The following is a 53,324-nucleotide window of genomic DNA, read 5'->3' as shown; positions in this document are numbered from 1 at the left end:
CGCCAGGTAGGGCGACCACCGGCTCATGCCGCCGGCGGTGTGGTGTTCCGTGAGCCGGTAGGTGGTGAACACGTACGGGTACACGTCCGCCCCGGGGTCGCCCGCACTCGGCGCGTCGAGGTTGTCCTCGCGCGGGAACATCACGCGCGCAGGCGCCTGCTGCTGCGGGTAGATCGCGTTGCGCACCGGCGATTCCTGCGCCTCGTAGTGCGTCGGCAGCGGACCGTCGACCAGCCCCGTCGGCGCGAACAACCAGCCCTTGCCGTCCGCCTGCATGATGAACGGGTCGTCGCCCGCGAGGGCGTCGGCCCCCGTGGCCCCGGGCTCGGGCACCGTGCCGGGCGCGAGGGTCGCGGGGAAGTCGGGCACGTCGGGCCCGGTCCAGCGGCCCGCTGCCTCGTCCCACCACATGTACCTCTTGCGCTCGCTCCAGGGCCGGCCCTGCGGGTCGGCCGAGGCCCGGTTGTAGAGCATCCGACGGTCCGCGGGCCACACCCAGCCCCACTCGGATTGGGTGATCCCACTTCCGCCCTGGGGCACCCGCCGGGCTGCGTGGTTGCTGCCCTCCGCGTAGACGCCCGTGTAGATCCAACAGCCCGCGATGGTCGAACCGTCGGCCTTCAGCTGGGAGTACGACGTGAGGTTGCGCCCCGCGTCAGGTCCGGAGACGAAGCGGCCGTTGATCTCCGAGAGCACCGCCTCGGGATCCGGATTGCCGTGCTCGTCCATCGGGTAGTCCCAGGTGAGGTCCAGCAACGGGCGGTCACGGTCGTCGGTCGAACCGGCGAGCCGCTCGCGGATCCGGACGCCGAGCTCGTAGAAGAAGTCGAGCTCGCTCTGCGCCTGCCCGGGCGGCTGCACGGCCTGGTGCCGCCACTGCACCATCCGCTGGGTCTGCGTGAACGAGCCCGCCTTCTCGACGTGCGTGGCCGCGGGCATGAAGAAGACCTCGGTGCCGATGTCCTCGGTACGGAGTTCGCCGGACTCGATCTCCGGCCCGTCCTTCCACCACGTCGCGGTCTCGATCATGTTCAGATCGCGGACCACCATCCACTTGAGCTTCGCCATGCCCATGCGCTGCTGCCGCCCGTTCGCGGAGCCCACGGCGGGGTTCTGGCCGAGCACGAAGTACCCGTCGACCTTCCCGTCGAGCATGTCGACGGCGGTCTGGTACGTGCCCGCCGGCCCGTTGAGCATCGGCAGATAGCCGTAGGCCCAGTCGTTCTCGGCCGTGGCCGCATCGCCCCACCAGGCCTTGAGCAGGCTGATCATGTAGGTGTCGGCGTACTGCCAGTACCCCTTGCCCGTCTCCGGCCGGACCGATGCGATGTAGTCGGCCAGAGTGTCGTGCTTGCCGACCGAGGGCATCGGCAGATAGCCCGGCAGCAGGTTGAACAGCGTCGGAATGTCGGTGGAGCCCTGGATGCTGGCGTGCCCGCGCAGCGCCATGATGCCGCTGCCCGGGCGCCCGACATTGCCCAGCAGCAGCTGCAGGATGGCCGCGGTGCGGATGAACTGCGCGCCCATCGTGTGCTGCGTCCAGCCCGTGGCGTACCCGAAGCAGGTCGTGCGCTCACGACCGGAGTTGCTCGTGATCGCGTCCGCGAGGTAGCGGAACTCGGCCTCCGAGACGCCGCACATGTCGGCCACCACCTCCGGGGTGTACCGGGAGTAGTGCCGGCGCAACACCTGGAAGACGGTGCGCGGATCCTGCAGCGTCTCATCGCGACCCGCCACGAACCGCCACGTGGACGGGTCGTAGGTGCCCGTCTCCGGGTCGAACCCGGAGAACAGGCCGTGGAGATCCTCCGTGTCGCGGAAGTCCTCGCCGACCATCTCGGACGCGTTCGTGTACGCGACCGCGTAGTCGTGGAAGTACTTCTCGGTGCTCAGCACGTGGTTGATGAGCCCGCCGAGCAGCACGATGTCCGAGCCCGCACGGATCGGCACGTGCCGGTCCGCAACGGCGGAGGTCCGCGTGAAGCGGGGATCGACGTGGATCACCCGCGCGCCGCGCGCCTTCGCCTCAGAGACCCACTGGAATCCGACGGGGTGCGCCTCGGCCATGTTTCCGCCCATGAGCACGATGCAATCCGCGTTGGCCATGTCCTGCAGGGACTGGGTGGCGCCGCCGCGCCCGAACGAGGCTCCCAGACCGGGAACCGTGGCGGAGTGTCATATGCGGGCCTGGTTCTCGATCTGGATGGCGCCCGCAGCGGTGAACAGCTTCTTGATGAGGTAGTTCTCCTCATTGTCGAGCGTCGCGCCGCCGAGCGAGGCGATGCCCATGGTGCGCCGCAGCGGGCGACCGTGCTCGTCGAAGTCCTGCCAGCCGTGCCGCCGCGCCTCGACGAACCGGTCGGCGATCATGTCGATAGCCGTGTCCCGGTCGAGGTCCTGCCATTCGGTGGCGTGGGGTGCGCGGTAGCGGATCTTGGTCTGCCGCAACGGGTTGTTGACCAGCTGCTCGCTGGACGAACCCTTGGGGCAGAGCCGCCCGCGCGAGATCGGCGAATCCGGATCGCCCTCGATCTGGATGACCTTCTCGTCTTTGACGTAGACCTTCTGGCCACAACCGACGGCACAGAACGGGCACACGCTCTGCACCACCCGATCGGCGGTCTTCGTGCGCGGCTCGAGCGCTCGGGTACGCGGGGACTCGACGGCCGGGCCGCGGCCGAACACGTCCCCTGAGCGGAGCTGCCGCACCACGGGCCATTCGAGGGGGCTGAACCTCGTCATGCCCACGAGCCTAGTCCTGCCGCGGGGGTGGCGCGGACCTTCCTCCGTGAATCCACGCCCGAGGCGCACGGGAGGTCGGATCCGGCCTCCAGTCGACCTCAGCCGTGGATTCACAGAGTCCCTCCCCGACGACCTGTGAGATCGTGAAGGTCCCGCACGGGGAACGCGCCACGAGTCAGGGAGTCCACCGCACATGATCGAGCTCGCACAGCGCGCGGAGCGGCTGCTTCCCCCCGACGTGTGGGCCTACCTGATGCGCGGGGCAAGCATCGGCGAGTCGGCCTGGGAGCGCTGGCGGTTCGCGCCCCGGGTGCTCCGCGACGTGCGGACCGTCGACACGACGACGCCCCTCTTCGGCGAGTGGCGCTCCCCCATCGGCATCGCGCCGACGGCCTTCCACCGCCTCGTCCACCCGGACGGCGAGACCGCGGTCGCCCGCGCCGCGGCGGCCTGCGGTTCGCCCTTCGTCCTGTCGATGCGCGCGACCACCCGGATCGAGGAGGTCGGCGCGACGGCCGCCGGACCCTGGTGGCAGCAGGTGTACCTGATGCGCGACCGCGGCATCACCGACGCCCTGGTCCAGCGGGCCGCAGCGGCGGGCGCCACGGCCCTCGTCCTCACCGGCGACACCCCGTACGTGGGCCGCTCCGGGGGACGCGGGCTGCCGCCGCTCGATGATCGGCTGGCGCTGGTCAACGTCGCCCAGCACGTGCGGCCCGGGTCGGATCCGTGGGCGGAGATCGAGCAGGACGCCGGCGCCGTGCTCGGCGACATCCGCCGGCTCGGCGACCTCACCGGACTGCCGGTGATCGTCAAGGGCGTGCTGCGGCCCGACGAGGCCCTGCACTGCATCGATGCGGGCGCGGCGGGGATCTGGGTGAGCGATCACGGCGGCCGGCAGCTGGGCCGGACGGTGCCGCCGGCGCACGCCCTCCCGGAGGTCGCCGGCGCTGTCCGTGGCGCCGTGCCCGTTCTGGTCGACGGCGACGTCCGGTGCGGCCTCGACGCCCTTGCTGCGCTCGCCCTGGGCGCGGACGCGGTGTTCGTGGGCCGGCCGGCGCTGTGGGCCCTCGCCGACGGCGGAGCGGACGGCGTCGGCGCGATGCTGTCGGGGCTCTGGGAGGAACTGCGGCACGCCATGGGGCTCGCCGGGGCGACGCGGATCGCGGAGCTGACCCGGGACCTGGTCGTCGAACGCTGACCGGCCGGGGCCGCGGACACGGCCTGTCTGGCACCGCCGGACCGTAGGGTTGACGGCGGTAGTCCACTCGAGGAGGAATCGCATGCTCACCGGTCGCGCACTGCTGCTGGACATGGACGGCACGCTCGTCGACTCGCGCGCCGTGGTCGAACGGTGCTGGAGCCGGTGGGCCCTGGGCAATGGGCTGAACCCCGCCGAGGTGCTCGAGGTGGCGCACGGCCGGCAGGGCCACGCGACGATGGCCGCCCTGCTCCCCGACCGGCCGATGGAGGTCAACCTCGCCGAGAACCGCGTCCTCCTCGCGGAGGAGACGGCCGACACCGACGGCATCCTCCCCATCGGTGGGGCCGCCGCCTTCCTGTCCGCGCTCGACGGTGCCCCGCACGCGCTGGTCACCTCCGCGGACGTCGCGCTGTCGACGGCGCGCATGGGCGCTGCGGGGCTGCCGCTGCCGGCCGTACGGGTGACCGCGGAGGACGTGCGCGCCAGCAAGCCCGACCCCGAGGGTTTCCTCCGCGGCGCGGAACTCCTCGGCGTCGCTCCCGCCGACTGCATCGTCTTCGAGGACTCCGAGGCGGGGATCGCCGCGGCGCGGGCCGCGGGGATGCGCGTCGTCGGCGTCGGTCCGGGCGCGGCCCGGTTCTCCCCCGACGTCCAGGTCGACGACCTGACGGGGGTGACGGTCACCGTCGACGACGAGGGCATCCACCTGACGGCCTGACCGGCACCGTCGGCAAGGGTGAGACGGTCGGGCGCCCCGGCGACATAAGGGGGTGTGACGTCCACGATGAGAACCGACGAGTCCGCGGACCGGACCCTGCTGACCCGCGCCGCGGGCGGCGACGGAACGGCGTTCGCGGAGATCTACGACCGGCACGTGCGGCCCGTCTACTGGCAGGCCTACGCCGTGCTGCGCGACGCCGACGCCGCGCAGGAGACCGCCCAGGACACCTTCCTCACGCTCTGGCGGCGCATCGATTCGGTGCGCATCGTCGACGAGTCGGTGCTGCCGTGGCTGCTCACGACGGCGCGGTTCACCGCGCTCAATGCGGGGCGCAGGCTCACCGCGGTCCGGGACAGATCGGCACCGCTCGACGGGGCCGGAGAGGACCCGCCCGGCGCCGCGCCGTCCCCCGAGGACGAGGTCCTCGCCGGCGAGATCCGCGATCTGATCGCGGACGCCGTGCACGACCTGTCCCCCACCGACCAGCGCCTGTACCGCCTCTGCGTGGAGGGCGAGCAGACCTACGAGCGGGCCGCGGCCGAACTGGGTGTCACCCACGCCGCCGTGCGCAACCGCGTCTCCCGGCTGCGCGGTCGCCTGCGCGCCGACCTGAGCACCCTGAGGGAGCAGTCATGACCACGCCCAACCGACTCGACGACATCCTCACCGACGACCGGATCGCGCGGATGCGCGGCGCGGTGATGGCCGAGGTCGGCGCCGACCTGGACCGGGTGCGCCGCAGCCGTAGGCACCGGACCATCGGCATCTCGGCCGCCGCCGCGGTGGCGGTCGTCGCCGTGGGCGGCGGCGTCCTCGTCGGTACCCAGGGATCGCAGACCTCCTCGTCGGCGCCCGAGGCCGCGCGAGGCGCGGCGCCCACCCAGTACGCCGGCACGCCCACGCGCACTGCGGAACCCACACCCACCCGCGCGGGGCCGGCGGCTGCGGCGGCCCCGACCACGGCACCGAACGGGACGCCGACGGCACCGTCGACCCCTGCGCCGGTCCAGAACAACCGTCAGGTGATCACCACCGGATCAGTGACCGTGACGAACGCGGACCCGGCCGCCGTGGCCCGCGAGCTCGCTGCCGCCGCCGAACGCCTCGGGGGACGGGTCGACGCCCGCACCGAGTCCGGCGGCGACGACGCCCGTGCGAGCCTGACCCTGCGCGTACCCAACGACAAGGTGAACGAGCTGGTCGAGAAGGTCGGCGGACTCGGCGAGGTCGGCACCGTTCGACTGGAGCACGAGGACGTGACCGGCACCGTCGTCGACCTCGACGCGCGGATCCGCGCGACCCAGGTCTCCGTCGACCGGCTCACCGCGATCCTCGCGCGCGCCGACACCACCGCCGAGGTGATCGCGGCCGAGTCCGCTCTCACCACCCGTCAGCAGGAGCTCGAGACCCTCCAGTCGCGGCGCGCGTCGATCGGCGACCAGGTGTCGCTCTCGACGGTGACCGTGACGGTCTCGATGCCGACGGTGACCGTGGACCGGTCCGGATTCACCGGGGGGCTGCAGGACGGCTGGGACGCGCTGCTCGGGGCCGGACGGTGGCTGCTCGTGATCACCGGCGCGGTGCTGCCGTGGGCAGCGGTGCTCCTGGTGCTCTACGGGGTCTACCGAGGGGTGCGCCACTTCCGGCGCCGGTCCTGACGCCCCTTCCCGGCCAACGGTTTCGGCAGCGCGCTGCCGATACTCGGGGCGACTGGGCGTTGATTCAGCCCTTGCGGCGGCTAGGACGGGACGATGAGCGCGCGGGCCGTGGCGAACCGCGGCCCGCGCGCACCGTCGACCTCCACGAAGAAGTCGGCCTCCGAGAAACTCTGCTTGCTGCCGGGCTTGATCACCCGACCGACGGCCAGGAAGGCCTCGCCCTGGGCGGGGCGCAGGAACTGTGTGTCCATCTGGGTGACGAGGCCGCCCGCGCCGGGGTGCATGGCGAGCGCGTAGCCGCAGGCGTTCTCCAGGACGCCGGCGATGAGCGCGGCGTGCAGGCCGCCGACGTTCTGGCAGAGATCGTCTCGGCGCTCGAGGCGGAGCACGACCTCCTCACGGTCCGCACTGAGCACCTCGATCCCCGCCCACCTGTTGAAGGGCAGCGAGGCGTTGTAGTCGACGAGTTCCTGAAAAGTCACTCGTGCACTATCGCACCCGGCTGATCAGCGACCGGCAGCGGCGAGAACCGGGGCAGGGGTCGGGCGTGGCGTGGGCGCCGGCGCCGGAGTCGGTCTCGGCGCGGGGGCCGGGGCGACGGGGGTGCCGAGGCCACCCAGTCCGGAGAGCACGTCGAAGGCGATCTCGCCCGTCTGCCACAGGGCGAGGATCGCGCCCTCTGTGGCGGGCCGGACGCCGGGGTTCTGCAGGGCGAGACCGTTGGCGAAGGTGAGGGTGTTGTAGCCGTCGTCGGCGGCGCGCAGCATGAGGTTGGACGCGACGCCGGCACCGACGATCCGGTCGAGCCCCTGCCCGAAGAAGTAGAAGGTCCACAGGCCCCACAGGTCGGCGTTGTAGATCCGCTTACTGCGCTCGGGGATCACGTTGCCGTTCTTCGCGATCGAGTCGACGATGCGGTAGAAGTCGAGCGCGTTCGCCGGCGTGCTGTGCGCCTGCTCGACGGTGTAGGCCAGGTCGACGGTGATGTGCGCGTTGTAGCCGGCCATCGCGACGCGGCCCGGCGGTAGCTCGCAGCGCGAGGCCAGCCGGAAGTAGTTGCCCCACCACTGCGGTACGGGTCCGCCGGTCCACTGCGCGTGCATCGCGCGCAGGTACCGACTGACCAGACCGATGGACAGCGACTTCGCGTACCGCGGATCGTCGAGACCGGCCTCGTTGCGCTGCGTCGGCGTCACGGCGTCGCGAATCACGCCATCCATCCCCACACCGAACAGCCCCCGCCGGTCCCTGTGCGCGGCAAGGATGTCGGCGATGCCCCGCTGCCGGACGGTGAGGTCGTCGAGGCTCGCGAAGGTCGGGGCCGTCGGCAGGGCCGCCGGGTCGGACAGTTCGACGATGCGCTTGTTCTCCGCGGGAGTCAGTGCAGTGCCGCAGTAGGCCGACGGTGCCGCACCCGACGGAGCGGACACGAGCGAGACCGCTATCACCGCAGCGGCGACCGTGCCGGCGACCCGCGCCGACCACCGGGACATCATGCGTACTAGACCTCCGCGAGCGGTACGCCGGGATCTGCGAGCCGAGCCGCGTCGACCACCCGGCGGGACGTGATCAGCGCACGCACATCATCGCCCACGTCCCACACGTTCACGTTCATCCCCGCGAGGACACGCCCGTCCGCGCGCCAGAAGGCTACGAACTCCAGCGACTCCAGGTCGCCGCGGATCACCACGTCGTCGTACCCGGTGGACAGGCCGAGATACTCCATGCCCAGCTGGTACTGGTCGGTGAAGAAGTACGGAAGTCGGTCGTAGACCTCGGATCCGCCGAGCATGTTCGCAGCGGCGACGCGCGGCTGGTTCAAGGCGTTGGCCCAGTGTTCCACCCGCACGCGACGGCCCACCGTCGGGTTCTCGGCGGCGGCGATGTCGCCCACGGCGTAGACGTGCGCGTCGGAGGTGCGCATGCCCGCGTCGACGGCCACCCCACCCTCCGCCATCGCCAGGCCCGCCGCCTCGGCGAGCTCGATGTTCGGCATCGCGCCGATCCCCACGAGAACCGCGTCCGTCTCGACGGTCGTGCCGTCTTCGAGGACAAGTCCCCGACCGCCGGGCTCGACGGCCCGCACGCCGACACCGGTCCGCAGATCCACGCCGTGCGAACGGTGCAGGTCGGCGAAGACCTTCCCCAATTCGGGTCCGAGCGCCCCGAGCAGCGGTTGCTCGGCGGGCTCGACGACCGTGACCTCCAGCCCTGCCCCGCGCGCGGCCGCCGCGGCTTCCAGCCCGATCCATCCTCCACCGACCACGCCGAGCCGGCCGCCCTTGTCGAAGACCGCGCGCAGCGCGTCGCTGTCGTCGAGCGTGCGCAGGTAGTAGACACCGTCGGCGCCCGGGAGCGGGCGCGCACGGGAGCCCGTGGCCAGGAGCAGTTCGTCGTAGGGCACGGACTCACCGGTGTCCAGCCCGACGGTGCGCGCGGCGCGGTCGAGCGAGGCGGCCCGGACGCCGACACGCACGGTGACGTCGTGGCCCGCGTACCAGGCATCGTCGAAGGTGAAGACGCTGTCTCGATCGGCCTTCCCCTGCAGGTAGTCCTTGGACAGTGGAGGTCGCTCGTACGGGGGGTGCGGTTCCGCGCCGATCAGCGTGATCGAGCCGTCGTGGCCCAGATCCCGCAGCGCCTCGGCCGCTTTCGCGGCCGCCAGTCCCGCTCCGACGATGACGATCGCACCCATGTCTTCGACCGTAACCCCGTCCACCGGCGAGGGGAACCCCTGCAGCTCGTCAATCAACAGTTGACAAAACTGGGACGTCAATTCATTCTTGACGCATGCCCGAGAACAACCCCGTCAGCCTCGACCAACTCATCCGCACCGTGCACGCGCTGCACCCCGAGGGCAGCGCGCTCGAGCACCTCGGCGACGCCGTCGCCATCGCCTCCCACCTCGGCGAGACGGCCGACCACCTCGTCGGCCACTTCGTCGACCAGGCGCGGCGCAGCGGCGCCACCTGGACGTCGATCGGCGAGTCCATGGGGATGACGAAGCAGGCCGCGCAGCAGCGCTCCGCTCCCCCCAGCATCGACCCGGCCGCCCTGATCGAGGCGTCGGGTTCGCCGTACTCGCGCTTCACACCCCGAGCCCGCAGCGTGGTGGTCGCGGCGCAGGATGAGGCGCGCGCCGCGGGGAGCCCGGTGATCGACACGGACCACGTCCTGCTGGGGCTCTTCCGCGAGCCCGAGGGCATCGCGGCGCGGCTGCTCGTCGGACGCGGCGTGACCGAGGCCGCCGTGCGGACGCGGATTCCCGTCGCGGACGACACCGACGTGCCGGAGCTCGTCCCGTTCTCCACTGCGGGCAAGAAGACCATCGAGATGATCCTCCGGGAAGCTCTGCGCCTGGGCCACAACTACGTCGGCACGGAGCACGTCCTGCTCGGCGTCCTCGCCGAGGGAACCGGTCCGGGTGCCACGATCCTCGCCGAGCTCGGCGTGGACCACGCGCAGATCGACGTCGCCGTGCGCGAGATCCTTTCGACGTACACAGCGGAATGACGCGGGTCCCGCCGCTACTGTGAGTGCATGGCCGCCCTCGCCCGTGTCGTTCCCGCCGTGATCACCGCCGTCGTCGCCACCACGATCGCCGCGCCCGCCACGGCCGCGGCCTGCACCCCCGCACGCCAACTGGCCGCCGCCGACGCGTACATCGCGGCGCTCGGCGATCGCACGAAGGCGGGCGCGGTGCCCTTCGCCCCCAACGCCGTCCGGTTCGAGAACGGCCTGCAGACCGGCTTCTCCGGCGAGCAGCTGCGTGGTGATCTGGACCGCCACCTGCAGTACTCGATCATGGATGCGCCGAAGGTCACCGCGCGTACCGTCGCGCCAGGCGGCGACGCGGACCTGCTCCACTACCGGTTCATCGTGCCCGTGCGCATCGCCGGGCAGCGCATCGTCGACGCGCCCACCGACGAGGACTTCCGCATCCCCCGCAGCACGTGCCTGATCACCCGCATCGACGCGCGGATCACGATCACGGCGCCCCGCTGACCGTTCAGCCGAGCCGCTCACTCAGGGTCGCGAGGCCTGCGCCGGCCAGTTCGGGCAGGGCGACGGTGCGGCCGCTCACCGCCAGGAGCAGGGCCAACAACGGTCCGGCGACCTCCGGGCCATCGCCGATGGTGACGTCCGCGTCGGTGGCACGCAACCGCAGGCCGACGACGTGCTCCTTGGCGCCGCCCATGCCCTTTCCGGTCCGCGCCTGCAGCCGCAGCGCGCGTTCGACGGCCTCGACGGGGTAATCCCCCACCGCACCGAGCGGGCGACGGATGTCCTCGCCGTGCACCACGACCTCGACGAGTCGCGTGTCCAGCGGCGCCGGCGGACCCGACGTGCGATCGACGAGTGCGCGGAAACGGTCGAGCATTCGCGGTGCGGGCCCGATCTCGCGGTCGATGCCGTTCTGATTGTCACGGTCGAAGTCGAAGCGCGCGAGGATCATTCCCCTGACGAAGCCGAGACGTGTGGTGTCCGCCGTGGAGATCTGATGCGCCACGACGTCCCGCACGCGCCACCCCGGGCACAGCGACGGGGTGTCCCAGCGCGCGTCGTCGACGCCCTCCAGGAAGGCGATCAGAGCGCGGCGCTCCGCGTGGACCAGCTGCCAGACATCGGACATGAAACTCCTTCGTCCCGCTCACCGTAGCGCGCCGCGTCACCGGTGAGGCCGGATTCGACGGGCGCGGCCCGCGAGGTACTCGCGCTCGGCCGGGTCGGTCGTCAGGGACACCGCCTTGGCGTACGCGGATTCCGCCGCGTGGTCGCCGACCCGGTCCAGCAGGTGTGCGCGCAGCGCCCAGACCGATTGCAGGCGCTCGGCACCGTCGACGGCGTCGAGTGCTGCGAGACCGGCACGCGCACCGTCGGTCTCGGCGACGACGGCGGCGCGCGCGACGCTCGCCCCGCGGGTCGGTGCGATGACGGCGAGGGCGTCGTAGAGACGCAGCAGGACGGGCCAGTCCGGTGGTTCGCCGGGCGAGCGGGCGCAGTGCACCGCCCCGATCGACGCCTCCAGTTGGAACCGTCCAACGGTGCCGAGCGCGTGCGCGGCGCGCAGCCGGCGGTGTCCGGCGGCGATGAGGTCGCGATCCCAGCGGCCCGGATCCTGCTGGGCCAGAGGGACGTACCGTCCGTCCTCGTCGACGCGGGCGGGCAGCCGCGCGCTCGAGAGGTACATGAGCGCGGCCAGTCCGTGCGCCTCCGCGACCGACGGCGCCGCCTCGACGACGGTGCCCACGAGCCCGAGGAGCAGGGCGTGCCGCTCACGGGGCGGGGTGGGCCACTCGATGGCGTACGAGGCGTAGATCGCTTCGAGAACGGGGTCGAGCCGGGCCGCGAGCGACGCGTCGTCGGGAACCGCGAACGGGATCCGGTCCTGCGCGATGCGCTTCTTCGCCCGGGTGAGCCGGGCGGCCATGGTCGCCGTGGGCACCAGGAAGGCCGCACCGATCTGCGCGGCGGTGAACCCGAGGACCGTGTTGAGCATCAGGGGCACGCCCGCCGCGCCGAGGTCGGGGTGCGCGCAGACCAGCAGGAGCTCGAGGCGACGGTCCGCCGCGGCGCCGAGCTCCGGAAGGTCGTGCGCGGCATCGTCGAACGGGACGGACGTGCGCTCGGCCGCCGAGCGCCACCGATCCCGCTGACGGTTTCGCGCCACCGTCAGCAGCCAGGCATCCGGGTCGTCGGGGACGCCGTCGACGGGCCACCGGGTCAGGGCCCGCTCGAAGGCGTCGGCGAGCGCGTCCTCGGCGGCGGCCAGGTCGTGCGTACGGGCTGCGAGCAGCGCCAGCAACCTGCCGTACGAGGTGCGGGCGGCGGTCTCCGCCCGCACCCCGGCGTCGACGTTCATCAGTCCGTGCAGGCGTTGGCGTTCCAAATGCCCTCGTCGCAGGCCGCGGCCACCCTCCGGACCTCGATGACGGCGTACTGGGTGGCCGGATGCTTCTCCGCCCAGGCGATCGCGGCGTCCTGATCCGGCACGTCCAGGAGGAAGACGCCGGCGAGCGCCTCACGCGTGTCGGCGAACGGGCCGTCCTGGACCCGGAGGTCACCGTCGCGACGCGTGACGGTGACCGTCTGCGCCTGCGGTTCCAGGATCTCCGCGCCGATCAGCACGCCCGCGGCCTGCAGCGCGGCGGTGTAGTCCGCCATCGCCCGCTGCATCTGCAGCATGGCCTCCATCGGAACGTCGCCCTCGGCGGGCTCGGCGTTGTTGAGCAGCAGTGCGTAATGCATGATTCCTCCTGATGTCCACTGTGCCCCAGGGGCGGGGCACAGTGATGACGATCGAGGCGGACCGAAATCGACAGTTGCTCCGAGAAGTCTCCTACCGGGCCGCGAGCAGCGCCACGACGCCCTCGGCGACGGGATGTGCGCTGGCGGGATTCTGGCCGGTCACGACGGTGCCGTCGGTAACAGCGAAGGGGGCCCAGGCCTCGTCGGCCTGCACATACGTCGCTCCGAGCGCGGCGATGCGCTCCTCGAGGTTGAACGGAACGATGGCGTCGAGTCCTGCGAGGACCTCCTCGTTCCACGAGAACCCCGCGATGCGGCGGCCCGCGATGAGCGGCGCACCGTCGGCCCTGGTCGCGCCGAGCAGGCCCGCGGTGCCGTGGCAGACGGCGGAGACGATCTTCCCGGCCCCGTCGAACTCGCGCAGCAGCACGGCGAGACGCTCGTCGGTCGGGAAGTCGAACATCACGCCGTGCCCACCGGTCAGGTAGATCGCGTCGAAGTCCGCGACGTCGACGTCCTTGAGGGACACCGTGTTCCGCACGCGATCCATGAAGGCGGGATCGTCGTAGCGGGCGCGGGTGCCGCCCTGGGCGAGCACCTCGTGGCTGAGCGACTCGGGATCGATCGGGACGAAGCCGCCGTCGATGCTCGCGATGACAGTGGCGTGGCCCGCCGCCTCGACGACGTCCACGAAATGCGTCAGCTCGCCCAGCCACAGGCCGGTGCGACGACCGCTGACCTCGTAGGACGGAACGCTGGTGGTAACGACCAGGATGGTGCTCATCGTGACTCTCCGATCAGAATTGATTTGCTCAACAACTGAACCGTATCACAACTGATATGTCTATCAACTGATATGTGAGACCTGTTAGGCTGGAGACATGGCAGTACATGAGGAGACCTGCGACTTCGGTTGGTCCGTGGGGGTCCTGAACAAGGCCTACGCCGAGGCGGTCGCGCCGATCCTCGACCGGATCCCCCGCGGGATCCGCGGCTATCAGACGCTGTACGCGGCCGCCACCTACGACCTGCCGACGCAGCTCGCCCTCGCCGAGTACCTGCTCATCGACAAGTCGGTGATGCCCTACGTGGTCGACGACCTCGTCGACGGTGGGCTGGTTCGCCGCGAACCGTCGCCGACGGATCGCCGGGCGCGGAGGGTCGTGCCCACCGACGCGGGCCTGACAACGCTGCGTGAGGTGCGCGATGCGGTCGCGGTCGCGGAAGCGGAGCTGCTGGAGCCGCTCTCCCCCGACGACGCCGCGGTCCTGCGGCGCGCCGTCGCGATCGTCGCCCGGACCTCGCGCGACGGCTGCGCGGGTTAGCCCTCCACCCGGCTCAGCCCTGCGGTAGAGCGAGGTGCAGCAGCGGGTACGGCAGCCCGTCGCCGTCGGTCTCGCTGCGGCCCGTCACCACGAAACCGCTGTGTGCGTAGAAGCCGACGGCCTGCCCGTTCTGCTCGTTGACGTCGACGGTGCGGACGCCCTGCTCGCGGACCACGTGGTCGAGGAGCGCGCGACCGATGCCCCGCCCTCGGGCGTCGGCGTGCACGAACAGCATCGCGAGGTCCTCCCCCGCCGTCCCCGCGAATCCGACGGGCGCACCGTCGACCTCCGCGACGGTGAGCCGGACCTGTGGGAAGTAGTCACTCGCGAGCCTGCCCTCGATGGCGTCGCGGTCGGCGTCGGCGAGGAAGTCGTGCGTCGCATCGACCGAGCTGCGCCAGACCGTGACCAGGTCCGCGAACTCCTCCGGGCCCCGGCAGTCGCGCAGCACCGGGCCGGTCATGCACGCAGGGCGGCGAGCGCCCGGTCCGCGTGGGCCTGCATGTTGACCTCGGAGGCGATCACATCGGCGACGGTGCCGTCGGCGCGGATCGCGAACGTGGTGCGTTTGGTGGGCATGCCGGCCAGCTTGAGCAGGCCGTCACGCTTGACGCCGTACGCCGTGGCCACGGCCCCGTCGACGTCCGAGAGCAGGGGGTAGTCGAGACCGTGCTTGGCCGTCCAGTCCTGCTGCTTGGCGACCGCGTCGCGGCTGATGCCCACGCGCTGGACGCCCGCGTCCGAGAACTCGGCGGCGAGGTCGCGGAAGTGGCAGGCCTCCTTGGTACAGCCCGGCGTGAACGCGGCCGGGTAGAAGAACAGGGCGACGGGGCCGTTCGCGAGCAGGTCACTGAGCTTCCGCGGGGCGCCGTCCTGGTCGGGGAGTTCGAAGTCGGGCGCGATGTCACCGGGTTTCATGCGGTCCAGGTTAGCCTGGCCGCATGAGCTTCACCGGATTCCCCGAGGCCGCACTGGACTTCTACGACGACCTCGAGGCCGACAACTCGAAGGTCTTCTGGGAGGCGCACAAGGAGGTCTACAAGACCTCCGTCGCCGCCCCGATGGCCGCACTCACCGACGAGCTGGCCGACGAGTTCGGCACCGCGAAGATCTTCCGCCCGTACCGGGACGTGCGCTTCTCCAAGGACAAGACGCCCTACAAGACCCACCAGGGAGCGTTCGTCGGCGTGGGTCCGGCGACGGGCTACTACCTGCAGATCGGGGCGCCCGGCGTCCGGGTCGGCGCCGGGTTCTACGAAGCGAGCTCCACCCGCCTCGCGGCGTTCCGGAAGGCCATCGACAACGACCTGTACGGACCGGCGCTGGAGCAGGTGATCGCGAAGCTGCGGCGTCGGGGCTGGGAGATCGGCGGCGAAACGCTCAAGACCTCGCCGCGTGGCTGGGACCCCGACCACCCGCGCATCGACCTGCTGCGGCACAAGTCGCTCACGGTGATGCGGGACTACGGCTTCGAGGAGATCATCCACACGCCGAAGCTCGTCCCGCAGATCCGCAAGCACTGGCGCGAGACGTCCGCGCTGCTGGACTGGCTGGTCGAGCACGGCGACGCCTGAGCGCCGCAGCTGCGTCAGTCGTCGAGAGCGCTCACGGCGATGCCGTACGGGAGGAAACGCACCTTCCGGGTGGCGTCGACGTTGTGCTGGTTGGCACGGAGCGCGTCGATCTCCGTGGCGAAGACCTGCTCGACGTGGGCGCTGCCGTCGTCGGTGGTGGCGATGACCGCCCACACCCCGTCGCCGCTCTCGCCGGCCGTCTCGGGCTCGCGCTTCGGGCGGCGGCCGGCATCGTCGAAGACCCGGGAGAACGCATCGCGCCCGGCGGCGCCACCGACGAGCTTGCCGAGCATGTCCCTCGCCTCGCGCGCGAGATCGTCGAACTCACCCGGACCGAATCCGAACGGATTCTCGTTACCTGCCATCGTCGACTCCTCGGGCCGTCGGTACCCACCTGTCTCCAGTGTCCACGCGGTCGACGGTGCTGTCATCCCCCGTTGCGATACCGATCGGGACGGGATCCACCGGGGACCCGCACCGTGGGGTCGAACTGGCTGAGGAACCAGTCGAACTCCAGCGAGTCACCGCGACTGACGAGAAGCGACATCCCGACGGCCATGACGATCCCGAGGAGTGCGAGCGCGATCGCGCCCAGGATCAGCGACCACCACATCAGGCGGTGCACCTGCGGGTCGTCGGTGAACACCAGGACGATGGGCGCGACGGTGAGTGCGTAGACGATGTAGGCATTGGTCAGCACCTTGTCGGCGTGAACCGCGAACCACAGCGCCCGGCACCGGCCACCCCGTGTCTGCTCGAACATGTCGACTCCCTTCCTCCGATGTCTTTCGACCGTAGGAGGGCAGGGGTACACGTGGCGATTACCTGCGAGGTAACACGATCAGTCCAGACAGAACTCGTTGCCCTCGACATCGGCCATGGTGAGGCACGACTCGTTCGCGCCGTCGGCCTCCTGCAGGTACAGCCGCGTGCCGCCCAACTTCTCGAGCCGTGCGCACTCCGCCTCCAGCGCCGCGAGCCGTTCCGCGCCGACCATGCCGAGTCCGACGCGGACGTCGAGGTGCACCCGGTTCTTGACGGTCTTCCCCTCGGGCACCCGCTGGAAGAACAAGCGCGGCCCGACGCCGTTCGGGTCGACACAGGCGAACGCCGAGCCGTGGGCCTCGGGCGGGAGGGACTGCTCGAAGGCGTCCCAGTCCGCGAAGCCCGGTGGGGGCGGCGGCACGACGTATCCCAATACCTCGCACCAGAAGAGGGCGACGCGCTGGGGGTCGGCGCAATCGAAGGTGACCTGGATCTGCCGGACAGTCATGGGGTCACCGTAGCCAGCGCTGCGGTCAGTTCGCGACCTGATTCACCAGCCGCGCCGCACGTCCACGACGGCGCGGCCCGTGTACTCGCCCGCGCGGAGGGCGTCGACGACGGCGCCGACACCGTCGATCCCGATCTCGTTGGCGACCCGCTCGAGGTGCCGCGGGCGCAGGTCCGACTCGATGCGGGACCACAGGGCCCGGCGCGGCGCGATCGGCATGAGCACCGAGTCGATGCCGGCGAGGGTGACGCCGCGCAGGATGAACGGCAGGACCGTCGTCTTCAGCCCGGCCCCGCCGGTCAGGCCGCTCGCGGCGACGACGCCGCCGTAGTTCAGGGTGCTGATGACGTCGGCGAGCGCGGCACCGCCCACGCAGTCGACGGCTGCGGCCCAACGGCTCCTGCCCAAGGGGCGAGGCTTGGCGTCGGGGTCGAGCGGGAGCCGCCCGATGACCTCGGCCGCGCCGAGCTCGCGCAGGTGGTCGGCGGCGGCGGGCTTGCCCGACGAGGCGACGACCTCGTAACCGAGACCCGCGAGCAGGTCGATGCTCGTGGACCCGACTCCGCCGGTCGCGCCGGTGACGACGACGGGGCCGTCGCCGGGGGCGATCCCGGCGTCGACGATCGCGGCGACGCTCATGGCAGCGGTGAATCCGGCGGTGCCGATGGCGGCGGCCTCGCGGGTGGTGAGCGCGTTCAGGCGGACCGCCCACTCGGCGGGCACGACGGCCTGTTCGGCGTACCCGCCGTCGCGGGCGGTGCCGATCTCGTAGCCGTGCGCGATGATCCGGTCCTCCACGGCGAAGTCGTCGGACGAGGTCTCGACGACGGTGCCGGCGATGTCGATGCCGGGGACGATCGGGTATTGACGCACCACGCCGCCGCCGGGCGTGAACGCCAACGCGTCCTTGAAGTTCACGCCGGAGTACTCGACGGCGATGCGCAGCTGCCCGGGCTCCAGCGCCGCGGGGTCGCGGGTCTCCGCGCGGGAGGTCACCGCATCGTCGGCGGTCTCGGCGATCAGCGCCCGGTACTGGGTCATCGTGCGTCTCCTAGGATCTCGGCGGTCTCTCGCGATCCTAGAGGGAGGCGATCACCGCGGCGATGCGGCGCTCGCGGGTGTCAGCGCGCTTGGCGTCCGCGACACCGCGCGCGGCCTCCTTGCGGTGCGTGTAGCTGAGCGCGTCGAAGGCGGCCCGCAGGCCGTGCTCTGCTAGCGCCGCGGCCAGATCGTCGGGCAGGTCGACGGTGCGCTCGGCACCGTCGAGCTCGATGAGGGCGTCGACGACGTCCCCGATCTCGACCCCCAACTCCGCGCGCGCGGCCTTCGACAAGCCGATGAGGTTGCGGCCGCCCATGCCCGCGAGCCGCAACCGCGCGGATCGTTCGCCGATGGTGACCCGCACCGCGGCGCGCTTCCCTCCGCCGAGTTCCTCGACCTGCGCGTCGGTCAGTTCGATCGCGGTGGCGGGACCGGTCGGCTCGAGGGTGCTGCGAACACGGAGGGACATGGCTCCATCGTCCCCGATCCGCGGCGCGCGTGGAAGACTGCGGGAATGACCGAACGCAGCGGATCGACGGTGTCCACCGGCGACGTGCTCGCGTTCGAAGCGGCGACGCGGGACCTCGTGGGGCTCGCACTGCGCAGTGTGGAGCGGATCGACGTCTCCCTGCCGCAGTTCCGGCTCCTCCAGGTCCTCGACGAGCTCGGGCCGTCGAGCCCCTCCCGCTGCGCGGGAATGCTCGGGGTCGTGGCGTCGACGGTGACCCGCCTCGCCGATCGGCTGCACCGCTCGGGACACCTGATCAGGCGCGACGATCCGACCAACCGGAGCATGGTGGAGCTCGAGCTCACCGACGCCGGTCGCGAGGTGGTCCGGCGGGTGACCGAGCACCGTCGTCGGGAGCTCCGGGAGGCCCTGGGCCACCTGGACCCGGCCCTGCGCATGGCGGCGACGGAGGCATTGGAGGCTCTTCACCGGACTCTCGGCTCCGCCGCGTCCGCGGACGCGCGACGCCACCTGCCGATGTAGCCGGCAGTGTTGTTTGGAACCGTTCCACTCGAATCCACACGTATCGGACTTGCTTTATGCAAGACTTGCGTGAAGCAACACCGTGGAATGGAGACGTCATGAGCACACCGGTCGAGACCCCCGCCATCAGCGAGATTCGTGGCCCGCGCAAACTGGGCCCGCTCACGCCGCTCGTGGGTGATTGGGAGGGCGATGTCGGGATCGACCTCTCGTACCACAACACCGACGACATCACCGGCCACACCTCGTACTTCGAGAAGGCCACCTTCACGCCGATCCCGATCCAGGAGAACGGGCAGCAGACGCTGTGGGGCCTGAACTACTCCATGACCGCGTGGCGGCACGGCGAGGAGGCGATGGACCCGTTCCACGACGAGATCGGATTCCTGCTGTGGGACAAGGCGAACGGGCAGATCATCCGCAACGTGGTCTTCGGCCGCGGCATCGCCATCCTGGCCGGCAGCAGCGCCGGCGAGAACGACACCGAGCTGCACTTCGACGCGAAGCCGGGCGACCCGTCGTACGGCATCCTGCAGAACAAGTACCTCATGCAGCGCGCCGAGATCCGCGACTTCACCAGCACGTTCACGGTCATCGACGACGAGACGATCAGCTACACCTCGGATCTGCTCCTCCGCCTGGCCGCCACCGGTGCCGAGATGCACCACACGGATCAGAACACGCTGCGCCGCGTGAAGCGGTTCCATCCCGGCACGGGCGCGTAGCGACCACCGCGACGGCGGCTCACGCGGGCGCGCCGCCGATCCCGACCTCGTTCCCGTCGGGATCGAGGAAGATCACCTTGCGGACGCCGTTCTCGTAGACCTCCTGCGAATCCGGCCGCAGGCCACGGTCCGCCGCGGCGGCGAGGAAGCCCTCGAGGTCGTCGAGGAACAGGGTGACCGCGCAATGCCCCGCGTGCTGTGGGAGCAGCTCGGCGTAGAGGTGGACGTGCTCCCCCAACGTCCACACGTGCTCAGTGTCGTTGGGCGCGAACGACTCCACTGCCCCGAAGAGCTTCTCGCCCCAGGCGATGGCCCGCGGTAGATCGGTCACGGCGAGGCGCGCGAACAAATCCATCGTCGCGCCGCCGGTCAGTGGTGCGCCGGGCCGGACGAGGGCGCACCGTCGGCCTTCGAGGGCAGGAGCAGGGATGCGGCGACGACCACGACTCCCATGAGCGCGGCGGCGGCGAACGCCCACTGCAGCCCGCCGACGAAGGACTGCGGCTGCGATGCACCGGCCTCGGCGAGGTGCGCCGAGCGGTTCGACATGACGACGATGAGCGCCGCGGTTCCGATCGCGCCGGCGACCTGCTGCAACGTGCCGAGCAGCGACGAGCCGTGCGAGTAGAGGTGCTCGGGCAGATCGCCGAGACCGACGGTGAAGATCGGCGTGAAGACGGCGGCGAGGCACACCATGAGCGCGACATGGATCGCGACGATGAGCGGGTACGGGGTGCTCGCACCGATTCGACTCAGCGCCGCGAGGGCGATGACGATGCCGATCGAGCCCGGAACGACCAGCGGCCGCGCGCCCACGCGGTCGTAGAGCCTGCCGACCTGCGGACCGAGCAGGCCCATCGCCAGACCGCCGGGCATCACGAGCAGGCCGGTCTGCAGCTCGGACAGGCCGCGGAGATCCTGCAGGTACAGCGGGAGCAGGATCATCGAGCCGAGGAAGGCCATGAACGCGGCGGTCATGAGGAGCAGTGACACGGCGAACGTGCGATGGCGGAGGGTGCGCAGGTCCAGCAGCGGCATCTCGCGTTGCTGGAGGCGTACCTGGTAGGCGGCGAACGCGGCGATGAGCAGAACGCCCGCGATCACGGTGAGGACGGGGCCGGTCCAGTCGCCGGTGCCGATCTCACTGAGCCCGTAGACCAGGCTGCCGAAACCGCCGGCTGCGAGCAGCACGCTGAGCCAGCTGACCGGCGTGCTCTCGGTCTCGCCGACGTTCTCGAGCTGCCGCATCCCCGCCACGCCCACGAGTACCGCGATCGGGAGGACGAAGACGAAGATCAGGCGCCACGAGCCGAGGTGCAGGATCACACCGGACACCGCCGGGCCGAGCGCGGGGGCGCACGACATGGCGAGGGTGACCTGCCCCATCACGCGACCGCGGTCGCTCTCCGGCACGACGGTCATGAGGGTGGTCATGAGCAGCGGCATCATCACCGCAGTGCCGCCCGCCTGGACGACCCGACCGGCCAGCAGGATCTCGAACGACGGTGCCGCTGCCGCGATCGCGGTGCCGACGCTGAAGGTGATCATGGCGACGGCGTACGCCGTGCGGGTGCTCACCCGCTGCAGGAACCATCCGGTCACCGGGATCACCGCGGCCATCGTGAGCATGAAGACCGTGGACAGCCATTGCGCGGCGCGGGCGTCGACGTGGAAGTCGGTCATGAGTCGCGGGATGGCGTTGATCATGATCGTCTCGTTGAGGATCACGACGAAGGTCGCCGCGACCAGCAGTTTGATCACCAGCGGCGTGCGGCCGGCCTTCTCCGTCCGCTCGTTCGCGGGCGTCGTCAGGTCGGTCGGTAGGTGGTCCATCTGTTCAGTGTGCGTGGCCATGGTGGCTTCCTCATAGTCGTTTTCCGACGACAGCCGTTCGTCGCCGTCATGTATACGACGAACCGCTGACAGGTTTTTCGACACCGTCGGGCGGGTTCGTTCGTGAATCCGGCGTTCCGCGGGCGCAGGAAGCCGGATATGGCCTCGTGTGCCCGGATTCCGCTGATTTCACGACCACCGGGGCGCTGGCCGCGGTCAGCGGGCGGGTCTACCGTCGAGATATGAGCCGCCAAGCGGGAACCGCCAGCACCATGCCACTGCAAGGCGTCATGAACGCGGTGATGCGCACGCTGCTGCGCGCTCCCGGAGTGTCGAAGTTCCTCGGCGAGCGACTGCTCACGCTGTACGTCGTAGGTCGCACATCGGGAAAGGTCTTCGAGGTGCCCGTCGCCTACACGAAACACGACGGGGACCTGCTGGTCGGCTCACCGTTCGCGTGGGGCAAGAACCTGCGCACCGGCGAGCCGATCGATGTCCAACTCGCTGGGCGTCGTCGGACCGCGGACGTCCGGGTGGTGTCCGACGAGGCCGGGGTCATCACGCTCTACGGCGTGATCGCGGCGGACAACAAGAACTTCGCCTCGTTCAACCACATCGGCTTCACCGCCGACGGCTCCCCCGCTCCCGACGACCTCCAGCGGGCCTTCGACGGGGGCGCACGCGTGTTCGTCCTCACCCCGCGCTGAGGAGCCACGCAGGTCGCCGCGCACGATCAGCGTTGACCGACGTGTTTACAGACCTGTAAGTTAACATCATGACCTACTCCGCCGGCGGCGAACGCATCCTCGACGCCGCGGCGGCCCTCTTCTACGCGGAGGGCGTCGGTGCCATCGGTGTCGACCGCGTCGTCGACGAGTCGGGCGTCTCCAAACCGACGCTGTACGCGCAGTTCGGGTCCAAGGCCGGCCTGGTCGCGGCTGTCCTGGAACGACGCCGCGAGGGACGGGTCCGGGCGACGACGGAGTACGTCGACGCGCTGCCCGCGACCACCGGGAGTCGCGTGCTCGCCCTGTTCGACCACCTCGCGATCGGCCACGCGAAACCAGGCTTCCGCGGGTGCCCGTTCACGAACGCCGCCGCGGAGCTCCCCGACCCCGCGCACCCCGCCCGCGCGGTGATCGCGGCGTACAAGACCTGGATGCGCGGGATGCTCGCCGACCTCGCCGCGTCCGACGGCCTCCCCGACCCGCAGTGGTGGGGCTCGGCGCTGATGCTTCTCATCGACGGCGCGAACGCCCGCATCATCACCACCGGAGACACCACGGCCATCACCGACGCTCGACGCACCGCCGCGGCGATGATCGCGGCTCTGACTACCAACAGCTGCACGACACAGGAGGATTCATGAAGGACACGCTGATCCCCGGCATCACGCACACGATGCACTACGCCGTGCCCGAGAACCGGACGGTGCCGAACCTGCTGCCCGAATCCCCCGACTTCGCCTCCATGCCGGAGGTTCTCGCGACGGGCTACCTGGTCGGCATCATCGAGTGGGCGTGCATCGAGACCCTGCACGGACACCTCGACGACGGCGAGCTCACCCTCGGCACGCACGTGGACGTCTCACACGACTCCCCCACCGTTCCGGGTTCGACGGTGGCCGTCGCCGCAACGGTGGTCTCCGTCGAGGGACGATCGGTCACCTTCGAGATCGAGGCGCGCGACGAGCACGCCGTGATAAGCACGGGCCGGCACCGTCGGGGCGTGATCGTGCGGGACCGCTTCGAGGCGCGACTGGCACAGCGGGACGGGGCCGCGCGATGACCCGGCGGATCTTCGACGCGCACCTGCACATCATCGATCCCGCGCATCCGCTGGTGGAGAACAACGGATACCTCCCCGAAGCGTTCACCGCCGCCGACTACCGGAGCCGCATCGAGGGCCTCGGAATCGCCGGTGGCGCAGTGGTGTCCGGATCTTTCCAGGCCTTCGACCAGGGGTATCTGATCGATGCACTCCGTGCCCTCGGGCCCACCTATGCGGGCGTCACGCAGATTCCCGTCGACACGCCGGACACCCGGATCCGCGAGCTGCACGACGCCGGTGTGCGAGCGGTGCGGTTCAACGTCGCGCGCGGCGGTTCCGCCGATCTCGACGACCTGGACCGCCTCGCGCGACGGGTACACGACGTCGCCGGATGGCACAGCGAGCTGTACATCGACGCCCGCACGATCGACGGTGCGCTGTCCGCGCGGCTCGCGGCACTGCCCGCCGTGAGCATCGACCACCTCGGCATGCACTCCGACGGCCTGCCGAATCTCCTGCGGCTCGTGGAGCGCGGAGTCAAGGTGAAGGCCACGGGATTCGGGCGAGTGGAGCTGGATCCGTCGGCGGTGATCCGCGCGATCGTGGATGTCGATCCGACCGCACTCATGGTGGGCACCGACCTCCCATCTACCCGCGCCCGCCGGCCGTTCCACGACGACGACCTGCGGCTCATCGAGGACGCCCTCGACCCGGCCGAGGTCGACGCCGTGCTCTGGAACAACGCGGCGGCGTTCTACGCGTAGGCCGCGCGCTCACGACGTGCGCGAAGCTTCCTGTGCCCGGTGTCCAGACCTCCCACGCGCCGTCCGGAAATCCACGGAGGTATCCGATCTCGACGTGCACCTCCTCGATCTTCGGATCGATCACGAACGCACCCGTATCCAGCTCGACGCGGATCCCGACGCCGGCGCGCTCGACGATCGACCGGACGATGCCGGGCGTCAGTCGGCGCAGGGCATCCGCGTACCCGAGGTCGGGCTCGCGCCAGACCCGCCCGCCGTACTCGATGGACGGCCAGACCTCCACGTTGAACAGCACGGGCGACCCAGTGGGTTCCCCGTCGAACTGCAGCTGGATGTAGTCGTTGACGAAGGTCACCGCGTACATCCGGACGCCGACGAGGCGGCTCAGCAGCGTCTCGGAATCGGGGATCGCCATGACGGAACCTTATGCTGCCGGCGGGCGCAACCCGCGCTCAGTCGAGCACCGAGCGGACGATCTGCGCGATGCGCTGCTCCGTGTCCGCGTCCACGGTCTCGAAGAACCAGGCTGCGGGCATCAGCGCACCGTCGATGCCGCCGGCCGGCCGGAAGCCTGCCTTCTCCGTGATGGCGAGGTTCATCCGGTCGTCGTTGCGCAGCGTGACGAGCGCGGGCGTGCTCGCCGATGCCGCGTAAGCGGGCATGCCGTACCAGATCCGCGGCTTCAATTCGGGGGCCGCAGCCACGATGATCTCGTGGACGCGCTGCATGATCGAGCGCCGCGGCTCGTCCATCTTCGCGATCTTCTCGACGACCTGCGCGAGGTTCTTCTCGTCCTTCGATGCCATGTCATGTCCTCTCGTCGGCCGATGCCGAGCATCGGCGCGGTGAAGTCGGCGCGCGTGGGCGCCGCACCCCATCTGGACATGTCCTGAGTGGATCAGGCCTCTCCGCGATGATTCACGTGACGATCACGTGGAAGCGCAGTCGGTGGCCGTGCCACCTGCCTCCACCATAGACGATTGCCGGCCCGGCCGGCTCCGTCGGTCGGGCGACGGGCTGAGGTCGGAATACGCGCCGGGCCTGCGCGGTTCTGCGTGGGGAAGGTGAGAATCGGAGGCGAATAGTGCGACGAGTTCCTGACTTCACCACACATTCCGACCACGCCGCCCAGGCGCATTCCCTGCTCGCCGAGATGATCGAATCGCGCGATCTCGCGAGTGCGGTTCGTGATGCCCGCGCTGCGTCGAAGTCCTCGGACGTGGTCGCCCCGATCGCCTTGCACGACAGGGTCACTACTGCACTCGAGACGTCGGGATCGGCGGTCCCGGAATGGTTCGCCGTGGTGCGCGGTGATCTGCTCATCGAGGCCGGACTGGCGACGCGCGTACACGTCGAGACGCCGTGCTTCTGGTCCGGCGAGACCAGCCTCGCGCAGTTCCCGGGTGTGATCACCACGAACGCCGGGTGGATCGACGGCGACGAGGTCGTCGAGGTCCACGTCGACCCCGCCAGCATCAGCCTCGATGAATTCGACCGCCTAGCCCGCGAGGAGATCTTCGCGCGCACCGACAAGGGACCCTTCCGGTTGGACAGACAGCCGCAGTTCTATCTCGAGAAGAGTCCGTGGCGGGCCGTCCCGATGACCGGGGCGCAACGTACCGCGGTCAACCTCGCCGTGGCCTACGGCCGAGACCCGGCGCCCTACCTGAGCCCCCGACAGCTCCGAACATCGGCGCTACCGACCGACGCCGAGGACCTCGAGTAGGGCGTCAGGATCGAGCTGGAATCCCGCATAGACGATCGCCCCCTCCGGGTCGATGATCGTGAACCACGGGGTGCCACCAGTTCGGTAGTCCTCCATGAAGGTGGGCAGGTCGCGCCCCTCCGGCGGCACATCCTGGCCGAACGGCACTGCCAGGCCGTACTTCTCCTGATCGATCCGCAGCTTGTCGGACGTGTTCTCCTCAGCGCCCTCGAAGACCGTCTGAATGACCGCGATGCCGATGTCCGAGTCCGCGAGTCGGTCGTACAGGTAGCGCAGCGTAGGAAACCCGTGCGAATGGCACCCCGGGCACCAGTGCTGGAAGCAGAAGATGATCCTGAATCCGCTGCCGAGGTCGCCCAGCCGCACCGGCCGGTCGAGCGGCTGGCCGTCCGGCCCGATCCACTCGTCCACGCGGAGTTCTGGTGCCTGCCGAGGCTCGCGATCGGTGTCCACGTGTGCCTCCTTCCAGTGATTCAGTCGCCCACGGTGCGAACCTTACGGCGGAAACGACCGCTTTCGGGCACATATGACCTGGCCGACGACGGTGAGCGAGGTTACGACGGATCGAGAGATCGACGGCGGAAGAATCAGGTTGCGAGCGCGAATACTCTTGACTGCATGGCCGATATGTACGTGTTCCGCCCTGGCGGCGGCTCCGAGGAGTGGGAGCGCCGCCGGCAGGAGCGTGCCGAACGCCGAGCAGCGGTGCGAGCCCGCTACGCGCAGATGCTCGAACGTCGGGCGGGGCTGGACGAGCTGACCGCCGACCTGGTGATGGCCCTCCTGTTCGATCACGCGGACGACGACGGGAACCCGTGCATTCGGAACAGCCATCCACAACTACCCGATGACCATGACCATGATGCGGGTTTCGACTGCCCGTGTACGTGGGACGCGGACCGCCGCGAGACCGAGAGAGCCTCCCGCCGAGCCGCATGGGACAGGTGGGCGAATTCCCCTGAATCAGAAGCCATCCGACGTCACGAGGAGGCCGAAATGGCCGCGGTCGCCGAGTGGCTATCCACGGAACCCGACGTGGAGGCGTCCCGTACCGTCATGGCCTGCCCGGAGGTCTGGGAGGGACGAATCGACGGACACTCATTCTACTTCCGTGAGCGACACGGCGATTGGCGCATCGAACTGGATCTCGCGCCGAACGGTACCTTCGCCGAACGGGTGGTGGGGACCGAGGACGGCGAGTTCATCACCGAGCCGGTGGAGCTCGAATCGGGCGAGGTCATCGCCGAGGGGGTCGATTCCCAGCTGGGTGACTCCGCGGTCGAACACCTCGCGCTGATCGTCCGGACCGTGCGCGACCACCTCCGCAGCGGCGGGTGCCAGCACCCGGGAGCGGCCAGGTTCTGCCCCTCGTGCGGGGCACGAACCGAAGTGCACTGACCGAACGCTCGATCACTACCTGAGATGATTCCGATCATGGCAACGACACTCGCGCAGTGGGAGGCATCGGTCGCCGAGCTATGGACGCGTATCGATTCGCTCGACCGTGACGACGGTGTGGCCGCGATGCGCGACCTGTCCGAGGCGTGCCCGGCGACGGACGGCCGGGCTGCGTTCGAACTCGCCGGCATGTACGACTCGATGGGTTTCGAGGCCGAAGCCGGCGCAGAATACGAACGGGCGCTAACGCTCGGTCTCGACGAGTCGAGGCACGCGCAGCTCGCCGTTCAGTACGGATCGACCTTGCGCAACCTCGGCCGCATCGACGAGGCGATAGCCGTCCTTCGAGCCGCCCCGACTCACGAGTCGACGGGCTCCGCGCCACGCGTGCTGCTGGCTCTCGCTCTGCACAGCGCGGGGCGCACGGACGAGGCCCTGCGAGTGGCCATCGAAGCGCAGGTCGACGCACTGCCCCGTTATCAGCGGTCAATTCGCGCCTACGCCGCCGCGCTCACGGAATCAGCTGCCGCACCCGATCCAGTTAGACGTTGATCGAGGCCACGTCGAGCAGCGCACCACAATTCCGGGCTCGTATCGGTCAGGAATCGAGAAGTGCCGCCACCACCGGTGTGCGTAGGCTCGGATCAACGCAGATCGACAGGCAGAGGAGCGAGCCCGTGACCATCGTCAGCTACACCGAGATCGACCAGGCCGGACTGGAGTCCTCACCGGTGGCGCGGGCGTTGGCCGGGTTGCGTGCGCACGAGGCACGCTACTTCGCCACCAAGTACAAGTCCGACTACAACACCACCGCACCGTCGGATCGGGCCGACGTGGTGGCGTGGGTCGAGGAGATTCTGCGCACCGAACGCGACATCGAGTTCGCCTCCCCCATCGTCGAGGTCTTCGTCTACGAGGACGACGAACTCTACTGGCCCACCCTCTACTTCCAGGACGGTCTCGCCGTCAACGTGCTGTGGACGAAGGCCGACGGCGGCAAGCGGGCCGTCGGCTTCAAACTCAGCGTGGGAATGAACCCACCGGAGGAGCTCGCCGCGTTCAAGTGGGTCCGCCAGCGTTCCAAGCTCGCCGGGGAGATCCGAGGCAGCTACTTCGTCATCAAGGGCGAGCATCCACTGCCGTGATCGACGTCAGGGAGCGACCTTCTTGACGACGCTCGACGTGAGCTGCATCCGACCGAAACCCGGGACGTTCGCGTCGATGTCGTGGTCACCGACACCGTCGGCGATGAGCCTGATGCCCCGTACCTTGGTCCCCACCTTGATGACACCACCGCCGCCGCCCTTGACCTTCACGGTCTTGGTAACGGACACGATGTCGCCGTCCGCGAGCAGGTTCCCGACGGAGTCCTTGATGCCGTCCGTCGCGCCCGGGGAGTCCGACGGTGCGCCGGCGGCCCCGGTCCACTCGTGGCCGCACATCGGACAGACCAGGAGTGCGCCCTGCTCGTACGTGTAGGCCTCACCGCACTCCGGGCACGCCGGCAGTGCGTCAGACATTGAAGCGGAACTCGACCACGTCACCGTCGTTCATGACGTAGTCCTTGCCCTCCATGCGGACCTTGCCCGCTGCCTTCGCCGCAGCCATCGTGCCGTTGGCGTCGAGGTCGGCGAAGGAGACGATCTCGGCCTTGATGAAGCCCTTCTCGAAATCGGTGTGGATCACGCCGGCGGCCTTGGGCGCGGTGTCGCCCTTGCGGATCGTCCAGGCGCGCGACTCCTTGGGGCCCGCGGTGAGGTAGGTCTGCAGGCCCAGGGTGTGGAAGCCGGCGCGGGCGAGCGAGTCGAGACCCGGCTCGTCCTGGCCGATGGACTCGAGCATCTCCGCCTGGTCCTCGGGGTCGAGCTCCAGCAGCTCGGACTCGATCTTCGCGTCCAGGAAGACGGAATCCGCCGGGGCCACAGCGGCAGCGAGCTCGGCCCGCTTGTCCGCGTCGGTGAGCACGCCCTCGTCGGCGTTGAAGACGTAGAGGAAGGGCTTGGCGGTCATGAGGTGCAGCTCGCGGATCGGCGCGGTGTCGAAGCCGGCCGCGAACAGCGTCTTACCGTCGGTGAGGACCGCCTCGGCGGCCTTGACCGCTTCCACGGTCTCGGCGAGGTCCTTGTTCTTGCGCGCGTCCTTCTCCAGGCGCGGCAGGGCCTTCTCGATGGTCTGCAGATCCGCGAGGATCAGCTCGGTGGCGACGGTGTCGATGTCGGCGAGCGGGTCGACCTTGCCGGCCACGTGCACGACGTCCTCGTCGGAGAAGACGCGCACCACCTGGCAGATCGCGTCGGCCTCGCGGATGTTGGAGAGGAACTGGTTGCCCATGCCCTCGCCCTCGGACGCGCCCTTGACGATGCCGGCGATGTCGACGAAGGACACCGTCGCCGGGAGGATCCGCTCGGACCCGAAGATCTCCGCGAGACGGTTCAACCGCGGGTCGGGCAGGTTGACCACGCCGACATTCGGCTCGATGGTGGCGAACGGGTAGTTCGCCGCCTCCACCTCACTGTTGGTGAGGGCGTTGAACAGGGTGGACTTGCCGACGTTGGGCAGTCCGACGATTCCGAGGGTAAGGCTCACGGGGCCTCATTCTACGTGCCCGGATCCGGCGCGAATCCCCCGCGCCCGAGCCCCGCGGGTGACACGATGACCCTTGCGAATCACCACCGTGATTCCCGACCTTCGAGGAGGCAGCGTGTCAGCTCCCACCGCACCGTCGAACACGGAGACGGACGGCGACATCACCTACGTCCGCACCGACCCGTCCCTGCCACCCGTGGCGATCATCGACCGTTCGCCGATCACGACGAAGCACAAGGTGATCTTCGGCGTCATCGCGATCATCGGCGCCGTGGCCTGGGCGATGATCGCCCTCGCCCGCGGCGAGACCGTCAACGCGGTGTGGTTCGTGCTGGCGGCCGTGTGCACCTACGTCGTGGGCTACCGCTTCTACGCACGGCTCATCGAGCTCAAGGTCGTGCGCCCGCGCGACGACCACGCCACTCCGGCGGAGATCCTCGACAACGGCACGGACTACATGCCGACGGACCGCAGGGTCCTGTTTGGCCACCACTTCGCGGCGATCGCCGGCGCCGGGCCGCTCGTCGGCCCCGTCCTCGCCGCGCAGATGGGTTACCTGCCCGGCACGATCTGGATCATCGTCGGCGCCCTGGTCGCGGGCTGCGTCCAGGATTACCTCGTGCTGTGGATCGCTACCCGGCGCCGCGGCCGCTCGCTGGGCCAGATGATCCGCGACGAGCTCGGCGCCGTCGGCGGCGCCGCGGCGATCATCGGCATCGCCGCGATCATGACGATCCTCATCGCGGTGCTCGCGCTGGTCGTCGTGCAGGCGCTGGGCCACAGCCCGTGGGGCGTGTTCTCCATCGCGGCGACCATTCCCATCGCCCTGTTCATGGGTGTGTACCTGCGCTACCTGCGACCGGGCCGGGTGTCCGAGGTCTCGCTGATCGGCTGCGTGCTGCTGCTGGCGGCGGTGATCGGCGGCCGCTACGTCGGCGAGAGCGGCTGGGGCAAGGAGCTGTTCACCCTGACACCGGTCCAGCTGAGCTGGGCGATCATCATCTACGGCTTCGCGGCGTCGGTGCTGCCGGTGTGGCTGCTGCTGGCGCCCCGCGACTACCTCTCGACCTTCATGAAAGTCGGCACCATCGTGCTGCTGGCCGTGGGCATCATCATCGCCCGCCCGCTCATGGAGGCCCCGGCGGTCTCCGACTTCGCCACCCGCGGCGACGGCCCCGTCTTCGCCGGCTCCCTGTTCCCCTTCCTCTTCATCACCATCGCCTGCGGCGCGCTCTCGGGCTTCCACGCCCTGGTGAGCTCCGGCACCACGCCGAAGCTGCTGGAGAAGGAGGGGCAGATGCGGCTGATCGGCTACGGCGGAATGCTCACCGAGTCGTTCGTGGCGATCATGGCGCTGATCACCGCGTCGATCATCAACCAGCACTTCTACTTCGCGATGAACGCACCGCTCGCGAAGACCGGCGGCACCGCCGAGACCGCGGCCACCTACGTCAATTCCCTGGGTCTGAGCGGTGATCCGATCACCGGGCAGGAGATCGCGCAGGCCGCCAAGGACGTCGGCGAGGAGAGCATCGTCTCCCGCACCGGTGGCGCCCCGACGCTGGCGCTCGGCATGTCGGAGGTGCTGCACCAGGTGTTCGGCGGATCGTCGATGAAGTCCTTCTGGTACCACTTCGCGATCATGTTCGAGGCGCTGTTCATCCTCACCACCGTCGACGCCGGCACGCGCGTCGCCCGCTTCCTCGTCTCCGACGCCCTGAGCAATCTGGGCGGCCCGTTCCAGCGGCTCAAGGACCCCAGCTGGCGCGTCGGCGCCTGGGGCGCTTCGCTGCTCGTCGTCGCGGCCTGGGGCAGCATCCTGCTGATGGGCGTCACCGATCCGCTCGGCGGCATCAACACGCTGTTCCCGCTCTTCGGCATCGCCAACCAGCTCCTCGCCGCGATGGCGCTGACCGTGGTGGTCGTGGTGGTGGTCAAGAAAGGCTACTACAAGTGGGTCTGGATACCGGCGATCCCGCTCGTCTGGGACCTGATCATCACCATGGTGGCGTCGTGGCAGAAGATCTTCAGCGCCGACCCCGCCGTGGGATACTGGAAGCAGCACAGCAACTTCAAGGCCGCAGCCGAGGCAGGCCTGCAGAAGTACGGATCCGCGAAGACGCCCGAGGCGATCGACGCGGTGGTGCGCAACACCTTCATCCAGGGCACGCTGTCGATCGTGTTCGCCGTCATGGTCCTGATCGTGGTGATCATGGGCGTCTGGACGATCTACCGCACCGTGTCCGGCAACGGCCGCCCGCTCACCGAGGAGGAGCCGGTGCCCAGCACGCTGTTCGCCCCGAAGGGACTCATCCCCACAGCGGCGGAGAGGAAGGTGCAGGAGCAATGGGACGCAACGGGAGTGACCCGATCATCCGGGCACTGAAGGCGGTCCGCTGGTACGTGGGATCGGTGATGGGCGACAACCACTACCAGCGGTACGTCGAGCACCGTCGGGCCACCCACCCGGACGAGCCGGTCATGACCGAGCGGGAGTACTGGAAGGCGCGCCACGACGGCGCGACCGTCCAGGTCCGCTGCTGCTGAACGGCGCACCGACGACGGTGTCCGAAACCCGCTAGCGCGATCGCTCCGGCGGTGCGAGAGTCGAGGACGTGACCAACGGATCAGCACTCCTCGACTTCGACCGGTGCTACCGGGCGATCGCCGGCCGGGACGCGCGGTTCGACGGGCAGTTCTACACGGCCGTCGCGACCACCGGCATCTACTGCCGGCCGTCCTGCCCCGCCACGACCCCGAAGCCGCAGAACGTGAGCTTCCACATCACGGCCGCCGCCGCCCAGGCCGCCGGGTACCGGGCGTGCCGACGGTGCCTCCCCGACGCCGTGCCCGGCTCGCCCCGGTGGAACCTCGAATCCGACCTCGCGGCGCGGGCCATGCGCCTCATCGCCGACGGCGTCGTCGACCGCGACGGGGTGTCCGGCCTCGCCGAGCGACTCGGGTACAGCCCGCGGCAGCTCACCCGCGTCCTCACCGCGGAGCTCGGCGCCGGCCCGCTCGCCCTGGCCCGCGCCCACCGCGCCACCACGGCACGGATCCTCATCACGAGCACCCCGATGCCCTTCTCGGACATCGCCTACGCCGCGGGCTTCACCTCCATCCGGCAGTTCAACGACACCGTCCGCGAGGTCTTCGCCCGCACACCGTCGGAACTACGGGCACAGCGGAGCCCCGACCGCACCGGCGCCACCGGGGAGATCACCCTCCGCCTCGCGCTGCGCGGGCCCTACGCCACCGGGTGGGTGCGGTGGTTCCTCACCGCGCACGCCGTCCCGGGCCTCGAGCACGCCGACGGTGACCGCTACACGCGCGTCCTGAACCTGCCGGGCGGGAACGGGATCGTCACCGTCGACCTGAGTACCGCGACGGACAGGTACGTCCGTGCCACCCTGTCGCTGACCGCGATGAGCGACCTCGGCGCGGCGGTCGCCCGGCTGCGACACCTGCTCGACCTGGACGCGGATCCACTGGCCGTGGACGAGGCGCTGGCCGCCGATGCACGACTCGCGCCCCTCGTCGAGGCCACGCCGGGCATCCGCTTGTTCGGCTGCGTGGACCCGGCGGAGCTGCTGCTGCGCACCATGATCGGGCAGCAGATATCCATCGCGGCGGCGGCGACCCATCAGGCACGGCTCGTCGACGCGCTGGGCGCGGAGGTCGACGACCCCGGGGGGCGGGTCACGCGGGCCTTCCCCACCCCGGCCGCGGTGGCCGAACGCGGGGGCGACGTGCTCACCGGCCCGCGAGCGCGGATCGCCGCGATCCTCGGGGTGGCAGCGGAACTCGCCGACGGGCGGCTCGAGCTGCACTCCGGCATGACCCGCGCCGAGACCCGCGCGGAACTGCTCCGGCTCAAGGGAATCGGCCCGTGGACCGCCGACTACGTCGCGATGCGCCTGCTCGCCGACCCCGACACACTGCTCTCATCCGACCTCGTGGTCGCGAAGGGCGCGAAGCACCTCGACCTCGACATCACCACGAACCGCTGGAGCCCGTGGGGCAGCTACGTCTCGCTGCACCTGTGGAACCACGCCCTCACCACCGACCGGAGGATCACCCCGTGACCGCGTACAGCTCGACCACCGAGACCCCCATCGGCCCGTTCACCGCCGTCGTCGACACCGACGGTGCCGTCCTCGCCTCCGGCTGGACCGCCGACCTCTCCACCTTGCTCCCCGTGATCCACTCCGCGTTGCGGCCCACCGCCGTCGACGAACGCACCGACCTCGGTGCGGTGACCCGCGCCGTCGCGGCCTTCCACGCCGGCGAGGTGACCGCGATCGACGACATCGTCGTCCGCCAGCGTTCCGGCGCGTTCGTCGAGCACGCCTGGGACGTGCTGCGCACCGTCGAACCCGGAAGGCCCGTGACCTACACGGAGTACGCCGACCTGTCCGGGCGGCCCGCGGCCGTGCGGGCCGCGGCGATGGCCTGCGCCCGCAACGCCGCCGCGCTGTTCGTGCCCTGCCACCGGGTCCTGCGACTGGACGGCTCCCTCGGCGGATTCCGGTGGGGACTCGCCGTCAAGGAGTGGCTGTTGACGCACGAGGCACATACGATCGCGGCGTGAGCGATGAGATGACGAACCCGCCGGGCACGCGGACCCGCAGCGAGGTGTACGGCGCCGCGGGCACCTGGCTGGCGCTGTGGAGCCTCCGGATCATCGCCATCGCGGCGATGTTCTACGTGCTGACTTGGGTGATCGCCGAGTTCTGGTCGATCCTGCTGCCCGTCCTCCTGGCGATCCTGCTGTGCACCGTGCTGTGGCCACCCGTGCGCTGGCTCCGCGGCAAGGGGCTACCGCCGGCACTCGCCACGGCCGTGACGCTGCTGCTGTCGCTCGGCCTGCTGGGCGGCGTGATCGGGCTCATCGCCCCGTCGATCGGCGGGCAGTCCAAGCAGATCGCCGACAAGGCCGTCGAGGGCGTGGGCAAGGTCCAGAAGTGGGCTCAGGGCCCGCCCCTGAACCTGCAGGACGAGCAGATCAGCAAGTTCGTCACGTCGATCACCAAGAAGCTGCAGGAGAGCGCTGAGACCATCGCCTCGGGCGTGTTCACCGGCGTGAGCGCCGCGGGGTCGTTCGTCATCGCGCTCGTCATGGTGGCGATGCTCACCTTCTTCTTCCTCAAGGACGGCGACAAGTTCATGCCGTGGCTGCGGCGGCACTCGGGCACGCCCGTCGCCGAGCACTTCGCGGAGCTGCTCACCCGGGTCTGGGGCACACTGGGCGGGTTCATCCGCACGCAGGCTCTAGTCAGCCTGATCGACGCGCTGTTCATCGGCCTCGGCCTCGTGATCCTGCAAGTGCCGCTCGCCGGCGCGCTCGCGGTGATCACCTTCCTCGGTGGCTTCGTTCCGATCGTCGGTGCGTTCGTCGCGGGCGCGCTCGCCGTCATCGTCGCCCTGGTCACCAACGGCTTCGGCACCGCGCTGGCCGTGCTGGTCGTGGTCATCGCCGTACAGCAGCTCGAGGGCAACGTGCTCTCGCCGATCCTGCAGTCCCGCTCGATGCAGCTGCACCCCGCGATCGTGCTGCTCGCCATCGCGTTCGGCAGCACGCAGTTCGGCATCATCGGCGCGTTCCTGGCGGTCCCCGTCGCGGCCGCCATCGCAGTGCTGTTCCGCTATCTCGGCGAACTGGTCGACGAGAAGACGGGCGAGACGCCTCCCCCCGACGACGAGCCGTCCAAGCCGAGTCTCTGGGACCGGCTCCGTCGCAAGCCCGCACCCGAGCCCGCCGACGAGGCACCCGCCGACGCCGTCTGACGAAACTTGTCAGGGGGTTCGTCCATGCTGTCGGCATGGACCTCTCGCACCTGATCGTCGCGCTGCTCGCGCTGGTGGTCGGCGTCGCCGGCGGGGTGATCCTCGCCAGGGTCGTGCCCGCCCGGCCCGCGTCGCCCGACGGTGCCGCCCCGGGCCCGGACGCCGTCGCCGGTCCGGTCAACGCGCTGCTGGCGCCGCTGCGGCAGACCCTCGACGCGCTGGGACACGAATTCGCCGTCGCCGAGCGCAGCCGGGTGGCCGCGTTCGCCGGGCTGCGCGAGCAGATCGGCACCGTCGCCCGCACCAGCGAGGCGCTGCGCGCCGAGACCGCGACCCTGCGCTCGGCGATGAAGTCGTCCACCGTACGCGGCCGATGGGGTGAGCTCCAGCTCGAGCGGGTCGTCGAGCTGGCGGGGCTCAGTAGGCACTGCGACTTCTCCACGCAGTACGGGGCCGCCGTCGGCGAGGCTCGCGTCCGCCCGGATCTCGTCGTGCACCTGGCCGGCGGCCGGAATCTGGCGGTGGACGCGAAGGTGCCGCTCGACGCGTACCTCCAGCTGCTGGAGTCCCCGCCGTCGGAGCACGCGGCGCTCCTGTCCGACCACGCCCGACGGTTCCGCTCCCATGTCGTGCAGTTGGCGGGCAAGCGGTACTGGGAGGCGGTGGGCTCCCCGGAGCTCGTGGTGATGTTCGTGCCGGCGGAGGCCTTCCTCGACGCAGCGCTCCAGGCCGACCCCGATCTCCTGGAGTTCGCGCTCGATCGGAATGTGGTGCTCGCCACACCCACCACGCTCGTCGCGATGCTGCGGGCGGTCGCTCTCGCGTGGCGGCAGCACGCCCTCGGCGAGGACGCGGGCCGGATCCAGGCACTCGGCCGGGAACTGAACGAGCGGTTCGACGTCCTGAACAGTCACTTCGCCACACTCGGGTCCGCCCTGGGTAGAACGGTGGAGGCGTTCAACACCACGGTCGGGTCGTACAACGCGCGCGTCGGGGTCACGGCGCGGCGGCTGTCCGATCTGGCGTCCATGCCCGACGGTGCGCGCGAGGAGCCCCTGGAACTCACGCTCACGCCGCGAACAGTCCCCACCGGGTCGGATTCTCGGTTCTCACAGCCTTAACCGGTACGGTTCACCTGTGTCGAAGTTCCAACCGTCCCGCTCGCAGGTGCCGGTCGACGAGCGGTCCGTGCTCGCGACCGTCCCCGGACTGCCCTGGTGGGGTGCCGTCCTGACCCTGCTGGTGTTCACCGGAGTCGGTGCCGTAGCGGCGGGCGAGTACACGGGCAGCAACGCCGGGGTCCTCGCGATGGCGGTCGGTGCGATCGTCGCCGTGCTCGCCGTGCGCAATCGGGCGCTGTTCACCGCGATCGTGCAGCCACCACTGGTGATCGCCACCGCGATCCCGGTGTACAAGTGGTTCTCCCTCCCCAGCCCCCGCAGCACCAGCAAGATCCTCACGGACGTGCTCTTCCCGCTCATCTCACTCTTCCCGTGGATGTTCTGGATCTCGGTGGTCGTCATCGCGATCGGCGGTGCCCGGTTCATGCTGTACCGGCGGCTCACCGCGACCGCGCGCAGCGTGCAGCGGGCCGGTTCGACCAGCGCGAAGTCCGCCACCGTCGCGAAGTCCGGCACCACCACGAAGTCCGGCACCGCCACGAAGGCCGGGGCCGCGAAGAAGCGGGCCGGGTCCTCCGGCCCTCCCCTCGGCGAGCGACTCCGTGCAGCGTTCACCCGCATGCGTCCCGACCCGGCCGCGGCCCCCGCAGCGGCGGGTGCTGCCGCCCTCGTCGCCGACGGCGCCGCGCGGTCCGAGCGCCACCAGGGCCGCTCGTCGCACCGGTCCAGTCGTGCCGTCCGGGACCGCGCGGAGCGCCGCGAGCGCTCGGAGACCGCGGCCACCGAGTCGGCGGCCCGTGGCCGCAGCTCCGCCGCCCGGCGCGACGACCTCGGGCGCGCGGAGCCCCGTCGCGAGGGTGCCCGCCGCGAGGACCCGCGCCGCGAGCGCACCCGCCGCGAGGAGATCGCCGCCCGCGACGCCGGCGCCCCGGCCACCCAGGTCAACCGCGTGGTGCGTCCCGACTCCGCGCCGATCCGTCGGCCCGAGCCGATCCGACGCCCCGTCGACGGGGATCGTCGCGACCTGCCGCGAGGGGCCCGGCCCCGGCCCGCGGTCGCCCAGGGCGACCGCCCGCGGCCCGGCGTGCACGACTCCCGGGAGCTGCGCCGCGACGGCGAGCGGCGGTCCCTCGACCCGCAGCCCCGGTGGCGCGGCACCCCCGAGACGGCCTCGCGGCCGGACGCACCGTCGGGCCCGCACCGCGCCGCCGCACGTGCGGACTCCCGCGACTACCGGCGTGAGGCGCGCGACATCGACCGCGCCCGCGGCGTCGCGGAGCCCGCCGCCCCGCGACCCGAGCGCGAGCGGCCTCGGATCCCCCGCGACGATTTCGCCTCACTCCCCCGCCTCTCGGGTGACCGCTCGGCCCAGCCCGATCTGCCGAGCCTCTCCCGGGACGCCGAGCGTCCCTCCCGGCGGGCGGAGGCACCGTCGAGCCCGGGTCGCTACGAGCACTACCGGGCGCCCCGCTACCGACCCCAGAGCGAGGACACGGCCGTCGAGACGAACTTCCGCGACGACTTCGCCGAGCCCGCGGAGGAGCCTCGGCAGATCCGACGGCACCGCTACAAGGATTGATCGGCGCTCACCACCGGCGAAAGAAACCCGCGGCCATCGGCCGCGGGTTTCTTCGTGGAACGGGTGTCGGCCCTCAGGCCTTGGCGCGGGGCCGCAGCTCGCGCGGGAGAGCGAAGACCAGCGTCTCGTTCGCGGTGGTGACGGACTGGACGTCCTCGAAGCCCTCGCCGTCGAGGTACTCGACGACTCCCTTGACGAGGATCTCCGGCACCGACGCGCCGGAGGTGATGCCGACGGTGCTCACGCCGTCGAGCCACGCCGGGTCGATCTCGCGGGCGAAGTCGATGAGGTGCGCGGCGCGGGCACCGGCCTGCAGCGCGACCTCCACCAGGCGCACCGAGTTCGACGAGTTCCGCGAGCCCACGACGATCACCAGATCGCACTCGGGCGCCATCGCCTTCACCGCGACCTGACGGTTCTGCGTCGCGTAGCAGATGTCGTCGCTCGGCGGGTCCTGCAGCTTGGGGAACTTCTCCCGTAGGCGACGCACCGTCTCCATCGTCTCGTCGACCGAGAGCGTGGTCTGCGAGAGCCAGACGAGCTTCTCCTCGTCCCGGACGACGACCTTCTCGACGGCATCCGGGCCGTCGACCAGCTGCACGTGCTGCGGCGCCTCACCGGCCGTTCCCTCGACCTCCTCATGACCCTCGTGGCCGATCAACAGGATGTCGTAATCGTCGCGCGCGAAGCGCTTGGCCTCCTGGTGCACCTTGGTGACCAGCGGGCACGTCGCGTCGATGGTGCGCAGACTGCGCTGCGCCGCGCCCTCGTGCACCGCGGGTGAGACGCCGTGCGCGGAGAACACCAGGAGGGAGCCCTCGGGCACCTCGTCGGTCTCGTCCACGAAGATCACGCCCTTGTCCTGCAGCGTCTCGACGACGTGCCGGTTGTGCACGATCTCCTTGCGGACGTACACGGGCGCGCCGTGCTTCTCGAGGGCCTTCTCGACGGTCTCCACCGCACGGTCGACGCCCGCGCAGTAGCCGCGCGGCTCGGCCAGCAGGACTCGCTTGCCAGAACTCATGCCCCCAGGCTACGGCACCTGACGGAGACTCCGCGGCCGCGATGAGGCACCCTGGACGCATGAGCCGTTTACCGTTCGTGGTCCGCGTCGCCCTCGGGGCCGTGTCGCTGGCCGCCGAGAAGGGCCAGGAGATCGTGACGGGCGCCGTCAGCGCGCCGCTCACGCTGGGCAGCAAGTCCGCGCAGGCCTTCATCGCCGTGCAGCAGGACCTCGCCGACCTGGCCGTCCGTGGCGACCGCGCGATCGAGACCGTCTTCCCCGCCAAGGAGGAGGAGCAGGCCGCCTGGGCCACGTTCGACGACGACGAGGACGTCGACGTGGACCTGCCCGCACCGGCCCGGGCCGCGTACGGCGAGGTCCGCCCCGCCTCCGAGCCCGCGGCCCCCGCCGCGGAGCAGCCCACCGCCGCGGAGCAGCCCGCCGCCACGGAGCCCGCCGGTACGCCCGCCGCAGCTCCGGCGCCCACCGCCGAGCACCCGGGCACGGAGCCCGCCGGGGCCGAGCAGGCACCGTCGGGCGCCGGACGGTACGCCCTGTACAGCTCGCCCGCCCCGGCACCGTCGGGCACCGCGACCGTCGCGGAGACGCCGGACGACCTACCGGCGGCGGCCCTGCGCATCGACTACCCCGAGCTGACGCTCGCGCAGCTGCGCGGCCGCCTGCCCGGGCTCACCACGGCCGAGGTCGAGTCGCTCGTCGCATACGAGCGCGACCACAAGGACCGGGCCCCCTTCCTGACGATGCTCGAGAACCGCATCACTCGGTGACCGCACCCGGAACCGGCGCGGCGGCCGGTCCCTCCTCCGGCGGGCCGTCGAGCGCCGAACACCCGTGGCCCGTCCGCGTGGTCTCGATGAAGATCGGGCAGTGGATCGACCGGCTCGGCGAGGTCTGGGTCGAGGGGCAGATCACGCAGCTCAACCGCCGCGGCGGCGGCACCGCGTTCCTCACCCTGCGCGACCCGTCGGCGAACGTGTCCGTGCAGGTCACCTGCCTGCCGGCCGTGTTGGACCGGTCCGACGTGCCCCTGAACGAGGGCACGCAGGTGATCGTGCGCGGCAAGTTCACCTACTGGGCCGGACGTGGCAGCCTCTCACTGCGGATCACGGAGATCCGTGCCGTCGGCGTGGGCGAACTCCTCGCCCGCATCGAGCGGCTGCGGCAACTGCTGCACGCCGAGGGCCTGTTCGACCCGCGGCTCAAGCGGCCCCTGCCCTTCCTGCCGCGCACCGTCGGCCTGGTCACCGCACGGGCCAGCGCGGCCGAGCGCGACGTGCGGTCGATCGCCGAGGGCCGCTGGCCGGATGTGCGGATCCGCGCCGAGTACGCCACGGTGCAGGGTCCGACCGCGGTCCCGCAGCTGGTCACGGCGCTGCGCGCGCTGGACGCCGACCCCGAGGTCGATGTCATCATCATGGCCCGCGGCGGCGGCAGCGTGGAGGACCTGCTGCCCTTCTCCGACGAGGCCCTCTGCCGGGCCGTGCACGCGGCCCGGACCCCGATCGTCTCCGCGATCGGCCACGAGCCCGACAACCCGCTCTGCGATTTCGCCGCCGACGTGCGCGCCGCGACCCCCACCGACGCCGCGAAGCGCGTCGTGCCCGATGTCGTGTCCGAGCTCGCGCGGATCGCCGAGCTGCGGTCCCGCGCGGCCGCGGCCCTGCGCGGCTGGGTCTCGCGCGAGGCGCACACCCTCGAGGCGCTGCGCTCGCGGCCGGTGTTCGCGCACCCGATGCGGCTCGTCGACGACCGGGCCACCGAGATCGAGCGCCTGCTGCGCGATGCCCGGCGGGACGTGCGGCGCACCGTCGACCGGGAATCCGACGGGGTTCGGCATCTGGCCGCGCGCCTGACGACCCTCGGCCCCGCGGCGACCATGGCCCGCGGCTACGCCGTGGTCCAGAAGGTCACGCCCGACGGCGAGAACCCCGTCGTGCGCAGCATCGACGACCTCGCGCCGGGCTCGCAGCTGCGGGTCCGGGTGCCCGACGGCGCGGCCAAAGCGGCGGTGATGGGCGTCGAACGACTGGGCCCGGGCCCCCTGGTTCGCCATGACGTGGCCCGGGAACGCAGCGTGACGAAGATCTCCGTACGAACCGAGGATGAGGGATGAGCGACGAGACACCGGTGGCCGAGCTCGGCTACGAGCAGGCCCGCGACGAGCTGACCGTCGTGGTGAAGCTGCTCGAACAGGGCGGGATCGACCTCGACGAGTCGCTACAGCTGTGGGAGCGCGGCGAGGCGTTGGCCAAGCGCTGCGAGGAGCACCTCGCCGGCGCGCGGGCCCGGATCGAGAAGGCCATCGCCGACGGCGAGCAGTGACCTACTTCGGCCCGGCCGACGGCGCCGAGGGAGCCTGCTCCGCGGTGCGGGGCAGCGGCGCCTGCGACTGGACCGCGGACGCGAGATCGGTGAATCGCGGCACCGTGCCGCTGCCGAAGACGACGATCACGGCACCGTCGAGCTGGAGCACCCAGGCGCTGCGATTCTTGTCGTTCGGGCCGTAGACCTCCCAGGTCCGATCCCCGACGGGGACCGTGCCCGAGGCCTTGCCCGTGGAGCCGAAGACCGATTCCACGACCTTCTCGACGGGCGCGCCGGACTGTGAGAGCTGCAGCGAGTTCTTCTCGGGCGTCACGTAATTGACGGAGAAGACCTTGCCGCCGGTGACGTCGTCATCGCGGGTGGCCGTCGCCTTCCAACCGTCGGGAACCCCGTCGACCACGCCCGCGCCGCCCGGCATCCGGACCGGGAAACCGAGCGTCTGCGCCGAAACCTCGAAGACTCCCCGCGGGTTGATGGCCGGGACCGTCTCGTCCTTCGGGTCGGCACCGAAGCCGAGCCTGAAGTTGCCGGACGCGATCAGCGCGATCAGGCACAGCACCAGCAACGGGACCATCGTGAAGACGAGGTCGCGACGGCTCTGCAGGATGCGGGGTTTCTCAGCCACGCCGTCCAGTATCCCGAAAGCGTCGGGCACCGTCGGAGGCGGCATAGCCGAACCCGGACCGGGCCCGGCATGGAAGAATCTGCGTCGAGGCCCCGCCGCGCCCGCCGCGCGCATCGAGATCAATGGAGGATCACCCATGTCCGACAGCAACACCGACGCGAATCCCATCGCCCCGGACCGGAACCTCGCCATGGAACTGGTGCGCGTCACCGAGGCCGGCGCCCTCGCCGCCGGCCGCTGGGTCGGCCGCGGCCAGAAGGAATCCGGCGACGGCGCCGCCGTCGACGCCATGCGCCAACTCGTCTCCACCGTCTCCATGAGCGGCGTCGTCGTCATCGGCGAAGGCGAAAAAGACGAAGCCCCCATGCTCTACAACGGCGAAGAAGTCGGCAACGGCTTCGGCCCCTCCACCGACGTCGCCGTCGACCCCGTCGACGGCACCACCCTCATGGCCAAAGGCATGCCCGGCTCCATCGCCGTACTCGCCGTCTCCGAACGCGGCGCCATGTACGACCCCTCCGCCGTCTTCTACATGAACAAGATCGCCGTCGGCCCCGAAGCCGCCGGCGTCATCGACATCAACGCCCCCATCGCCGACAACATCGCCAAGGTCGCCAAAGCCAAGGGCATCAAAGTCACCGACGTCACCCTCACCGTGCTCGACCGCCCCCGCCACGACCAACTCATCGCCGACATCCGCGCCACCGGCGCCATCGTCCGCCTCATCTCCGACGGCGACGTCGCCGGCGCCATCGCCGCCGCCCGCCCCGAAGCCAAGACCGACATCCTCGTCGGCATCGGCGGCACCCCCGAGGGCATCATCGCCGCCGCCGCACTGCGCTGCATGGGCGGCGAGATCCAAGCCACCCTCGCACCGTCGAACGACGCCGAACACCAACGCCTCGCGGACCTGGGCATCGACCCCAGCATCGTGCTCGGCACCACCGACCTCGTCCGCGGCGAACACGTCTACTTCGCCGCCACCGGCGTCACCGACGGCGACCTGCTCCGCGGCGTCCGCTACCGCGCCGACGGCGCCACCACCCAGTCGATCGTCATGCGCAGCCGCTCCGGCACGGTCCGGATCGTGGACGCGACCCACCGCCTGACGAAGCTCAAGACCTACGCGCAGATCTTCGACTGAGAGTGATCTTCTCCTCGGGCCCTGGGAATGATCCCGGGGCCCGAGTACTTTTCTAAGGTATGGCTAACACCGCTGATACCCCGGAGACCGAGTACCGCATCGAGCACGACACCATGGGCGAGGTCCGGGTGCCGGTGGACGCACTGTGGCGCGCGCAGACGCAGCGCGCCGTCGAGAACTTCCCGATCAGCTTCCGCCCGCTCGAGCGAGCGCAGATCCGGGCGATGGGTCTGCTCAAAGCCGCCGCGGCACAGGTCAATCAGGACCTGGGGCTGCTCGCGCCCGACAAGGCCTCCGCGATCATCGCCGCGGCGCGCGAGGTGGCCGACGGCCTGCACGACGACCAGTTCCCCATCGACGTGTTCCAGACCGGCTCGGGTACGAGCTCCAACATGAACGCCAACGAGGTCATCGCGTCGCTCGCGGCCCGTGCCGGGGTGCAGGTGCACCCGAACGACGACGTGAACATGTCGCAGTCCTCCAACGACACCTTTCCGACGGCCACTCATGTGGCCGCGACCGAAGCGGCGGTGACCTCGCTGATCCCGGCGCTCGAGCACCTGCAGGCGGCGCTCGCCGCCAAGTCGGTGGCGTGGCGATCGGTGGTCAAGTCCGGCCGCACGCACCTGATGGACGCGGTACCCGTGACGCTGGGCCAGGAGTTCGGCGGCTACGCCCGGCAGGTCGAGGCGGGCGTCGAGCGCGTACGCGCCACGCTCCCCCGCGTCGGCGAGGTCCCGATCGGCGGCACCGCCGTCGGCACCGGGCTCAACGCGCCGGAGCGATTCGGCTCGCTGGTCGTGGCCGAGCTGGTCAAGCTGACGGGCGTCGACGAGATCCGGCTGGCGAAGGACAATTTCGAGGCGCAGGCCGCGCGCGACGGGCTCGTCGAGCTGTCGGGGGCACTGCGTACCGTCGCGATCTCGCTGACCAAGATCGCCAACGACGTGCGCTGGATGGGTTCCGGGCCGCTGACGGGCCTCGGCGAGATCGCCCTGCCCGATCTGCAGCCCGGCAGCTCGATCATGCCCGGCAAGGTGAACCCGGTGCTCCCGGAGGCGGTCACGCAGGTGGCCGCGCAGGTGATCGGCAACGACGCCGCGGTGGCGTGGGGCGGCGGCAACGGCGCCTTCGAGCTCAACGTCTACATCCCGATGATGGCCCGCAACGTGCTGGAGTCGATCGCCCTGCTGGCGAACGTGTCCCGGCTGTTCGCGGACCGCTGCATCGACGGGCTCGTGGCCCACGAGGACCGGCTGCGGACGCTCGCGGAATCGTCTCCGTCGATCGTGACGCCGCTGAACTCGCTCATCGGTTACGAGGAGGCCGCGACCGTCGCGAAGCAGGCGCTCAAGGAGAAGAAGACCATCCGCCAGACGGTCATCGACCGCGGCCTGATCGGCGACGAGCTCACGCTCGAGGAACTGGACCGGCGGCTCGACGTGCTGGCCATGGCGAACGTCGACCGCCAGCGCTGATCGCGCTCAGGTGAGCGACGCGGCACCGATCGCGCCGTAGGGCGCCGGTGCCGGCGCGCATTCCCCGTCGATGGCGAGCGCCGAGACGGTGACCGACCGGGCCCCCGCGACGGAGACCGAGATCTTCTCCGGTTGACCGTTGCGGGTGAGCACGGCCGAGAGGCGGGAGTCGCCGTCCACGATGAAGGAGATGCGCACCTGCAGGTCGCTCGGGGTGTGCGGCTGCAGTCCGAGGACGCCAGTGAGCTTCGAGAACTCGCCGTTCAGCCGGTAGACGGCCGTCGAGGCCGTGCCCTCACAGCCGATCCAGACGCCGGTCGCACTGCGGTAGGTGATGCCGGCGAGGCTTGCCGTCAGCGCCTGCCCCGTCCCGCCGACCGCGCTGGACGTGGCCAGCCGAGTGTAGAGCGGGGTGCCGGTGGGCGTCGCGCTGGACTGCTCCGCGGGCGCGACCGCGGCGGCCTTGGTATCCACGCTGAGGCCGCCGGGGTGCGCCTCGTTCGACGACGCCGCCGGTCCGCCGCACGCGGCGAGCGCGAGCCCCGACGCACAGAGGACAAAGGTGAAACTTGTTCTCAATCTCACTCTGCGAGCGTAGCCCGTAGGGCGATGTTCGGGTCCCGCTCAGCGGCGATCGACGAGAACGTACGACGCCCCGGCGGCCGCCGCCGCCACGCCCAGGGCGGACGGCCACGCGCCGAACTTCTTCGCCAGCGGATGCGAAGCGCCGAATCCGCCCAGGTAGACCGCACCGAGAGCGGCGGCGGTGGTCGCACCGCCCTTCGCGTACCAGCCCTGCGCGGCCGCGGCGCCCGCCGCCGCCAGCACGACGCCACCCAGCGGACGGATCCCCGTCTCCCGCGCCACGTAGTAGCCGCCCACGAGCCCCGCCGCCGCGATCGGCGCCGTTCCGATGCGATCGATGATGTTCGTCATGCCTCGACAGTACCCACTACCGCGCGTAGTAGTTCTGTGGTTCCGATCGAAGTACGCGCGATGCCTGCACGAACGTCGCCCCAGGCGGCGAACGATCCGCGTTTCCACAGGTCACCGATCCCTCCGCGCCGCTGAGCCCGACGTTGGTGCGCTCAGCTCGGGTAGTAGATTCCTCCCGGGAGGTGCGAGATGTCCTTTTCGCCGGGTGAGGTCTTCGCGGGGTACACGATCGTGCGTCGTCTCGGCGCGGGAGGCATGGGCGAGGTGTACCTCGCGCAGCATCCTCGCCTGCCTCGCCACGACGCGATCAAAGTCCTCCCACCGCATCTCGCGACGGATGAGGCCTTCCGGCTACGCTTCCTCCGCGAGGCCGATCTCGCCGCCACCCTCAATCACCCCAACATCGTCGGAGTTCTCGACAGGGGCGAGGAGGGCGGTCGGCTGTGGTTGTCGATGCCGTACATCGACGGGATCGACGCTGCGGCGCACATAGCGCAGTCTCCGGGCGGCCTGCCGTTCGACGCGGTCGTCGCGATCGTCCGCGACACCGCTGCAGCACTCGACTTCGCGCACCAACGGGGCATCCTCCATCGGGATGTCAAGCCCGCGAACATCATGCTCGACGGCTCGCGTGCGTTGCTGTCCGACTTCGGGATCGCTCGGGCGGCGGGCGACACGTCCGATCTGACCGCCACCGGGACGACCATCGGTTCCGTCGCCTACGCCGCGCCGGAGCAGCTCCGGGGCGACGAGATCGATTCGCGCGCAGATATCTACTCACTCGCTACGACCGCCTATGCCCTCCTCACGGGCTCCCGGCCGTTCGACAGGAGTAGTCCCGCGGCCGTGATCGCGGCAGCACTCGACGGCGCCGTCGTTCCGGTGACCACCAGGCGCCCCGATATCCCTCCGTCCGTCGACAGTACGATCGCCCGTGGCATGGCCGGCTCCCCCGCCGATCGCCCTCGGAGCGCCGGAGAATTCGCAGCTGAACTCGCTGCGGCACCGGCGGAGCCGACGGTCATCCGCGCCGTGCCGCCCGCGGCGGGGGCGCACGACGTCCCGACGATGATCGCGCCGACTCCGGCGCCGTCACGGCCTCCCGAGCGGAAGTCCCGGCGCACGTGGGTCCTTCCCACCGCGGTCGCAGCTGCCCTCGTGGTCGGCGCCCTCGTAGCGGGCACAGCCGCGATGCTCGGCCGCTCCGATTCCACCGGAGCCTCTCCTGCCATCGAATCGAGCACTGTTCCGGCGACCGTCGTGGTTGCCCCGCCGACCATGACCGTGCCCGCGACCGCGCCGGCGCCCACGGTCGCCCCGGCGCCGACCGCGCCATCGCGCGGCGCCGGCGACCTCGGCCTCACCCGAGCGGTGAGCCGGCCGCCGTGCGACGGGAGGTTCATCCTGATCCTGGGTTCGATCGAGCAGTCGAACCCCGCGGTCAAGAGCCTCGTGAACGACCAGTTGTCATCGAATCCCGGCGCCGAGTACTTCTACAGCCGGGCCCTGAATTGCGGCTCGATCCGCTCCGCCGACGACAACGGCGAGGCCTTCTACACTCCCTACATCGACTACGGCACGTCGAGCGTGGCTGCGTGTAACGGACTGCAACACCGCGGTGTCTACGTTCGCGTCCTCCGCAACAGCACCGGCACGGGAGAGGCCGCGAACCCGTGCAAGTAAGTTCGAGGGTATGAGTACACCCCGCTGGTTCACCGACACCAAGGACGGCCACAGCGAGTGGTACGTCGAGCGCTTCCGGACGATGGCGCGCGAGGGCGCGGACCTGGCCGGCGAGGCGCGGCTGGTGGACGCGATGGTGGGCCGCGGGTCGCGGATCCTGGACGCCGGTTGCGGACCGGGGCGCATCGGCGGCTACCTGCATTCCGTGGGCCACGACGTGACCGGCGTCGACGTCGATCCGGTCCTCATCGCCGCGGCCGAGCAGGATCACCCGGGTCCGCGCTGGCTGGTCCAGGACCTGGCAGGGCTGGACCTCGACGGCGTCTTCGACGCCATCGTCTGCGCGGGGAACGTCATGGTCTTCGTGGCGGAGGGCACGGAGACGACGGTGCTGCGGAACTTCCGCGCGCACCTCGCGGACGACGGCTTCGCCGTGGTGGGCTTCCACACGAACCGCGGGCTCACGCCGGAGCGGTTCGACACCCACGCGAAGGACGCCGGCCTGCGCACCGACCTGCGCCTGGCGACCTGGGACGTCAGGCCGTGGCACGACGACGCCGACTTCGCGGTGACGATCCTGCGCCCGGCCTGACCGGGACCGGGTCTACCGCTCCTTGGAGCGCACCCGAATACCGCTGAGCGGCAGGGCGACCTCACCCGACGGGTCGGTGAAGAAGTCGTTGCCCTTGTCGTCGACGACGATGAACGCGGGGAAGTTCTCGACCTCGATCTTCCACACCGCCTCCATGCCGAGCTCCGGGTACTCGATGACCTCCTGCGACTTGATGCAGTCCAGCGCCAGACGCGCCGCGGGCCCGCCGATGGAGCCGAGGTAGAAGCCGCCGTGCGCATCGCAGGCCTGCGTGACCTGTTTGGACCGGTTCCCCTTGGCCAACATGATCATCGAGCCGCCCGCGGCCTGGAACTGGTCGACGTAGCTGTCCATGCGGCCCGCGGTGGTGGGGCCGAAGGAGCCGGACGCCATGCCCTCCGGCGTCTTCGCGGGTCCCGCGTAGTAGACGGGGTGGTCCTTGAGGTACTGCGGCATCGGCGCGCCCGAATCCAGCAGGTCCTTGATCTTGGCGTGTGCGATGTCGCGTGCCACGACCAGCGGCCCGGTCAGCGACAGCCTGGTCTTGACCGGGTACTTCGACAGCTCGGCGAGGATCTCGGGCATCGGTCGGTTGAGGTCGATCTCGACGACCGCGCCGCCCTCGATGTCCTCCGCCACACCGGCATCCGGCATGTACTGCGCGGGATCGGTCTCGAGCTGCTCGAGGAAGACGCCGTCCGCGGTGATCTTGCCGAGCGCCTGCCGGTCCGCCGAGCAGGATACGGCGATCGCGACGGGCAGCGACGCACCGTGCCGCGGCAGGCGCACCACGCGCACGTCGTGGCAGAAGTACTTGCCGCCGAACTGCGCGCCGATCCCGAAGGACTGCGTCAGCTCGAAGACCTTCTCCTCGAGCTCCTTGTCGCGGAAGCCGTGCGCGGCAATCGATCCGGTCTCCGGCAGCTCGTCGAGGTAGTGCGCCGAGGCGTACTTCGCGGTCTTGAGCGCGAACTCCGCCGACGTGCCGCCGATGACGATCGCGAGGTGGTACGGCGGGCAGGCCGCGGTGCCCAGTGAGCGGATCTTCTCGTCGAGGAACTTCAGGATCCGGTCCGGGTTGAGGATCGCCTTCGTCTCCTGGAACAGGAAGGACTTGTTGGCCGAGCCGCCGCCCTTGGCCATGAACAGGAACTTGTACTCCGGCCCCTTCGGCCCCTGCTCGGTGGCGTAGATCTCCACCTGCGCAGGCAGGTTGGTGCCTGTGTTCTTCTCCTCGTACATGGTGATCGGCGCGTTCTGCGAGTAGCGCAGGTTCAGCTTGGTGTACGCGTCGAACACGCCGCGCGAGACCCATTCGCCGTCCTCGACGCCGGTCAGCACACCCTCGGCCTTCTTGCCCATGACGATCGCCGTGCCCGTGTCCTGGCACATCGGCAGCACGCCGCCGGCGGAGATGTTGACGTTCTTGAGCAGGTCGAGCGCCACGAAGCGGTCGTTGCCCGACGCCTCGGGGTCGTCGATGATCTTCCGCAGCTGCTTCAGGTGCGCGGGCCGCAGGTAGTGGCTGATGTCGTGCATCGCCTCGGCGGTCAGCTTCTGGATCGCCTCCGGCTCCACCTTGAGGAACTTCTGCCCGTCCACCTCGAAGGTCGACACGCCTTCGGTGGTCAGCAATCGGTACGGCGTGGTGTCCGGGCCGATGGGCAGTAGATCGGAGTAGATGAATTCGGGGCTGTTCGAAGTCACGCCTTCGAGGGTATTCCCCCTGCACATCCGTGTCCGGCTTAGGCTGCCCTACCTGCGGCGTCCGTTCCCGACGGTGCCGTCACCGCAGGACCGGGAGGGCCAGACCGAGGGCACCGACGACACTGAGCCACAGCCGCGCCAGGTTCCACGCTCCCCACGTACGCGCGAACTCGGCCCAGTCGACGGTGCCCGCCATCAGCCGCTGGTTGAGGGGTACGTTCACCGCCACCGTCAGCGCGAACGCCGCGATCGCGCACAGCGCCCCCAGCACGCCCGCGGTGGTCCGACCGCCGAACCCGTCCGCGATCACCAGAGCGACGGCGGCCACGAGCGGCACCACCGCCCCCAGCACGAAGATCGCGAGGAAGGGCGGCCGCTCGACCGCGACGTTCATGCGGCGCATGGCCTCGGCACCGTCGGATACGCCGTGCTGGGCCGTGATCACCGTGGCGTAGGCGAAGTAGAAGCCGGCCAGCAGTGCGCTGAGCAGCGCAGCCGATCCGAGGAGGAGTTTGAGTGTCATGGTTCCAGGATCACGCCCCGGTGTGGCGTCATCCATGGTTCAGGCCCCTGATTCCATACGCATTCGTCTAACCTGACAGGGGTGGACCCCCTGTTCCGGATGGTCTCCGGCCTTCGCGCTCGGGGCCTGTTCTCGCTGCGCATCTCCATGGCGCCGCCGTGGTCCGTCGACATCGACGACGGTGCGCCGCTCAGCGTGATCGCCGTCGCCCTCGTCGCGCACGGCCCGCGCTACCTCGTCGCCGACGATCCGGGCCGCGCCCCGACGGTCCGCATCGGGCCGGGCGGAACGTGCATCCCGCTCACCGAATCGATGCGGTCGACCACCCATCGCGGCCTGCTCACGTGGGGCAACCACGACGACGGTGCCGATCAGCTCCTGGTCGGCACGTACGCCTCGGCATCCCAGGTCGGCCGGCACCTCGTCGAGCAGCTCCCCGTCTTCACCGTCCTCCCGCCGGGCGAGGTCGATGAAGCCCTGCTGGGGTTGCTGCGCCGCGAGCTCGCGGACCCGCGCCCCGGGCACAGCTTCGTCATCGACCGCCTGCTCGATGTGGTGGTCTGCGCCGCGATCCGGGCCGCGGCGCACACCGCCCCGACCGGGTGGCTCTCCGGCAGCGTGGACGACACCGTGGCAGGTGCCCTGGACCTGATCCACGACGCGCCGGAGCGGCCGTGGACGGTGGCGGCGCTCGCCGCGGAGTTGCACGTCTCCCGGGCCGGCCTGGCGGCCCGGTTCCGGGATGCGGTCGGCGAGCCGCCCGGGCGGTACCTGACCCTGTGGCGCCTCACCCTGGCCGCGGACGCGCTGGCGTCCACCGCCGACGGGCTCGAGGCGATCGCCCGCCGGGTGGGCTACGGATCGCCGTACGCGCTGAGTGCCGCGTTCACGCGGCACCACGGGGTGAGCCCGTCGCAGTACCGCAGGACCGCGCGCCTCACCTGAAGCCGAACAGCGGAGGGAAGGCCAGAGCGACGATCGCCGCCCACGCCGCGTACGCGGGGAGCGTGCCGGTCTGCCAGCGCTCGACCGAGACGAAATCCCTACGCCCGCGGACGAATCCGACGCCGAGCACGGCCGCGCCGGCGAGGATCACCAGCAGGATCAGGTTCAGCCCCACCACCGCGGCCTTGTTCGGTGAGGCGCCGAACTCGGCGGTCCGGGTGAGCATCGCGACCAGCACCACCAGGTCCACGGCGATCGCCGCGACGACGAGGGCCACCTGCAGCCGATCGAAAACATCGGGCCGGCGCCGCGGGTCGCGGGCGGAGACCGCGTAGAGCAGCAGCCCCACCACGAGGACGAGTACCACCGTCATGAAGACGAGCAGGTCGCGGTCCACGCCGATCAGCCCGGGCCGGGAGGCGAAGGCCACCAGCACCACGAGCAGCATGAGCAGCGTGATCGGGGTGAAGATCCGGGTCAGCACGGGCGCGATGTTCTCGATCACCTCCTGCTTCGCCTCGACCAGCCACGCCGCCACCAGCACCGCGCCGCCCACGCAGACCGGCAGCACCCAGGTGGTGATCGGGGTCTCGGCCTGCAGTCCGACGGTGCTGAGCGCGCCGATGGTCAGGCCGGTGATCGCGCCGCCGCCGAGGGCGATGAGCAGGAAGTAGATCGCGTACTCGCCGGTGAACCGCACGAAGTCCATCCGGCGCGGCCCCGAGCGCCACGCGCCGCCGGTGTACGCCACGCCGACGCCGAACCACAGCACCACGGGGGTGGCCACGACGCACAGGACCTCGGTCGAGGTGCCGGAACCGAATCGGTACGCGGCGAGCACCGCCGCCGTCACCACGAAGCCGCCGAGGACGATCGCGGCCCCGCGGACGGGCATCGATCGCTTCCAGGCGAAGTAGGCCACCAGGAAGGGCGCGACCGCGAAGGCGACGAACCGCGGCGACACGTCGCCCAGCAGCTGCAGCACCGCGAGCAGCGAGAGGCCCGCACCCGCACCCAGCGCGAGCACCACCGGCAACTCACCGCGCCGCGCCGCCGCGTCCTCTGCGGCACCCAGCACCAACTGCTTCCACAGCCGATCGGAGTGCTCGCGGGCGAACTCGTGGGCGACCGCGTCCGCGGCGCCCATCCGCTTGACCGCGACGAGGAAGGACTCATCGCCGTCGAGACCGCGGGCCTCGAGGTCCGAGATCGTGTCGCGCAGATGCGATTCGAGTTCGTCGACGTCCTCGGGCCGCAGCTTCCGCCGGCCCTCCAGGTACCCGCGCCACTGCCGGATCTGCGCATCGACGGGGCCGGTCATGCGAGCCCCGGGTGCGGCGCACCGTCGGACCAGAGGACGTCGAGGGCGGCACTGACGGCCCGCCACTGGTCCCGACGGTCCGCGAGCGCCTCCCGGCCGGCAGGGGTGATGGCGTAGTGCTTGCGCTTGCGACCGGTCTCGGCGACCTCCCACCGCGATTCGACGTGTCCGAGCCTCTCCAGGCGATGGAGCAGCGGGTAGAGCATCCCGTCGGACCACTCGAGGCGCCCGCCGGAGAGGTCGCGGATGCGAGTGAGGATGGCGTAGCCGTAGCTGTCCCCGCTGCTGAGGATGCTCAGCACCAGCGGGGTCGCCGACGCGGCGACCAGGTCCTTATCGATGTGCATGCCGACCTCCATACCTAGAACCACTAGGTACAGGTATACCTTGCGGTTCTAGGTATGACAACGGTCGGCGCGGCGCCCGGTCACGCGCCGGGGGCGAACTCCTCCAGCATCTCGGTGACCAGGGCGGCGATCGGCGAGCGCTCGGAGCGGGTGAGCGTGACGTGCGCGAACAGCGGGTGCCCCTTGAGCTTCTCGATCACCGCGGCCACGCCGTCGTGGCGGCCGACCCGCAGGTTGTCGCGCTGCGCGACGTCGTGCGTGAGCACCACCCGCGAGCCGCTCCCCAGCCGGGAGAGCACCGTCAGCAGCACGTTGCGCTCCAGGGACTGCGCCTCGTCGACGATGACGAAGGAGTCGTGCAGCGACCGGCCACGAATGTGCGTGAGCGGCAGCACCTCCAACATCCCGCGGTCCATCACCTCGTCCATCACCTCGGGCGAGGCGAGACCGTCGAGAGTGTCGTAGACGGCCTGCGCCCACGGCCCCATCTTCTCGTTCTCGGAGCCCGGCAGGTAGCCGAGGTCCTGGCCGCCGACGGCGTACAGGGGCCGGAAGACCACGACCTTGCGCTGCGTGCGCTTCTCCAGCACCGCTTCGAGACCCGCGC

Annotated in this window: 64 protein-coding genes (2 of these 64 running past the window's edge); 33 read left to right on the top strand and 31 right to left on the bottom strand. The window is 70.4% G+C overall.

From position 1 onward, the window contains the following. Positions 1 to 2,742 carry the 5' portion of a formate dehydrogenase-N subunit alpha gene (gene fdnG, locus AXK60_RS24055; RefSeq protein WP_244881163.1) on the bottom strand. Its footprint begins 480 nt before the window's first position, so 2,742 of the gene's 3,222 nt are visible here — the first part of the coding sequence; it begins with the start codon at positions 2,740 to 2,742; its stop codon lies beyond the left edge, outside the window. A gap of 193 nt (positions 2,743 to 2,935) precedes the next feature. Between fdnG and AXK60_RS24045 the strand changes: the two genes are divergently transcribed. The 4 genes from AXK60_RS24045 (at position 2,936) to AXK60_RS24030 (ending at position 6,325) form a co-directional block, all read left to right on the top strand. Continuing rightward, positions 2,936 to 3,943: an alpha-hydroxy-acid oxidizing protein gene (locus AXK60_RS24045; RefSeq protein ID WP_068575038.1), complete on the top strand. Its 1,008-nt coding sequence runs from the start codon at positions 2,936 to 2,938 to the stop codon at positions 3,941 to 3,943. Between the two features lie 82 nt (positions 3,944 to 4,025). Continuing rightward, positions 4,026 to 4,664: an HAD-IA family hydrolase gene (locus tag AXK60_RS24040; protein WP_068575037.1), complete on the top strand. Its 639-nt coding sequence runs from the start codon at positions 4,026 to 4,028 to the stop codon at positions 4,662 to 4,664. A 66-nt stretch (positions 4,665 to 4,730) separates the two neighbouring features. Beyond that, a complete protein-coding gene (locus tag AXK60_RS24035; protein ID WP_068575036.1) occupies positions 4,731 to 5,303 on the top strand; it encodes an RNA polymerase sigma factor in 573 nt (190 codons plus the stop codon). Then, positions 5,300 to 6,325: a DUF4349 domain-containing protein gene (locus AXK60_RS24030; protein WP_068575035.1), complete on the top strand. Its 1,026-nt coding sequence runs from the start codon at positions 5,300 to 5,302 to the stop codon at positions 6,323 to 6,325. Before AXK60_RS24035 ends, AXK60_RS24030 begins: the two co-directional genes overlap by 4 nt. Before the next feature lie 80 nt (positions 6,326 to 6,405). Here the strand turns inward: AXK60_RS24030 and AXK60_RS24025 are convergent, their stop codons facing one another. From AXK60_RS24025 to AXK60_RS24015, 3 genes are read right to left on the bottom strand one after another with little or no spacing between them, the layout of a single operon-like run. Next, entirely contained in the window at positions 6,406 to 6,807 is a 402-nt protein-coding gene (locus AXK60_RS24025; RefSeq protein ID WP_068575034.1) for a PaaI family thioesterase, read from the bottom strand. Between the two features lie 24 nt (positions 6,808 to 6,831). After that, on the bottom strand, positions 6,832 to 7,818 hold the full coding sequence (locus AXK60_RS24020) for a DUF5995 family protein (RefSeq protein WP_175400100.1): 987 nt from the start codon (positions 7,816 to 7,818) through the stop codon (positions 6,832 to 6,834). Between the two features lie 8 nt (positions 7,819 to 7,826). Beyond that, entirely contained in the window at positions 7,827 to 9,020 is a 1,194-nt protein-coding gene (locus AXK60_RS24015) for an NAD(P)/FAD-dependent oxidoreductase (protein WP_068575032.1), read from the bottom strand. A 95-nt stretch (positions 9,021 to 9,115) separates the two neighbouring features. Here AXK60_RS24015 and AXK60_RS24010 point away from each other — a divergent pair, with 95 nt between their 5' ends. Together AXK60_RS24010 and AXK60_RS24005 are read left to right on the top strand one after the other, a co-directional pair. Further along, the gene (locus tag AXK60_RS24010; RefSeq protein WP_068575031.1) at positions 9,116 to 9,838 is read left to right on the top strand and encodes a Clp protease N-terminal domain-containing protein; all 723 of its coding nucleotides are present in this window, start codon (positions 9,116 to 9,118) and stop codon (positions 9,836 to 9,838) included. Between the two features lie 27 nt (positions 9,839 to 9,865). Next, on the top strand, positions 9,866 to 10,330 hold the full coding sequence (locus AXK60_RS24005) for a DUF8021 domain-containing protein (protein ID WP_082778225.1): 465 nt from the start codon (positions 9,866 to 9,868) through the stop codon (positions 10,328 to 10,330). A gap of 4 nt (positions 10,331 to 10,334) precedes the next feature. Here AXK60_RS24005 and AXK60_RS24000 read toward each other — a convergent pair whose 3' ends face one another. The 4 genes from AXK60_RS24000 to AXK60_RS23985 form a co-directional block, all read right to left on the bottom strand. After that, positions 10,335 to 10,958, bottom strand: coding sequence for a maleylpyruvate isomerase family mycothiol-dependent enzyme (locus tag AXK60_RS24000; RefSeq protein ID WP_068575030.1), 624 nt, complete (start codon positions 10,956 to 10,958; stop codon positions 10,335 to 10,337). Between the two features lie 36 nt (positions 10,959 to 10,994). Further along, a complete protein-coding gene (locus AXK60_RS23995; protein WP_244881162.1) occupies positions 10,995 to 12,215 on the bottom strand; it encodes an RNA polymerase sigma factor in 1,221 nt (406 codons plus the stop codon). Further along, positions 12,188 to 12,574: a YciI family protein gene (locus AXK60_RS23990; protein WP_068575028.1), complete on the bottom strand. Its 387-nt coding sequence runs from the start codon at positions 12,572 to 12,574 to the stop codon at positions 12,188 to 12,190. Before AXK60_RS23990 ends, AXK60_RS23995 begins: the two co-directional genes overlap by 28 nt. 91 nt (positions 12,575 to 12,665) lie before the next feature. Beyond that, complete coding sequence (locus AXK60_RS23985) at positions 12,666 to 13,358, bottom strand: type 1 glutamine amidotransferase domain-containing protein (protein ID WP_068575027.1); 693 nt, start codon at positions 13,356 to 13,358, stop codon at positions 12,666 to 12,668. Between the two features lie 97 nt (positions 13,359 to 13,455). Here AXK60_RS23985 and AXK60_RS23980 point away from each other — a divergent pair, with 97 nt between their 5' ends. Next, positions 13,456 to 13,899 (top strand): MarR family winged helix-turn-helix transcriptional regulator, encoded by a 444-nt coding sequence (locus tag AXK60_RS23980; RefSeq protein WP_068575026.1) that lies wholly within the window; start codon positions 13,456 to 13,458, stop codon positions 13,897 to 13,899. A gap of 13 nt (positions 13,900 to 13,912) precedes the next feature. Here AXK60_RS23980 and AXK60_RS23975 read toward each other — a convergent pair whose 3' ends face one another. Continuing rightward, positions 13,913 to 14,362 carry an acetyltransferase gene (locus tag AXK60_RS23975; RefSeq protein WP_068575025.1) on the bottom strand — a complete coding sequence of 150 codons (450 nt, stop codon included), beginning with the start codon at positions 14,360 to 14,362 and terminating at the stop codon, positions 13,913 to 13,915. After that, positions 14,359 to 14,817, bottom strand: a complete 459-nt coding sequence (locus tag AXK60_RS23970; protein ID WP_068575024.1) for a peroxiredoxin — start codon at positions 14,815 to 14,817, stop codon at positions 14,359 to 14,361. The genes AXK60_RS23975 and AXK60_RS23970 overlap by 4 nt, the downstream gene beginning before the upstream one ends. 23 nt (positions 14,818 to 14,840) lie before the next feature. Between AXK60_RS23970 and AXK60_RS23965 the strand changes: the two genes are divergently transcribed. Further along, positions 14,841 to 15,473: a DUF2461 domain-containing protein gene (locus AXK60_RS23965; RefSeq protein WP_068575023.1), complete on the top strand. Its 633-nt coding sequence runs from the start codon at positions 14,841 to 14,843 to the stop codon at positions 15,471 to 15,473. A 14-nt stretch (positions 15,474 to 15,487) separates the two neighbouring features. On the opposite strand, the gene AXK60_RS23960 is transcribed toward AXK60_RS23965, so the two are convergent. The 5 genes from AXK60_RS23960 to AXK60_RS23940 form a co-directional block, all read right to left on the bottom strand. Beyond that, entirely contained in the window at positions 15,488 to 15,838 is a 351-nt protein-coding gene (locus tag AXK60_RS23960; protein ID WP_068575022.1) for a hypothetical protein, read from the bottom strand. Between the two features lie 62 nt (positions 15,839 to 15,900). Beyond that, a complete protein-coding gene (locus AXK60_RS23955) occupies positions 15,901 to 16,236 on the bottom strand; it encodes a hypothetical protein (RefSeq protein WP_068575021.1) in 336 nt (111 codons plus the stop codon). Positions 16,237 to 16,314: 78 nt separating this feature from the next. Beyond that, the gene (locus AXK60_RS23950; RefSeq protein ID WP_068575020.1) at positions 16,315 to 16,746 is read right to left on the bottom strand and encodes a VOC family protein; all 432 of its coding nucleotides are present in this window, start codon (positions 16,744 to 16,746) and stop codon (positions 16,315 to 16,317) included. Between the two features lie 42 nt (positions 16,747 to 16,788). Beyond that, complete coding sequence (locus AXK60_RS23945; RefSeq protein WP_068575019.1) at positions 16,789 to 17,787, bottom strand: acrylyl-CoA reductase family protein; 999 nt, start codon at positions 17,785 to 17,787, stop codon at positions 16,789 to 16,791. Between the two features lie 37 nt (positions 17,788 to 17,824). Continuing rightward, positions 17,825 to 18,256 (bottom strand): YdeI/OmpD-associated family protein, encoded by a 432-nt coding sequence (locus AXK60_RS23940; protein WP_068575018.1) that lies wholly within the window; start codon positions 18,254 to 18,256, stop codon positions 17,825 to 17,827. A gap of 45 nt (positions 18,257 to 18,301) precedes the next feature. On the opposite strand from AXK60_RS23940, the gene AXK60_RS23935 reads away from it, so the two are divergent. Both AXK60_RS23935 and AXK60_RS23930 read left to right on the top strand, forming a co-directional pair. Beyond that, entirely contained in the window at positions 18,302 to 18,778 is a 477-nt protein-coding gene (locus AXK60_RS23935) for a MarR family winged helix-turn-helix transcriptional regulator (protein ID WP_082778224.1), read from the top strand. Positions 18,779 to 18,876: 98 nt separating this feature from the next. Continuing rightward, entirely contained in the window at positions 18,877 to 19,503 is a 627-nt protein-coding gene (locus AXK60_RS23930) for a heme-binding beta-barrel domain-containing protein (RefSeq protein ID WP_068575017.1), read from the top strand. A 19-nt stretch (positions 19,504 to 19,522) separates the two neighbouring features. On the opposite strand, the gene AXK60_RS23925 is transcribed toward AXK60_RS23930, so the two are convergent. Then, positions 19,523 to 19,858, bottom strand: a complete 336-nt coding sequence (locus AXK60_RS23925; protein WP_068575016.1) for a VOC family protein — start codon at positions 19,856 to 19,858, stop codon at positions 19,523 to 19,525. A 14-nt stretch (positions 19,859 to 19,872) separates the two neighbouring features. Next, positions 19,873 to 21,357 (bottom strand): MDR family MFS transporter, encoded by a 1,485-nt coding sequence (locus tag AXK60_RS23920; RefSeq protein WP_068575015.1) that lies wholly within the window; start codon positions 21,355 to 21,357, stop codon positions 19,873 to 19,875. Between the two features lie 221 nt (positions 21,358 to 21,578). On the opposite strand from AXK60_RS23920, the gene AXK60_RS23915 reads away from it, so the two are divergent. The 4 genes from AXK60_RS23915 (at position 21,579) to AXK60_RS23900 (ending at position 23,870) form a co-directional block, all read left to right on the top strand. Further along, positions 21,579 to 22,043 (top strand): PNPOx family protein, encoded by a 465-nt coding sequence (locus tag AXK60_RS23915; RefSeq protein WP_231855637.1) that lies wholly within the window; start codon positions 21,579 to 21,581, stop codon positions 22,041 to 22,043. 68 nt (positions 22,044 to 22,111) lie between these two features. Further along, a complete protein-coding gene (locus AXK60_RS23910; RefSeq protein WP_068575013.1) occupies positions 22,112 to 22,705 on the top strand; it encodes a TetR/AcrR family transcriptional regulator in 594 nt (197 codons plus the stop codon). Next, positions 22,702 to 23,124 carry a thioesterase family protein gene (locus AXK60_RS23905; protein WP_068575012.1) on the top strand — a complete coding sequence of 141 codons (423 nt, stop codon included), beginning with the start codon at positions 22,702 to 22,704 and terminating at the stop codon, positions 23,122 to 23,124. The genes AXK60_RS23910 and AXK60_RS23905 overlap by 4 nt, the downstream gene beginning before the upstream one ends. Continuing rightward, positions 23,121 to 23,870, top strand: a complete 750-nt coding sequence (locus AXK60_RS23900) for an amidohydrolase family protein (RefSeq protein WP_068575011.1) — start codon at positions 23,121 to 23,123, stop codon at positions 23,868 to 23,870. The genes AXK60_RS23905 and AXK60_RS23900 overlap by 4 nt, the downstream gene beginning before the upstream one ends. Here AXK60_RS23900 and AXK60_RS23895 read toward each other — a convergent pair. Both AXK60_RS23895 and AXK60_RS23890 read right to left on the bottom strand, forming a co-directional pair. Further along, positions 23,797 to 24,285, bottom strand: coding sequence for a hypothetical protein (locus AXK60_RS23895; RefSeq protein ID WP_068982573.1), 489 nt, complete (start codon positions 24,283 to 24,285; stop codon positions 23,797 to 23,799). The genes AXK60_RS23900 and AXK60_RS23895 overlap by 74 nt on opposite strands. A 37-nt stretch (positions 24,286 to 24,322) precedes the next feature. Beyond that, a complete protein-coding gene (locus AXK60_RS23890) occupies positions 24,323 to 24,676 on the bottom strand; it encodes a DUF1801 domain-containing protein (protein WP_068575010.1) in 354 nt (117 codons plus the stop codon). Between the two features lie 278 nt (positions 24,677 to 24,954). On the opposite strand from AXK60_RS23890, the gene AXK60_RS23885 reads away from it, so the two are divergent. Continuing rightward, a complete protein-coding gene (locus AXK60_RS23885; protein WP_139058116.1) occupies positions 24,955 to 25,596 on the top strand; it encodes a peptide-methionine (S)-S-oxide reductase in 642 nt (213 codons plus the stop codon). Here AXK60_RS23885 and AXK60_RS23880 read toward each other — a convergent pair. Next, entirely contained in the window at positions 25,567 to 26,049 is a 483-nt protein-coding gene (locus AXK60_RS23880; RefSeq protein WP_068575008.1) for a peroxiredoxin family protein, read from the bottom strand. The two genes, AXK60_RS23885 and AXK60_RS23880, sit on opposite strands and share 30 nt — an antisense overlap. A 33-nt stretch (positions 26,050 to 26,082) precedes the next feature. Here AXK60_RS23880 and AXK60_RS26675 point away from each other — a divergent pair, with 33 nt between their 5' ends. From AXK60_RS26675 to AXK60_RS23865, 3 genes are all read left to right on the top strand, one after another. Continuing rightward, entirely contained in the window at positions 26,083 to 26,994 is a 912-nt protein-coding gene (locus AXK60_RS26675; protein ID WP_139058115.1) for a hypothetical protein, read from the top strand. Positions 26,995 to 27,030: 36 nt separating this feature from the next. Further along, positions 27,031 to 27,546 (top strand): tetratricopeptide repeat protein, encoded by a 516-nt coding sequence (locus tag AXK60_RS23870; protein ID WP_068575332.1) that lies wholly within the window; start codon positions 27,031 to 27,033, stop codon positions 27,544 to 27,546. A gap of 125 nt (positions 27,547 to 27,671) precedes the next feature. Continuing rightward, positions 27,672 to 28,139, top strand: coding sequence for a phage tail protein (locus AXK60_RS23865; protein ID WP_068575006.1), 468 nt, complete (start codon positions 27,672 to 27,674; stop codon positions 28,137 to 28,139). 6 nt (positions 28,140 to 28,145) lie between these two features. Here AXK60_RS23865 and AXK60_RS23860 read toward each other — a convergent pair whose 3' ends face one another. Together AXK60_RS23860 and ychF are read right to left on the bottom strand one after the other, a co-directional pair. Beyond that, positions 28,146 to 28,514, bottom strand: a complete 369-nt coding sequence (locus AXK60_RS23860; protein WP_068575005.1) for a zinc ribbon domain-containing protein YjdM — start codon at positions 28,512 to 28,514, stop codon at positions 28,146 to 28,148. Further along, positions 28,507 to 29,580, bottom strand: a complete 1,074-nt coding sequence (gene ychF / locus AXK60_RS23855) for a redox-regulated ATPase YchF (protein ID WP_068575004.1) — start codon at positions 29,578 to 29,580, stop codon at positions 28,507 to 28,509. The genes AXK60_RS23860 and ychF overlap by 8 nt, the downstream gene beginning before the upstream one ends. Before the next feature lie 115 nt (positions 29,581 to 29,695). Between ychF and AXK60_RS23850 the strand changes: the two genes are divergently transcribed. The 7 genes from AXK60_RS23850 (at position 29,696) to AXK60_RS23820 (ending at position 38,067) form a co-directional block, all read left to right on the top strand. Further along, positions 29,696 to 31,966 (top strand): carbon starvation CstA family protein, encoded by a 2,271-nt coding sequence (locus AXK60_RS23850; RefSeq protein WP_068575003.1) that lies wholly within the window; start codon positions 29,696 to 29,698, stop codon positions 31,964 to 31,966. Continuing rightward, positions 31,927 to 32,127, top strand: a complete 201-nt coding sequence (locus AXK60_RS23845; protein ID WP_068575002.1) for a YbdD/YjiX family protein — start codon at positions 31,927 to 31,929, stop codon at positions 32,125 to 32,127. Before AXK60_RS23850 ends, AXK60_RS23845 begins: the two co-directional genes overlap by 40 nt. 68 nt (positions 32,128 to 32,195) lie before the next feature. Beyond that, a complete protein-coding gene (locus AXK60_RS23840; protein ID WP_068575001.1) occupies positions 32,196 to 33,665 on the top strand; it encodes an AlkA N-terminal domain-containing protein in 1,470 nt (489 codons plus the stop codon). After that, complete coding sequence (locus AXK60_RS23835; protein ID WP_068575000.1) at positions 33,662 to 34,171, top strand: methylated-DNA--[protein]-cysteine S-methyltransferase; 510 nt, start codon at positions 33,662 to 33,664, stop codon at positions 34,169 to 34,171. The genes AXK60_RS23840 and AXK60_RS23835 overlap by 4 nt, the downstream gene beginning before the upstream one ends. 8 nt (positions 34,172 to 34,179) lie before the next feature. Then, positions 34,180 to 35,367 carry an AI-2E family transporter gene (locus AXK60_RS23830; RefSeq protein WP_068575331.1) on the top strand — a complete coding sequence of 396 codons (1,188 nt, stop codon included), beginning with the start codon at positions 34,180 to 34,182 and terminating at the stop codon, positions 35,365 to 35,367. Between the two features lie 35 nt (positions 35,368 to 35,402). Next, the gene (locus AXK60_RS23825) at positions 35,403 to 36,488 is read left to right on the top strand and encodes a DNA recombination protein RmuC (protein ID WP_068574999.1); all 1,086 of its coding nucleotides are present in this window, start codon (positions 35,403 to 35,405) and stop codon (positions 36,486 to 36,488) included. A gap of 16 nt (positions 36,489 to 36,504) precedes the next feature. After that, entirely contained in the window at positions 36,505 to 38,067 is a 1,563-nt protein-coding gene (locus tag AXK60_RS23820; RefSeq protein ID WP_068574998.1) for a DUF6542 domain-containing protein, read from the top strand. A 73-nt stretch (positions 38,068 to 38,140) separates the two neighbouring features. Here the strand turns inward: AXK60_RS23820 and AXK60_RS23815 are convergent, their stop codons facing one another. Next, positions 38,141 to 39,091, bottom strand: a complete 951-nt coding sequence (locus tag AXK60_RS23815) for a 4-hydroxy-3-methylbut-2-enyl diphosphate reductase (RefSeq protein WP_068574997.1) — start codon at positions 39,089 to 39,091, stop codon at positions 38,141 to 38,143. Positions 39,092 to 39,150: 59 nt separating this feature from the next. Here AXK60_RS23815 and AXK60_RS23810 point away from each other — a divergent pair, with 59 nt between their 5' ends. The 3 genes from AXK60_RS23810 to AXK60_RS23800 are packed head-to-tail and all read left to right on the top strand — an operon-like array spanning position 39,151 to position 41,413. Further along, a complete protein-coding gene (locus AXK60_RS23810) occupies positions 39,151 to 39,858 on the top strand; it encodes a lipid droplet-associated protein (protein ID WP_068747016.1) in 708 nt (235 codons plus the stop codon). Next, positions 39,855 to 41,204 (top strand): exodeoxyribonuclease VII large subunit, encoded by a 1,350-nt coding sequence (xseA, locus tag AXK60_RS23805; RefSeq protein ID WP_082778223.1) that lies wholly within the window; start codon positions 39,855 to 39,857, stop codon positions 41,202 to 41,204. Before AXK60_RS23810 ends, xseA begins: the two co-directional genes overlap by 4 nt. After that, positions 41,201 to 41,413, top strand: a complete 213-nt coding sequence (locus tag AXK60_RS23800) for an exodeoxyribonuclease VII small subunit (protein ID WP_068574995.1) — start codon at positions 41,201 to 41,203, stop codon at positions 41,411 to 41,413. The genes xseA and AXK60_RS23800 overlap by 4 nt, the downstream gene beginning before the upstream one ends. A 1-nt stretch (position 41,414) precedes the next feature. Here the strand turns inward: AXK60_RS23800 and AXK60_RS23795 are convergent, their stop codons facing one another. Then, positions 41,415 to 42,041 (bottom strand): DUF4245 domain-containing protein, encoded by a 627-nt coding sequence (locus AXK60_RS23795; RefSeq protein ID WP_068574994.1) that lies wholly within the window; start codon positions 42,039 to 42,041, stop codon positions 41,415 to 41,417. Between the two features lie 136 nt (positions 42,042 to 42,177). On the opposite strand from AXK60_RS23795, the gene glpX reads away from it, so the two are divergent. Next, complete coding sequence (gene glpX / locus AXK60_RS23790) at positions 42,178 to 43,185, top strand: class II fructose-bisphosphatase (RefSeq protein ID WP_068574993.1); 1,008 nt, start codon at positions 42,178 to 42,180, stop codon at positions 43,183 to 43,185. Between the two features lie 59 nt (positions 43,186 to 43,244). After that, positions 43,245 to 44,663 carry a class II fumarate hydratase gene (locus AXK60_RS23785; protein WP_068574992.1) on the top strand — a complete coding sequence of 473 codons (1,419 nt, stop codon included), beginning with the start codon at positions 43,245 to 43,247 and terminating at the stop codon, positions 44,661 to 44,663. A gap of 6 nt (positions 44,664 to 44,669) precedes the next feature. Here AXK60_RS23785 and AXK60_RS23780 read toward each other — a convergent pair whose 3' ends face one another. Further along, the gene (locus AXK60_RS23780; protein WP_082778221.1) at positions 44,670 to 45,248 is read right to left on the bottom strand and encodes an NPCBM/NEW2 domain-containing protein; all 579 of its coding nucleotides are present in this window, start codon (positions 45,246 to 45,248) and stop codon (positions 44,670 to 44,672) included. A 39-nt stretch (positions 45,249 to 45,287) separates the two neighbouring features. Then, the gene (locus AXK60_RS23775) at positions 45,288 to 45,599 is read right to left on the bottom strand and encodes a hypothetical protein (RefSeq protein ID WP_068574990.1); all 312 of its coding nucleotides are present in this window, start codon (positions 45,597 to 45,599) and stop codon (positions 45,288 to 45,290) included. A 189-nt stretch (positions 45,600 to 45,788) separates the two neighbouring features. Here AXK60_RS23775 and AXK60_RS23770 point away from each other — a divergent pair, with 189 nt between their 5' ends. Beyond that, positions 45,789 to 47,282 (top strand): serine/threonine-protein kinase, encoded by a 1,494-nt coding sequence (locus AXK60_RS23770; RefSeq protein WP_082778220.1) that lies wholly within the window; start codon positions 45,789 to 45,791, stop codon positions 47,280 to 47,282. Between the two features lie 10 nt (positions 47,283 to 47,292). Beyond that, complete coding sequence (locus tag AXK60_RS23765; protein WP_068574988.1) at positions 47,293 to 47,874, top strand: class I SAM-dependent methyltransferase; 582 nt, start codon at positions 47,293 to 47,295, stop codon at positions 47,872 to 47,874. A 12-nt stretch (positions 47,875 to 47,886) separates the two neighbouring features. Here AXK60_RS23765 and AXK60_RS23760 read toward each other — a convergent pair whose 3' ends face one another. Continuing rightward, positions 47,887 to 49,608: a fumarate hydratase gene (locus AXK60_RS23760; protein ID WP_068574987.1), complete on the bottom strand. Its 1,722-nt coding sequence runs from the start codon at positions 49,606 to 49,608 to the stop codon at positions 47,887 to 47,889. A gap of 52 nt (positions 49,609 to 49,660) precedes the next feature. Then, positions 49,661 to 50,104: an anthrone oxygenase family protein gene (locus AXK60_RS23755; protein ID WP_068574986.1), complete on the bottom strand. Its 444-nt coding sequence runs from the start codon at positions 50,102 to 50,104 to the stop codon at positions 49,661 to 49,663. A gap of 81 nt (positions 50,105 to 50,185) precedes the next feature. On the opposite strand from AXK60_RS23755, the gene AXK60_RS23750 reads away from it, so the two are divergent. After that, a complete protein-coding gene (locus AXK60_RS23750; RefSeq protein WP_244881161.1) occupies positions 50,186 to 51,049 on the top strand; it encodes an AraC family transcriptional regulator in 864 nt (287 codons plus the stop codon). Here the strand turns inward: AXK60_RS23750 and AXK60_RS23745 are convergent. The 3 genes from AXK60_RS23745 to phoH2 all read right to left on the bottom strand — a co-directional run. Beyond that, positions 51,042 to 52,370 carry a permease prefix domain 1-containing protein gene (locus AXK60_RS23745; RefSeq protein ID WP_068574985.1) on the bottom strand — a complete coding sequence of 443 codons (1,329 nt, stop codon included), beginning with the start codon at positions 52,368 to 52,370 and terminating at the stop codon, positions 51,042 to 51,044. The genes AXK60_RS23750 and AXK60_RS23745 overlap by 8 nt on opposite strands. After that, positions 52,367 to 52,717, bottom strand: coding sequence for a PadR family transcriptional regulator (locus AXK60_RS23740; protein WP_068575329.1), 351 nt, complete (start codon positions 52,715 to 52,717; stop codon positions 52,367 to 52,369). The genes AXK60_RS23745 and AXK60_RS23740 overlap by 4 nt, the downstream gene beginning before the upstream one ends. 80 nt (positions 52,718 to 52,797) lie before the next feature. After that, a protein-coding gene (gene phoH2 / locus AXK60_RS23735; protein ID WP_068574984.1) for an RNA 5'-3' helicase PhoH2 crosses the window boundary here: on the bottom strand, positions 52,798 to 53,324 show its end. It continues 751 nt past the right edge of the window; the window shows 527 of its 1,278 coding nt (coding positions 752-1,278); its start codon lies off the right edge, out of view — the gene reads right to left on this strand; its stop codon occupies positions 52,798 to 52,800.

The organism is Tsukamurella pseudospumae (assembly GCF_001575195.1).
GTDB classification, from domain to species: Bacteria; Actinomycetota; Actinomycetes; order Mycobacteriales; family Mycobacteriaceae; genus Tsukamurella; species Tsukamurella pseudospumae.
Note: the sequence above shows the minus strand (reverse complement) of the source record. Positions and strands in the feature narration are given on the sequence as shown.

What these genes read in the sequence shown, in the direction of transcription:
- AXK60_RS24045 (WP_068575038.1), top strand. Translation starts at nt 2,936, where the DNA reads ATGATCGAGCTCGCACAGCGCGCGGAGCGGCTGCTTCCCCCCGACGTG.
- AXK60_RS24040 (WP_068575037.1), top strand. Translation starts at nt 4,026, where the DNA reads ATGCTCACCGGTCGCGCACTGCTGCTGGACATGGACGGCACGCTCGTC.
- AXK60_RS24035 (WP_068575036.1), top strand. Translation starts at nt 4,731, where the DNA reads ATGAGAACCGACGAGTCCGCGGACCGGACCCTGCTGACCCGCGCCGCG.
- AXK60_RS24030 (WP_068575035.1), top strand. Translation starts at nt 5,300, where the DNA reads ATGACCACGCCCAACCGACTCGACGACATCCTCACCGACGACCGGATC.
- AXK60_RS24020 (WP_175400100.1), bottom strand. Translation starts at nt 7,818, where the DNA reads ATGTCCCGGTGGTCGGCGCGGGTCGCCGGCACGGTCGCCGCTGCGGTG.
- AXK60_RS24015 (WP_068575032.1), bottom strand. Translation starts at nt 9,020, where the DNA reads ATGGGTGCGATCGTCATCGTCGGAGCGGGACTGGCGGCCGCGAAAGCG.
- AXK60_RS24010 (WP_068575031.1), top strand. Translation starts at nt 9,116, where the DNA reads ATGCCCGAGAACAACCCCGTCAGCCTCGACCAACTCATCCGCACCGTG.
- AXK60_RS24005 (WP_082778225.1), top strand. Translation starts at nt 9,866, where the DNA reads ATGGCCGCCCTCGCCCGTGTCGTTCCCGCCGTGATCACCGCCGTCGTC.
- AXK60_RS24000 (WP_068575030.1), bottom strand. Translation starts at nt 10,958, where the DNA reads ATGTCCGATGTCTGGCAGCTGGTCCACGCGGAGCGCCGCGCTCTGATC.
- AXK60_RS23990 (WP_068575028.1), bottom strand. Translation starts at nt 12,574, where the DNA reads ATGCATTACGCACTGCTGCTCAACAACGCCGAGCCCGCCGAGGGCGAC.
- AXK60_RS23985 (WP_068575027.1), bottom strand. Translation starts at nt 13,358, where the DNA reads ATGAGCACCATCCTGGTCGTTACCACCAGCGTTCCGTCCTACGAGGTC.
- AXK60_RS23980 (WP_068575026.1), top strand. Translation starts at nt 13,456, where the DNA reads ATGGCAGTACATGAGGAGACCTGCGACTTCGGTTGGTCCGTGGGGGTC.
- AXK60_RS23975 (WP_068575025.1), bottom strand. Translation starts at nt 14,362, where the DNA reads ATGACCGGCCCGGTGCTGCGCGACTGCCGGGGCCCGGAGGAGTTCGCG.
- AXK60_RS23970 (WP_068575024.1), bottom strand. Translation starts at nt 14,817, where the DNA reads ATGAAACCCGGTGACATCGCGCCCGACTTCGAACTCCCCGACCAGGAC.
- AXK60_RS23965 (WP_068575023.1), top strand. Translation starts at nt 14,841, where the DNA reads ATGAGCTTCACCGGATTCCCCGAGGCCGCACTGGACTTCTACGACGAC.
- AXK60_RS23960 (WP_068575022.1), bottom strand. Translation starts at nt 15,838, where the DNA reads ATGGCAGGTAACGAGAATCCGTTCGGATTCGGTCCGGGTGAGTTCGAC.
- AXK60_RS23955 (WP_068575021.1), bottom strand. Translation starts at nt 16,236, where the DNA reads ATGTTCGAGCAGACACGGGGTGGCCGGTGCCGGGCGCTGTGGTTCGCG.
- AXK60_RS23950 (WP_068575020.1), bottom strand. Translation starts at nt 16,746, where the DNA reads ATGACTGTCCGGCAGATCCAGGTCACCTTCGATTGCGCCGACCCCCAG.
- AXK60_RS23945 (WP_068575019.1), bottom strand. Translation starts at nt 17,787, where the DNA reads ATGACCCAGTACCGGGCGCTGATCGCCGAGACCGCCGACGATGCGGTG.
- AXK60_RS23940 (WP_068575018.1), bottom strand. Translation starts at nt 18,256, where the DNA reads ATGTCCCTCCGTGTTCGCAGCACCCTCGAGCCGACCGGTCCCGCCACC.
- AXK60_RS23935 (WP_082778224.1), top strand. Translation starts at nt 18,302, where the DNA reads ATGACCGAACGCAGCGGATCGACGGTGTCCACCGGCGACGTGCTCGCG.
- AXK60_RS23930 (WP_068575017.1), top strand. Translation starts at nt 18,877, where the DNA reads ATGAGCACACCGGTCGAGACCCCCGCCATCAGCGAGATTCGTGGCCCG.
- AXK60_RS23925 (WP_068575016.1), bottom strand. Translation starts at nt 19,858, where the DNA reads ATGGATTTGTTCGCGCGCCTCGCCGTGACCGATCTACCGCGGGCCATC.
- AXK60_RS23920 (WP_068575015.1), bottom strand. Translation starts at nt 21,357, where the DNA reads ATGGCCACGCACACTGAACAGATGGACCACCTACCGACCGACCTGACG.
- AXK60_RS23915 (WP_231855637.1), top strand. Translation starts at nt 21,579, where the DNA reads ATGAGCCGCCAAGCGGGAACCGCCAGCACCATGCCACTGCAAGGCGTC.
- AXK60_RS23910 (WP_068575013.1), top strand. Translation starts at nt 22,112, where the DNA reads ATGACCTACTCCGCCGGCGGCGAACGCATCCTCGACGCCGCGGCGGCC.
- AXK60_RS23905 (WP_068575012.1), top strand. Translation starts at nt 22,702, where the DNA reads ATGAAGGACACGCTGATCCCCGGCATCACGCACACGATGCACTACGCC.
- AXK60_RS23900 (WP_068575011.1), top strand. Translation starts at nt 23,121, where the DNA reads ATGACCCGGCGGATCTTCGACGCGCACCTGCACATCATCGATCCCGCG.
- AXK60_RS23895 (WP_068982573.1), bottom strand. Translation starts at nt 24,285, where the DNA reads ATGGCGATCCCCGATTCCGAGACGCTGCTGAGCCGCCTCGTCGGCGTC.
- AXK60_RS23890 (WP_068575010.1), bottom strand. Translation starts at nt 24,676, where the DNA reads ATGGCATCGAAGGACGAGAAGAACCTCGCGCAGGTCGTCGAGAAGATC.
- AXK60_RS23870 (WP_068575332.1), top strand. Translation starts at nt 27,031, where the DNA reads ATGGCAACGACACTCGCGCAGTGGGAGGCATCGGTCGCCGAGCTATGG.
- AXK60_RS23860 (WP_068575005.1), bottom strand. Translation starts at nt 28,514, where the DNA reads ATGTCTGACGCACTGCCGGCGTGCCCGGAGTGCGGTGAGGCCTACACG.
- AXK60_RS23845 (WP_068575002.1), top strand. Translation starts at nt 31,927, where the DNA reads ATGGGACGCAACGGGAGTGACCCGATCATCCGGGCACTGAAGGCGGTC.
- AXK60_RS23830 (WP_068575331.1), top strand. Translation starts at nt 34,180, where the DNA reads ATGACGAACCCGCCGGGCACGCGGACCCGCAGCGAGGTGTACGGCGCC.
- AXK60_RS23825 (WP_068574999.1), top strand. Translation starts at nt 35,403, where the DNA reads ATGGACCTCTCGCACCTGATCGTCGCGCTGCTCGCGCTGGTGGTCGGC.
- AXK60_RS23815 (WP_068574997.1), bottom strand. Translation starts at nt 39,091, where the DNA reads ATGAGTTCTGGCAAGCGAGTCCTGCTGGCCGAGCCGCGCGGCTACTGC.
- AXK60_RS23810 (WP_068747016.1), top strand. Translation starts at nt 39,151, where the DNA reads ATGAGCCGTTTACCGTTCGTGGTCCGCGTCGCCCTCGGGGCCGTGTCG.
- AXK60_RS23800 (WP_068574995.1), top strand. Translation starts at nt 41,201, where the DNA reads ATGAGCGACGAGACACCGGTGGCCGAGCTCGGCTACGAGCAGGCCCGC.
- glpX (WP_068574993.1), top strand. Translation starts at nt 42,178, where the DNA reads ATGTCCGACAGCAACACCGACGCGAATCCCATCGCCCCGGACCGGAAC.
- AXK60_RS23785 (WP_068574992.1), top strand. Translation starts at nt 43,245, where the DNA reads ATGGCTAACACCGCTGATACCCCGGAGACCGAGTACCGCATCGAGCAC.
- AXK60_RS23775 (WP_068574990.1), bottom strand. Translation starts at nt 45,599, where the DNA reads ATGACGAACATCATCGATCGCATCGGAACGGCGCCGATCGCGGCGGCG.
- AXK60_RS23770 (WP_082778220.1), top strand. Translation starts at nt 45,789, where the DNA reads ATGTCCTTTTCGCCGGGTGAGGTCTTCGCGGGGTACACGATCGTGCGT.
- AXK60_RS23765 (WP_068574988.1), top strand. Translation starts at nt 47,293, where the DNA reads ATGAGTACACCCCGCTGGTTCACCGACACCAAGGACGGCCACAGCGAG.
- AXK60_RS23760 (WP_068574987.1), bottom strand. Translation starts at nt 49,608, where the DNA reads ATGTGCAGGGGGAATACCCTCGAAGGCGTGACTTCGAACAGCCCCGAA.
- AXK60_RS23755 (WP_068574986.1), bottom strand. Translation starts at nt 50,104, where the DNA reads ATGACACTCAAACTCCTCCTCGGATCGGCTGCGCTGCTCAGCGCACTG.
- AXK60_RS23745 (WP_068574985.1), bottom strand. Translation starts at nt 52,370, where the DNA reads ATGACCGGCCCCGTCGATGCGCAGATCCGGCAGTGGCGCGGGTACCTG.
- AXK60_RS23740 (WP_068575329.1), bottom strand. Translation starts at nt 52,717, where the DNA reads ATGCACATCGATAAGGACCTGGTCGCCGCGTCGGCGACCCCGCTGGTG.